We start from the raw sequence: 56,722 nt of genomic DNA, 5'->3' as shown, positions 1-56,722 counted from the left end.
CGGCGCCGGCCTCCGCGCGGGCCAGGTGCCGCAGGAGACCGCGACCACCCCGGGCCTGGCGACCGCGGCCGAGCTGTACGAGAACGAACCGCCGATCGGTCAGGTGGAGTACGACGAGGCCACGGGCGACTTCTACCGCCGCGGCTTCAGCGGCGATCCGGAGCTGGTGAAGGTCCCCGACTCGAGGAAGGTCGAGACCCGGCACCTGCTGCGCCTGCGGACCCTCGCGGAGTCGACGATCACCAGCCAGCGCGCCGGCAACGTCAGCGTCGACGACCGCAACGCCCTACGCCGGGAACTCAACCGTGTCTACGACGCCTACGTCGCCAGCAACGGTCCGATCAACCGCGTCAAGGTCTCGGGCGGGAAGGAACGGACCGAGGAGCAGGCCGCGGCGAAGATGCTCGCCCTCGAGGGCAAGTGGCGGCACGCCAACCGCGATCGAGAGACCGACGAGCCGTACGCCGGCCCGATCCCGGACGACACGCTCGCCGAGCACGAGGAGCAGGCGTGGCTCGCCAGCCCGATCGTGCGGCGTCAGATCCACCTCGAGGCGCTCCGCGGCGACCCGGGCGTCGCGTTGCTCCTGGCCCTCGAACGCTGGGACGAGGAGACCGGCAAGGCGGAGAAGGCCGACATCTTCTCCCGCGATGTGGTCGCGCCGCCGCGGCGCGTGGCCACCGCGCAGACCCCGCAGGAGGCGATCGCCGTCAGCGTCGGTGAGTCCGCCTACGTCGACCTCGGGCGCGTGGCAGAGCTGCTCGGCGTCACGCCCGACGAGGCCCGCGAGCAGATCCGTGGGCTGGCCTACCCAGACCCGGACGACATGCGGCATCGCCTGCAGCCGGCCGAGGCCGTGGTCTCAGGGCAGGTGATCAAGAAGGCGGACCGCGTCGCTCGGCTCATTGAGGACGACCCGGGCAACAGCGACTGGCCCGCGCTGCACTCCGCGCTGCGCGCGGCCATCCCGACTCCGAAGGGGCCGTCCCAGATCGGTGACATCTCGCTCGGCGAGACCTGGGTCCACCCCAACGACTACGCGGCCTTCGCTGAGGAGACGTTCGGCATCGACTCCGTCATCGTCGAGCACTCGTCGGTGTCCTGGACGGTGAGCACCCGCGGCGGCGGCCGCTACAGTGCCATCGTCAAGACCGAGTACGGCGTGGAGCTCAACGGCAAGAGCATGGACGCCGTCGAGCTGTTCGAGACCCTGCTCAATCAGCGACCGATCGTGATCCGAAACAGTCTCCTCGAGCGCGAGCGCGGCGCCCCGGAGGTCAACGGTCCGGCCACGACGCTGGCCCAGGTCCAGGCCCGCAAGATCACCGCGGAGTTCCAGGGGTGGCTGTGGAACGACGATAGCCGCCGGGACCGCCTCCTTGGCGAGTGGAACCGCCGGTTCAACGGCTTCGTCGCACCGAAGTACGACGGCCGCTACCTCCAGCTTCCCGACGTCTCGGCGGCGTTCACCGCGCACAGCTACCAGAGAAATGCAGTTGCCAGGATCGCGGCCGAGCCGACCGTGCTGCTCGATCACGTGGTCGGCGCCGGCAAGACCGGCTCGATGTTCATGGGCGCGATGGAACTCAAACGCCGCGGCCTGGTCAACCAGCCCTGGATCGTCGTCCCCACGCACCTCATCGAGCAATTCGGACGCGAGGTCAAGCAGTGGCTGCCCGCGGCCAACGTTCTCGTCGGCCGCAAGGGGATGGACGTCGATGCCCGGCGCCTGCTGGTCGCGCAGAGCGCCACGAGCAACTGGGACATGGTGATCGTGCCGTCGAGCGTCTTCGAGTTGATCAGCGTCGCGCCTGAGCGGCAGCAGAAGTACATCGAAGACCAGATCGCATCCTTGGAGGAGGAGCAGCGGCGCATGAAGGCCGCGAAGGGCAGCGACCTGAACCCGGCAACGACCAAGGCGCTCGAACGGATGAAGGTCCGCCTCGAGTCCCGCCTGGAGAAGCTCGCCAACGCCGCCAAGAAGGACGGCGAGGGTCGCGTCACCTTCGAGCAGACCGGCTGCGACTACTTGTTCGTCGACGAGGCGCACGACTTCAAGAACAAGTCGCGGATCTCCTCTGTCGAATCGCTCTCGCACCCCGGCTCGCAGAAGGCCGAGGATCTCGCGTTGAAGTTGTCGGTCCTGCGCGAGGGCGCCCGCAACCGCGCGGCCGCTGAAGGCCGGTTCGTCGTCCGCGGCGCCGAGCGCGTCGCGTGCTTTAGCACCGGCACCCCGATCGCCAACAGCCTTGCCGAGGCGTGGGTGATGCAGAGCTACCTACGCCCCGACCTCCTCGCGGACGCGGGCGTCGACAGCATCAACGACTGGGGAGCGTCGTTCACTACCACGCGATCGGAGACGGTCACCAATACGACCGGCACCAAGTTGAAAGTCGTCACGAGAGTCGCGGCGTTCAAGAACCCCCGCGAGATGTTCGCCATCACCTCCCAATTCACCGACGTGGTGATCCGCGCGCAGGTCGACGAGGAGACCGGTGGCAAGCTCCCGAAGGCCGGCGGCCGCGAAATCATCACCACACCGTCGAGTCAGGAGTTCCGCGACTTCAGCGCGGACCTCGAGTACCGACTCGACAACGCGGACCCGGCACGCCCGGATCTCGACAACACGCTCAAGGTGCTCGGCGATGGCCGCAAAGCCGCGCTCGATCCCCGGCTCGCTCGGATGGATCCGCCGGCACCCGGCTTCTCCCGCGCGTACGCCGTCGCGGAACGGGTCGCCAGCATCCACCACGAGTACGCCGAGCGGACCTACCTCGGACCCAACGGTGAGGTCTCTCCGATCCCGGGCGCGCTGCAGCTGGTGTTCTGCGATCTCGGGACGCCGAAGCCGAACGGCGGGTGGTCGCTCTACGACGCCATGCGCGACGAGATGGTCGCCCGCGGTATCCCCGCCGAGGCGATCGCCTACATCCACCAGGCCAAGACCGCTGCGCAGCGCAGTCGTCTGCAGGCCGCGTGCGTGTCAGGCCGGATCTCGGTCCTCATCGGATCGACCGCGAAGATGGGCACCGGCATGAACGTGCAGGCGCGGCTCGTCGCACTCCACCACGTCGACGTCCCGTGGCGGCCGGCCGATCTGGAGCAGCGCGAGGGCCGCATCATTCGGCAGGGCAACCAGCACAGCCAGGTGCACATCTGCTCGTACGTCTCCGAGGCGTCCACCGACACCGTCATGTGGGCCAAGGTCGAGAGCAAGGCGATGTTCATCGAGCAGGCCAAGAACGGGCAGCTCGACGACAACGTCACCTCGATCGAGGACGTCGAGGAACAGAGCTTGGTCGAGGCGGCAGCGGCTACCAAGGCTGCGGCGACCGGCGACCCTCGGTTCATGGAACTGGTCGAGAGCGAGGAGAAGCTCAAGGAGCTGCGCGCGTTGGAGGGCGCGCACCGCGAGGCCCGGTTCGCCGCATCGCACCGCGTCCGCCATGCCGACCACGAGATTCCCCTCCTCGAGGACCGCATCGAGGTCTACCGCCGCGTCGTCGACGAGAACCTCACCGGGTGGGACGCGAAGGGTAAGCCATTCACCGTCGCCGGCCGCGCCTTCGTCGAGCGCACCGACCGCAGCGCCGCGCTGCTGGACCGGGCACGCTCGGTGTACGTCGCGCTCAAGGGCCAGGGTGCGATGCGCAGCGAGGTCATCGCGACGATGCCCGGCGACATCGACGTCCGCATGAACCGCCCGCTGGAGAGCGAGATGATCAGGGTCTGGCTCGACATGCCCGGCGAGCCCGCGCTGTCGATCACCAAGAAGAATCTCTTCGGTGAACAGACACTGCTCGACGACGGTGGCGAGAGCAGCAGCGCCATGCGATCGGGCTTCGCCACGCGGATCGAGAACCTGTACGCGAGCCTGCCGGACCGCATCCCGACGACGCAGACGATGATCGACGACTACCGCGACGACATCGTCGTGAACTCGCCGAAGATCGACGCACCGTTCGAGGAGGCGGACGAGCTCCGCGACCTCGAGGTGACCGTGCACCGTCTGCGCACTGAGATCGCCGCCGAGCAGAACACCCCGGAAGCGATCGCCCGCCGCACCGCCGCGGACGCTCGCATGAAGGCCGCCGGCCGACGCCACGGATGGAGTCTGCAGCTCAACCCGACCAAGAAGATGGTCGAGGAGTCGGACTACGCCAACGCCGAGGACTACGCCGCGGCCGCCCGCAGGATGCATCAGTACGAAGCCGCTCGGTACGCCCGGGACCACGGCGGCGTCACGCGCCCTGCGGCACCCACGCCGCCGCCGCCGACGACCGGTGACCGCTACGCACCACCGCGCAGTCACGACAGCGCAAGCCGCGACGACGACGGGCTCACCCGCTAGCCGCACGCACCCTCCACACACAACGGTGCCCTTCCCTCAGCTGAGGGAAGGGCACCGTTGTTGGTGGAGCGATCCGAGAGACCGTAGGCCCTACGACGCGCGCTGCTCCTCGTGCGCCGGAGCGTCCTGCGAAGGAGCGGGCGCGGCGGTGGCCGGCGCTGCCGCGATCGCCTTCGGCTGCGCCGTCCCCCGCTTGCTGCGGGACTTGCTGCTCGGCTTGCTCGACGTCCTACTCGGCGATCCGATGGGTTCGATGTTGGCCCGCTTGAGCAACGCGTCGGTGATCCCGAACGGCTCGCCGTCCTTGCGCGCCGTCTGGTGCGCGGTCACCGCGTCCTCGAGCGCGCGCTGCGCCGCGTGGACTTCGCTGTAGGTCGTCACGATGTTCTGCAGCGCGGTGTCGCGCGCCGCCGCCTCCTCGCGCAATGCCTCCAGCGTGGCGGCCGGATCGAAGGTGTCAGTCATTTGCCGTTTCCTCTCATGGTGGTGTGGCGGTCAGCGGTGGAGCTGCCCGCCTCGATCGAGCCGGAAGCGAGGGGCACGGAGATGCCCGCCCCGACCCTTGTTGAACCGGCGGCGCGCTGTTCGCGCGAGCCGGACGTGCGGGCGATGAAGATGACCGCGGCCGCGGCGCCGAGCACGACGACCAACGACAGCAGCAGATCCGAGCGCAGATCGGTGCTGCTGTCGGCGAGCGGCAGCGCCCAGGCCACGGCACCGACGCTCACCCCGGCGATCCACATGCAGCAGACCGCGCACCGTCGCAGAGCATCACCGGGCCACTGTCCGTCGATCGCCGCGGCCCTCCGAACGCGCTGCAGCGTCGGATCGACGTGCCCGCCGAGCGTGTCCGCGCGCGTGCGTAGTGCGACCGTCTCGGGCAGTCCGTAGCGCTGCAGCTTGACCAACAGAGCATCCAGCCGGCGTTCCCGCAGAGCGATCAACAAGACCGCTCCGACCGGGAGCGTGACCGCGCACAGGACCGCGATCATGGTCGCCGTCATCCACACCAACGTCGCTGCGGCGAGCCAGGGCGAGGGCGTGGGCGCAGCGTCGCCGTCGATCGCGATCCTGCCGGCGTCGACGGTGCACGCGGCCCAGGCGCACGCGGCCTGCGCGCCGACCCGGACCGACGACAGCAGCATCGCCGTCATCACCGCGGCCACTCCAATCGCCTCCAGAATCATCCGCAGGTCGCCCGCGGCCAACGGCGACCCAGGCCGACGATCACGCAGCAGGGCGTACATGAAGGCGGCAACGCCCGCGACGACCGCGATCGCGGCGAACCACGACAGGGCGGTAGCGATCGACGGCGCGTGCACGAGCACAACGCGCGTCAGACGCGCGAGATGTTCGGTCCAATTGATCCCGTAGGAGGGCGGGGCCGCGAGCGTCAGCGTGTTCATCGTCCGCCTCCGCACGAGGTCGGCGACCACAGCCCGCGGCCGGCCGACCGCGCATCACGCTCCGCAGTGCGCAGCGCGTCCACGTGCGCGCCCGGCAGGGACCGGTCGTAGGTGTACTCCCGCGCGTAGCCGTCCCGGACGAGTTCGAGATTGATCAGCCGGTGGTCTTCGGTCCAGACGTACCCGAGAGTGCGCCCGTACTTGTCCCGCGCTTCCGGTCCCGGCTCGATGGACACCCGGCTACCGGACAACATGCGCGTGGTCTGCGCGGAGGCCTCGCGGCCGAAGCACTCCACCGTCTTGCGCTTGTCCTTGGTCTCGGGCGTGTCGATTCCGAGGAGACGCACCGTCTCGTCGCGGCCGTCGCGGTTGATCCGGATCGTGTCGCCGTCGACGACAGCGGTGACCGAGTACGGACCCTGCAGCTGTGTCGCGGGCTGCGGTGCGTTCGGCGCGGCCGAGGCGAGATGCTGCCACCCGGTCCACCCACCGCCCGCCGCGAGCGCACCGACGACGACGGCCGCGCCGGCCAGGCCGATCTTGCGGGCGATCATGCTGCGCTCGCATCGGAACCGGCGACGGTGCCGCGGGCGGACACGGTGGTCATGGTCACCGACCGCACCATGGAGGTCCATGCTGCCTCGTCCTCGTCGGTGAGCGGACCGGGGATATGGCCGGCGACGAACAACGGCGCGGCCACGGCGGTCAGCACGACGGTCCAGGCGAGCACGGGGCTCGCAGACGCCAGCGAGACGGCCGCACCGATGATGACCCACGCCGCGACAGCGAACAGGTACAGCCGGCGCCGCGAGCGCTCCGCGCGCCAGAGCGGGGAGCCGTGCGTGTTGTCGGCGAGCACGCGCAGTAGAGCCGGAGCCTTCGCGAAGGTTCGCCACATCGTGGGCGTCGCGAGGTCGTAGCGCTCGCGCTCGATGAACCGTTGAGCTTCCCGATGCAGCGCGCCGGGGCGGTTGAGGTGGTACCTGAGTGCGCAGTGGAGCTGGTCCAGTTGCCACTCGGGGAGGTCGGCGATCCCGACCGGGACAGGGTGCGGTTTGCGCATGGCGCTCTCCTTTGGGCGCGCCCGCAGAAGCGTGACGCGATTTGCCGTTTCTTCTCTTGGTCGCGGGTCTAGCCACCCACTTCCAGGACCAGTGTCGCATATCCGCAGCAGGGTCTCACCCTTTCAGATCCGCCGAAGGCGCAAGGCACCCCCGTGGCAGCGGAAAACGCGCACTCCAGCCCGGAAGGGCGGGAGCAAGATATGATTTAGGGGACCTAAATCGACGCTGAGTGCCTAGCTGGGGGCTAGGCTGTTACTCAGCTGGGGTGCCTGCGCTAGGGGCGCAGGCACGCCTTCGGCGCGATAGAACGGGGAATGAGGCAGTGACCGACGAGACCGCGGGAGCCGGCGGGAAGGGCGCTCAGACGGCGCGCGCGGCGGGAGCGAGTCTGCGGCGCCGGCGCCAGCACAACGTCGACGGCGGTCGGACGAAGAAGACCAAGGTGATGCTCTCGACAGAGGAGCACGCGCTGCTGACGATGCGCGCCGAGCAGGAGCACATGACGATTCCGCGGTTGCTGGTCGCGTGTGCACTCGACCCGGAGATGCGCGCCGCGTCCGCGCCGGCCGACGGTGCACCGGTCGCCGCGACTCGACGGCAGGAGGCGATCGAGGCGGTCCAGCGCGGGACCGAGCTGCGCAACCTGCTCGCCGCGATTGGGTCCAACCTGAACCAGATCGCGCGGCACGCGAACGCGACAGGTGAGCTGGGCGAGGACGCGGCCGCGGCGGTGGACGCGGCGATGCGCGCATGCGACCGGGTGACGGAGGCGGTGCGCGGGGTGTCGGTGCCGCGCGGGGGCGGGACGGCCGGCCGATGAGAGCGAAGATCACGCGCGGCTCCTACATGGCGGGGTTGATCTACTACTTGCAGGGCCCGGGCAAGTTCAACGAACACAGCAACCCACACGTCGTCGCGGGCTCAGGGTCACTGGAGCGTTTCGCGCTGCCGATGGAGGACGGGAAGCCGCGTGTGCTCACACGCGAGGACGCGACGGTGATCGCCGCGCAGCTCGATGAGCCGCACGATGCGCATGGGGTGAAGGTCGGGTGGACCGACCCGAAGAAGAAGCGCGCTGAGGAGCAAGCGAAGAACATGCTCCCTGGAACCACCGCTGCTGAGAAGAAGGCGTGGGTGCGCTCCCAGTCGTTCTTCCCCGATGCGTACGTGTGGCAGTGCAGCTTGTCGCTGCACCCCGACGAGGCGGCACTCGGGCCGGAGAAGTGGGGCGCGATCGCGCGCGAGTTCATGCGCGATATGGGCTTCGACACCGAGACCGACGCGCCGGTGAACTGGATCGCCATTCACCACGGCACGTCGAAGAACGGGAACGATCACATCCACATCGGCGCGGACCTCGTCCGCGCGGACGGATCGAGGGTCGACCTGTTCTGGGAACGCGACCCGAACAACCCGAAGAACAAGATCGGTGATGGACCGAGGTCCTCGCGGATCGTTCAGGAGATCGAGAAGCGGCACGGGTTGCGGATCGACCGCGACCCAGGCGCAGTGTCCCCGTCCTATCACCACGCGGAGGTCAAGGTGGCTGAGGAACTCTATGGGCGCAGCGAGCCCGTCAAGCTTGAACTGATGCGGCGCGTTCGGGCGTACAGCACCGCTGCACGCGACGAGGCGGACTTCGTCGACCGCCTCGCCGCGGACGACAGCATGCTCCTTCGTCCGTACATCAAGGAGGGGCGTGTGGCCGGGTACTCCGTTGCGCTCATGCCAGCCGGCGCGGGGAAGGTCGAGCGCCTGGCCGTCGCGGACATCGCGTGGTACTCAGGGACGAACCTCTCGCGGGATCTCGGTCTCGGCCAACTGCGCCGTGGATGGGGCGAGGACGTCGCGGGGGAGAGCCGCGCGCGGCGCCGCTGGAACGCGGTCACCGACAACCCGGACCGTGCGACCCGCGAGGCTCGGGCCGCGATCGAGGAGCGCGCTTCCGTGGGCACCGGCCAGGGAACAGCCGATGCGCAACCATCCGCGTCCGCCGCGCCGCCGCCGGCGCCGCGGGCGCGGCGAGCGCTGCCGTATCAGGTAGGTGCGGCCGAGGCCGCGCCGAAGCACGCCGCGGAGCCGGACCCGCTGCCCGAGCCCGATCCGACCGCGGCGCACTCTCAGCTCGACCGCGCGCGCAGCGAGCTGGCCGGCTTCACCGACTACATCCGCGCGCTGCCCGCCGACGACCCTGAACTCATCGGCCGCGCGTCGGCGATGACCGCGGGCGTGTTCGCCGCATGGAGCATCACCGTCGAACGCGAGCAGCCCGGGCCGCTCGCCCGCTCGTGCAACACCATCGCCCGATCGGCTGGACGCAAGTACGAGCACGCTCGGCCGTCACTTGGGCGCCGCTCGTCGCCCGCGACCGCGGCCGCCATGCTGATGATGGTCTCGAGCCACCAGGACTCCGCGCTCGCGTGGGCCGTGGTGATGCAGCAGCTCCTCGCGGCGGTGTCGGCGCTTGCCGACGCACACCAGGCGGCCGGCAACGCGGCCGCCGCGGCGCGACTGACCGAGCTGCAGCGCGAACGCGTCGAGGATCTGCGTGCCCGTACCGTCGGACTGCAGCTCGTGCCCGCGGCCGCGCCCCGGCGCTGGATCTCCGACGACGCGCTCGCTGCCGCCACCGTGCCGCCACAGCCGACACCGACGACCACGCCCGGACCCCAGAGGCCGCACGAGCACTCGCCGCGCCGCCCGATGCCGTATCAGCGTCCGTCGGACGATCGCCGCGGCGGTGGGCATGAGCGCTGACCCGCGCGCGATGCGGATCGCGCTGCCGCCTGAGTTCGGCGGCGGCGATCCGTCCGCGCTGCTGGCCGAGTGGGGGCTGCGGGCGGTCGCCGCGGCTTCAGCCGACGAGCCGGGGATGTGGACGGTCGCTGCGACGGCTGACGCCATGCTCACCGCGTCCCAGCTTCACGGGCCGCCGCTTCGGCGCAGCCGGATCGACACTTGTACCGTGCCCACTCCTCCCACGCCTGGTGGCGCACCACCGGAGCTGAGGGCGAAGATCGTGTCCATCGCTCGAACGCAAGCTGAAACGCAGCCTTCCCTGCCGGCGGCGCTGAGGAGTCTCGTCTACGACGTGATGTCCGTCCCTGACGCGGAACTGCCCGCCGCAATCCAGCGGATCAGCGATGTCATGGCTGCCATCGAGTTCACCGATGAGGCGCACCTTGGGGATCTGGTGCTCCCGGATCACGCGATCCACGACGTCCGTGTGAACCCCACCTTGTACCAGTGGTCGAAGCTGCCGCAGATCCTTCTCCGGTTCGGCCGGCAGAGTTTCGCTGAGGTGCTCGATTCGTACCATGCGGAGCCGGATCGTCTGACCTTCCAGTCCGGGGCCGCATTGCTCGACGCCGCGGTGATGGGCGCGCCGTTCTACGCACCGCTCCTGGGCAACGCGTCGCCGAGCATGTGGGGATTCGGAGTGCCGCGGATCAACCAGACCACCATCGTCACGTTCGGGCGTCTTTCGGCCGGGCTGGGTGCGGGGCCCAGCCGCGATCTACTGGATCTACTCTCACACCTCGAGACCCGTACCGAACCGTCGACGATGCCGGGGCCGCAGGTCATGCGCGAGCGCTACGACGGTATCCATCGCGCGGCGTATGCCGCCGCGATCGACTGGTGGACCCAGCAGATGAACGAGACGATCCACGTCATCTACGCGCCGACGACCTACGTCGACGCCGACGGTGTCTACCTTCCCGCCGAGCACCATCGGTGGATGCTGAACTTCGAGCAGCTGCTCTCGCGAGTCGCCGCGGTGGCACGGCAGGGGCGCGATCCGAGCGCGCAGCTCCTGCTGATGTTCAGCGCGATGGATCTGCTGGGTGACGCGTTCATCGGAGGCGGCGTCGATGGGTTGTTCGCGCCGAACGCCCTCGAACGCGCGATTGCGACTGTCGTCGATCACGTTCCGGAGCGTGCCCGGCCCGTGCTGATGCTGCCGACCGAGCGAGCACTGACCGCATCGCGCGCGATCGCGGACGAGTTCTTTCTGCCGCCGCGCGATCCGACGATCGCGCCGGCGAGGCGGATCACCAAACTCATGACCGCCCGCCGCAATGCCACCCATGGCTTCTGGACCGACGATGACGAGCTCGTCGAGCACTCCGGGCATCTCCCGGTCGATCTCGCTCTCGTCCCGTATACGTACTTGCTGAAGTTCGTCACGCAGACAGGCCGCGAGGGTCTGTTCAACAAGATCCGACGCGAGTGCCGCCGCCCGCGCCAGCCTGCCCGGGGGCGGCGCGGTTGATCGAGACCCGCACACGACGAGAGCGCCCCGACCGGTACGTCCGGTCGGGGCGCTGTCTGTCGCAGGAGGCTCAGCTCGGGCGGGCCTGCGCGAGCTGACGCTGCACAGTGGTGAGCGTCTGCTGCAGCTCGGTGGCGGGCTTGTCGACGACGGTGAAGGCGTCTCCGACGTCGGAGCGGGCCGCCGTGGTGACCTTCTGGTCGTGGTAGAGCTTGGCGAGCCGAAGGTACGTGTCGTTCTTCGCATCGTCCTTGCGCACCACGAACACGTTGACGTATGGAGCGGCGGTCGCGGTGCCCGGATCTTCCTTCGCGAGGACCTGCTCGGCGCCGAGCTTGGCAGCCGCAGCGGTCGCAGGGTCGACGATGGCGCCGCTGACATTGTCGATTCCGACCACCGTCTCATTCGGTCGCACGGCGCGCACGTTGACCTTCGACGCGGCCTTGTCGACGTCTGCGATGCTCACGATGGGGCTGGGGTCGGTGCGGAACTTGACGAGCCCGGCGGACGAGAGCAAGGCGAGGGAGCGTGCTTGGTTCGTCTGGTCGTTGGGGATCACGACGGTGCCGCCCTGCGGGATCTCCGCGAGAGTGCGGTGCTTCTTGGAGTAGAGCGCCGTCGGGTAGAGGCCGGTGGATCCGATCGGCGTCAGCTCGGTCTTGTTCTGCTTGTTGTAGGCCGCGAGGAAGAGCAGGTGCTGGTACTCGTTGATCTGCACGTCACCGTCGTTGAGGGCGGCGTTCGGGGCCTGGTAGTCGTCGAAGTTCCGGATTTCGACGTTGATGCCCTGCTCCTTGGCGAGGTCCTTGTAGACCGTCCAGAACGGGCGGGCACCGTCGGTCACGCCGATCTTGATCGGCGCGGCGGTGGTGTCGGTGCCACAGGCCGCGACGCCGGAGGCGAGAGCGACTGGCACCGCCAGGGCGAGCGCGAGGCGCGTGATCTTCATGGGGTGTGCCTTTCCGTTGGTGGAGGCGGCGGGGTGCGACGTGATCGCCGCGCCCCGCCGCGGTGCAGGGCTTGATCGAAGGGGCTACCGTTCCACGCCGGCCGGGGCCCGCTCCTGGGTATCCACGGCGGCCGTCGGCGCCGCCGTGGCCACGGACGGAGCTACAGCACCGCGCGTGGGCGTCGTGGCGGTGGTGGTGGCCTCGAGCACGGCCCGCGGACCCGCGGGCCCCTGCGCGGCCTTGACCGCGGAGACTGCGTCGCGCACCTTTTCCGGCCGGAACCCGGACCAGTGCTGGTCGCCGGCCACGACGACCGGCGCCTGCAGGTAGCCCAGGCCCATGACGTAGTCGCGGGCCTCGTCGTCCTGGCTGATGTCGACGACGTTGTACGGCACGCCCGCCTTGTCGAGCGCCTTGTACGTTGCGTTGCACTGGACGCACGCTGGCTTGCTGTAGACGGTGATGTCGACCCGCGATGGCGCGGGCGCTCCGCTCGCGTGTGCTTCTGCTGTGGTCATGGCCTTCCTCCTAGTACGTGAGGGTGTTGGGGTCCTGCGCGCGGATGAGCGCGGCACGGCCCAGGGACTCCGTCAACGCCGCGATGGTGATCACCACGGCTGCGTGCGCGACACCGTTGAGGAAGCCGGCCATGGGGGAGATGTCGGTGGCCCATGGCAGGCCGAGCGCGATGAGGGTGATGAGCGCGGCGAGCACGCCGTAGAGCAGATGCGGCCGATCGGTCAGCCAGACGAGGAGCAGGAACGTCGCACCGCTGGCCACCGCCAGAAAGACGGCGCCCCAGAGATTGGTGCTCGTCGACTGCGCCGACGAGGACCACGGGATGCCGTGGTTGACAGCCAGCCAGTTGTTGGCCCAGGTCAGCGTGAACGCCAGCAGGGCGGCGATGCCGGTCGTGACGATCATCCCGACGGTGTAGCGACTGACGTTGAAGGGGAACACGCTCTCGTCGGCGCGGGCCACGGCCGCCGGGTGTTGCCCGGCGGGGTTCTCCAGCTCGCGCGTGAGGTCCGAGAGCGCGCCCGCAGGCGTGTGATCGGAGTAGTTGGGGTAGCTCATGATGTTTGCCGTTTCTTCTCGGGTACTGCTGCAGGTTGGGTCAGGCGGGCGGCCCGGTCAGGCCGGCGCGGGCGAGTAGGTGATGAGGTCGCGGAGGCGGATCTCCTGCCAGTCGCGGTAGCCCGGCTTCTCCAGGCAGGTCACTGACGCCGGGTTGTTCTCGGCGTCGACGTGGGTGAGCGTCACCGCGACGCTGTTGCGGACCGAGGCGGCATCGACGCGGTCCGCGTCGATGTCCGGGTAGCTGTGGTGGATCGTCGCGGCGATCACCTCGAGGTCGGCATCTTCGCGGACCTTGCCCGCGAGCCAGATCGCGCTGCACACGGCCTCGGTGGCCGCGGCCGGGTCGGTCTCGATTCCGCGACTGCGGTGGATGTTGCCGTACCACTGGTCGGCGCCCTCGCTGTCGGTGATCGCGAACGCGCCCATAAACGAGCTGTCCTGACGTTCGATCATCTCGCCGAAGGTGTACAGCTCGACGCGGGTGACGTCGTCGCCGACGTTCTTGAGTTCCTCGGCACGCTGGGCGGTGCGCTCGGCGGCCTGCGCTTTGAGCTCCGCGTAGTCGATGTTGTACTGCTTTTCCAGCTCGCGGCGCACCTTGGGCCACAGCGTCTTACCGGTGTGGCGCTTGCTGTCGCAGAACTTGTAGATCGCTGCGTGGCTGTCCATCTCGGCCAGCTCGGGGTGCTCCGCGACGAACTTGCGGGCCTTCTCCCACTCGTCGGCCTTGGACATCGTGCGGCTTGCCATGGTGTTCTCCTCTACCTAGCGGTGGATGGGTGTGTGGTGATCAACGGTTGGGCGCGGGCGACACCACGGTGGGCGCCGTCGCGCTGGCGATTGCTTCCTGTGCGGCGCGGGCGCCCTCGGTGTATCCGGTCAGTACGGGCTGGCATGCGGGGTGGATCGCCGTGGGGGCGATCACCGCGGCCGCGGCGCCGCCTCCGGCGCCGGCTGCGGCCGAGGCCTGCGCGATCGCCGCAGCGCACTTGGCCAGGAGATCGCCGCGCACCTTCTGCTGAACGAGGTCGTCGACGTTCGAGCACGGCAGGTGGTTCGGCAGGCCTGCCGTCATCTCGCCGCCCGGGGCGGCGCCCGGCGAGCTGCACGGCGCGGCCGACGGTGTCGCCGAACTTGCGGCCTGCGGCTGTTCGGCGCCGACGGGAAGCGTGGCGATCAATGCCGCGGCGCCGGCCGCCGCGAGCACCGCCACCGCCCCTGCGATCCGTCGGCGTCTCCCGCGCTCTGCACGTGACGACGGTGCCGTCCCGGCGACGAACGGGTATCGGTCGGGATGCTGCGCCGTGGTGCCCACGAACTCGGGTGATCCGGTGTCCTCGGGCATGTTGTTGTCGGTCATGGTGATCTTCCTTCCTCGGTGGTGGGCCTACCGGCCCGGCTCCTGCCGCTCGCGGGCACTGACCTTCTGGCTCAGGTCTCGGACCTGACCGGACTTGTTCGCGGTGGGCTGGCGGACCTTCGCGCCGAGGGCGGTCTGCACCGGCTGTGCCGACGAGATGTCCGCACTCATCCGGGCCTGGATCGCATCCGCGCTTGCGGTGGTGTTCTCCTCGAGGTGCTGTGCGGTCGCGGCTCGCCGATCGGCACTGTCGTAGGGCGCCACAGACGCCCGCTCGTCCGCGCGAACCTTGGCCGCGTTGAGGATCGCGCTTGCCCGGTCCGGGCGGGTGGCGGCCGGCGCGGACTTCTTGGTGGCGGCCGTGGGAGAGCTTGGGTTGCCGCGCTTGGCGGCGAGGTTGTTGAGCACCGCCTGGATCTCCTCGCGCTTGGCTTGCGCGATCTCGCTGAGTTCCTGCGGTTCGAGCTTCGTGCTCGCCGACCGCTCCGCGGCCGCGGCGCGGTCGTCTGCATCGGCGCCTGCGACGAGTGCCTCAGCGATGCGCTGCTTCCCGTCGGGATCGTCGTCGCGTTCTTGGTCGCGGTTGGGGTTCATCGCCTTCGCGAGGATCGCGGCGAGGTCCGCCTTCTCTTCGTCGGGTGAGTCGGTGAGGTCGACGCCCTTGCTCTTGGCGAACTCCTCGATCTTCGAGCGCATCGTTTGCGCGATGCCGGACTCGTCGTTGAACTCGACCGCCTGGCGGTACCGGAGGGCGATCTCCTCGGGTGTCGCGGTCTCGAAGAAGTCCTGATCCCGATCGGCGCGCTGCAGGTGGTGCTCGGCGATCCGGCGCTGCGCCTCGTGCTGGCGCCGAGTCTCGGTGCGCTCGTTGATCGTGTGGTCGCGGATCCGCTGGTCGCGTTCTCGAAGGGCGCGATCCTTGATCTGCTTGACCTCCTTGCGGGCGGCCAGATCGGCGGCTTTCTCAGCCTCGATCTGCCTCTCCTCCTCGCGGAGCGCAGCCTGCTCCTCGCGTTCCTGCCGCTCCTGTTCCTGCGCGCGCCGCTGCGCAACACCGGCCCGGATCTGCGCGAACTGGCCGGCCATCATCATGACGGTGCGGAGCACCTGGCCGGCCGAGCCCATCGCCTCGGACTCGGCGGCGCCATGGTCTTCGTTACTCATCGGAAGCTCCTGTCAGTAGGGGGGTGTTGGGAAGTTCGGGAGGAGCAGTCGGCATGCCGGCCATCTCCGCCGGGGTCGGCTTGAACAGGTCCTCGGGGATGGGGTTGCACGGCAACGGCTTGAGCATCTTGTCGGGCAGATGGCCTTCGAGCACCGAGCAGCCTTTGAGCGGGCCGTCGGGGTGGGTGTAGGCGTTCATGATCGGCAGCAGACCGTCCCGGTGGAAGACCAGCGGGCCGATCCCCGGATCGCGCCTGTAGGTCTCGAACGCGGACCACAGGCACTGCATGGCCACTACGAGCGGTTCGTGCTCGAACCAGCTCGGGCACCAGATGTGCGCCGTGCCGAACTCGACCTCGCGGCGGTACACGCGAACGACGTAGCCCTCCACGAAGGCGCCTAGATCAGGAAATGCCAGCTCCGGTGGCTCAGGCGGATACAGCAGGTCCGTGATCGCGTCGACCACGGCGTCGTCGACGCGGTCCTGCGTCAGGACCTCCTTAAGGCCTCGCTGGACGTCGGCCTCGAAGATCGTCAAGGCCTCGGAGGACTCGACGAGGTCGTTGATCTCCTCGAGCAGCGGTCTGCCGAAGGTCTTGCTGACCTCCCGCGTCGTGTTGAGCTTGAGGAGAGCGTCGACGTGTGGGCGCATCGCATCCGCCAGCGAGGGCGGCGCGCCCATCCCGGGCAAGGGCGGGGTGGTCACGCTGCCTCCAAGGTCAGTGCCCGCAGCTCACCGTCGTCGATCGCCTTCTGCAGCGCCGCCCGCTTGGGATCCTCGTACCAGCCCGGCGTGCGGACCAGCGCCGCGCGCATGCCGGATGCGAAGACGAGCGCTCGGCCGAAGGGCAGTGATGCGAGGTCGGCGATGGTCAGGATCGTCTTGTCGCCGATCTGCGTCGATCGCGAACCGCCGCCGCCGCGGCTGTTCTCGCTGTGCGAGGTCTGTCGGTAGTTGTAGTCGCCCGCGAGCTTGACGAGGTCCTCGAGGAAGCGGGTGCTCGCTACACCGCCGCCGAAGACCCGCAGGTTCGCCGAGTCCCACAGCATGTCCATCTGCTCACGACCGAACGCGGCCGCACCCTGCTCGTACGACTGGAAGTACGACTGCAGCAGGATCCCCTGCGAGCCGTAGTACGAGTAGACCTCGGGCAACCTGTGCCAGCGGACCACGTTTGCGGCCTCGTCGAGCACGCCGACCAGCGGCACCGGCATTCGGCCACCGCTGCGGCTGGCGTAGGCCTCGGCGGCGTCGCAGACGGCCTGGACGAGTGCGGCGACGACCTGGCCGGCGCCGACGGCCCCGGCGTTGCGGGAGAGGCAGTAGAGCGTGTCGGTCGAGCGGACGAACTGATTGAGGTCCAGGTGCGGGGTGGTGCCGTCGCCCGGATCGGTGATCCACGGTCGGACGGTGTCCATGCCGACGCAGGCCATCCAGTTCGCCGCGGTCTCGTAGACGCCGCCGCGCTGCTTCTCGGGTGCCTTCATCTGCTGCATCACCTGGCGGGCGAGTTCCTGCAGCCCGTGGTTGTTGAGGTGCTTGACGGCCTCAATGCACTGCTCGTGGTTGGTGAGCCATTCGAGGACGATCGTGATCGGCTCCTTGCCAACCGCCGCGGCGCGCAGCAACGCCTTGAGCAGGCGGGCGGCGGCCTTGGTGAAGAAGGCGCTGCTGCCGCCAGAGCTGGCGACGACCTCGGACCCGGCGAACACGGCGCACAGGTTCTCGGCGGTGACGTCGTCGACCACGTAAGTCAGCGGGTTCCACCAGAAGGTGGGTCGCTCGCCGGCGATCTGCTGGATGTCGAAGACATAGACGCGGCCCTTGCGTGCCCGCCACTCGCGGGTGGACTGCAGCAGCGCGTCGAACTTGTTGGTGGTCGCGAGCACCGGGCCCCGGGGCGTCGACGATCGCGGGGATCGCCTGCGTGCTGGTTTTGCCGCGCCGCGGACCCCAGATGTGGCAGGCGCACGCCTCGTAGTTCTGGAACAGACGGTGATTGCCGGCGACGCTGTACCCGAGGGTCAGCCCGGGAGGAAGCTCGGGTGCGATGCCAACACGGTCGGCGAGCTGTCGGGCGGCCTTCTCACGCAGCGGGTTCAACTCGCGGCCGTGGGCGAGCAGCTCGGCGACGTTGTCGATCGGCAACCGGTCGCGGCGCCGCCGCGCGACGGCGACGGCGATCGTGAGCAGCACGGCAACGATGACGAGGATCTCGAGGACCAGCACGATGGTGCACGTGACGGTCCACTCGATCTTGCCGAACGCCACCCGGGCGATGGTCTCGACGGGATTACTGGTGGCACCGACGGTGCCGACCCTGATCGCGACGTACACGCACAGCGCGAGGGCGACCGTGACGGCCAGCGCGACGAAGGCCAGGGCGAGGGCGGGATCGCCGACCGTGCGCGGCTTACCCGGTGAGGATCGGCGGGGTGCGGTGAGGATTCCCATATTCGTTGTGCTCCTTCGCGTTAGACGTTGAGGTCGGGGTAGGTGGAGAGCTTCCAGGTAGGGCCTACGCGGAGCAGTTGCGCCGAGGCGGTGTACCGGGTGTACGGGGTCGTCGTGCCGTCGAGGTGCTGCACGATCTGGGTGAGGGTCGCCCGGGCCGAGGCCGTGCCGTCGGGGTGCTCGACGATCTGCGGCTCGCCCACCACCGCGGTCACGATGTCCTGGTTGGCGCGCCACGCGGACCAGTCCGCGCTGGTCCGCACCCGGGCGGGCGATTCCGCGTCGGCGAGGGCCTTGCCGGTCAGGTACTTCTTCGCCGCCACCAGTGCGTCGGTCGGCGAGGACTGGGTGACCGGCTCCCAGGTGAACAGCGAGGTGAGAGCTTCGCTGAACACCGTCGACGGCGTTCCGGCAGGCAGCCCGGAGTCGCCCGGCTCGTAATGCTCGCTCTGCGATGGATTCGCCGGTTTCGCACCCTCGTCGCTGCATCCCGCGATCGCGAGCAGGCCCGCGAGCACCACGACGAAGAGTGCCTTGGCGGCGGCTGTGGATCTGGTCATGTCGGTCTCCGATTGGGTGATGGTCTACAGGCCTCGGCCGTCGAAGCCCTGCCCGGCGAACTCGCGGGCGTAGGCCAGGACACGCTGGACGTAGGGGCGGGTCTGGGTGGTGTAGTCGCCACCGGAGGGCATACCGCCAGCTTTCTGAATGGCGCCCTCACCGGCGTTGTAGGCGGCGATGTAGAGCCCCACCGCTCCGGTGGCATCGGGTTTGACCGTTCCGGCGGCGATCCAGCCGTCGATCTGCTTGGCGATCGCGCAGAAGTAGCGGGCCTGGGCCATGGTCGCGTCGCCGATGTCGAACGGGGACACTCTGCCGTTGCCGTCGTCGTCTCTGCCGTAGGCGGTCCAGGTTCCGGGCATGAACTGTGCAGAGCCCTGCGCGCCGGAGCTGGAGACGGCGAGACGGTTGAAGCCGGACTCCTGCTTGGTGTCACCGGCGAGCAGTGCGCTGGAGATCTGCGGGCACGTCGTGCCGGCGCGGCGGAACCACGGCTCGAACTCAGGCGGAACCTTGCCCGCTGCGAGGTTGTCGACGCCGCCACCGACGGTGTTGTCGCCGCCGCCTCCAGGGGTGCAGGTACCGGACCCGGCCGAGGAGTCGGGCGGGGTGAGGGTGCCGCCGTTGCCGTTGAGAACGCGGGCGGGCGCCGTCCAGTGGACGTGATCGCGGTGGTCAGCGAGGGTGCTCGCGTCGTACTGGAAGGGCTTGCCGCCGTGGATGTTGCGACTGAACGGGGAGAGGATCAGTTCCTGCGAATCGGGGAAGGTGTCGGCGATCCAGTTGGCGATCGCGGGCAGCTTCGAGACGTCACCGCCGAGGTCGATCGCCAGGCCGCGGTTGTGGTTATCGGGACGGCCGAGGACCTGGACGGTCCGGGTCGCGCTGATGAGCGTGGCGTCGGGGAACTTCGTGCGCACCAGGTCCCAGGCGCGCTGCTGGCCCGCGGTCGTGACGCCCTGCCCGGAAATGTTTCCCAGGGTGACGAATCCGCCGTTGATGCCGCCGGTACGGTCGACCTGCCCGGGGCCGGTGTCCTTGGAGAAGGTGCCCGCGCCGGTCCCCGCTTGTGCACCGACCTGAGCCGGTGCGGCGGCGGGAGGTGCGTTCGGCTGCTGGGCGGGGGCCTGGTCGGGCTGTGCGAGCTGCGCGGTCGGACCTGCAGGCGCCGCAGCCGGCAGACCACCGGGCTCGCCCGCGGCCGCGAGCCACGGTGCGGGATCGACGGCGGTGGACGGGTCCTTGTAGCCGCCGGGATGCACCTCGAAGTGCAGGTGCGGGCCGCTGGACTGCCCGTCGCTGCCCTCCTTGGCGATGAGCTGTCCCGCCTTAACCGTCTCGCCCTGCTTCGCGATGAGCCCGTCGGCGTACATGTGGCCGTAGACCGTGCTGACCCGCTGACCCTTGATGTTGTGGTCGATCACGATCCAGTGGCCGAAGCCCTTGGCGGTGCCCGAGTATCGAACGACGCCGTCGGCGAAGGCGTAGATCGGCGTTCCGGCCGGTCCCGCGAGGTCCTGGCCCTTGTGCATCTCGCCGCCCTCGCGCAGGCCGAACGGTGAGGTGAGCTGGAAGGTCCCGGCCTTCATCGGCTTGACGGTGCCCTCGGCGCTCGGGATCGCCGCGCTGCCGCCACCCTGCGCTACCGCGGCGCTGGCCCCGCCCGCCGGCAGGCACTCGTCGTCATCGCTGGCGCCGAAGAGCACCGCGATCATCATCACCAACGCGACGACGAGCCCCAGTGCTGCACCGACGATCGCGGTGGCAGCGCCCTTTCCTTGATCCATGCCGTTTCCTCTCGCCAAACCGTGTTCCGGTTGGCCGGTGGGTGATTCGGTGTCCTGCGGCTGCGTGTGCTCGGGGCCCTAGCCGACCCAGTGAGCAAGTGCAGTGCGCGGAGACCGCGCGGACCGTTAGAGGTCCTCCTTCGATGCCGCCAGGGCGCGGCTCAGCTCGGCCATGACCTCGAGCTTGGTCTCGTACTCGCGGCGCAGCGGTGTCAGCGCGGTCTCTCGGCCGACCTGTGCGATCTCGCACCACCGTCGAACGCTGTTACCGGACTTGCCGATGTGCTTGGCGACCAGCTCGGTGGCGGCGTGCGGGCTCATGGTGGTGCGCTCGAGGAGCTGGCGGACAGCGCTCACGGCCGCGGCCTTCGCCTCGGGAGTCGCGGCGCGGCGACTCGGGTTGGTCGCCTCGAAGAGTGTGGGGTCGATCAGATCCTCGATGCTCACGCTGCATTTCCTTCCATGTTCCTGCCGGACGCCTGCTCGAACCGACGGTTGGTGTTGTGGAAGCCGTAGCGCCGGTCGATCGGCGGTACGACGGTCTGTAGGGGAATGCCCGGCTGGTCGCCTTCGCCGACCTTGATGATGGCCTTGCCCATGCCGGGCGGGATCCGAAGCCCGCCGGCCTTCCGTGGCATCCCGGCGGCCCATGCGCTCTCCAGGCTGCCGTCCTGGATCTCGTCCCACTCCTCGAGGCTGTACGGCTTGACGACGGGGTCGTCGGCCCGGCGCGGGGCGGAGGCCCACTCCGCGAGGTTGCGGCGCTCGGTCTCGTTGATCGAGACCATGCCGTCGAGCAGCTCGACCTCGCTCTCGGGGATGGGGAAGAAGACCTTGGCGCGGGCGCGGTCGAAGAATCCGAGCGCCCGCTGGCGGTGCTCGAGGCTGTCGAAGGCGCTGAGGTCCTTGATCGTGTGGGTGGTGAAGTTCGCGCCCGTGCCGATCTCGCGCTGCACGCGCACGATCTCGTCCATGCGGTAGACCATGTTCGCGCCGAGGCCGAGCACCAGGGAGAACTCGTCGACGTACATGTTGAAGAGCTGTGGCGGCTCGAGACCGTGATCGGAGAGGATGTGCGCCGCCTCCACGGCCGAGAAGCCATCGGACCAGGTGGTCATCATGACCGCGCCGCGCAGCTTCGTGTCGCCGTGCGGGACCTTGCTGATGTCGACGGCCACCCCGAGGGCGTCGGTGTCGATGCGGTTCGTGGTCTCCGCGTTGAACATCGACCCGAAGGAGCCGCGGACGATCAGGTCCAGGGCCTGCCGCAGGCGCTCGGTGAGTGCTGCGTACCGGTCCCAGGTCAGCTCGTCGGTGCGGCCCATCGCGCCGGAGGCCTCGACGATATCGAGCAGCCGCGCGTCCTCGCTCCCCTTATTCAGAAGGGTCTGCGGCGCCTGCTTGAGGATCCGCAGCACGTCTCCGGGGAGCGGGGGCTTCTTGAGGGTGAACTCGTTGCTGGTCTCGTACAGCACGTCTAGTGCGGTGCCGACGAGCGTCTCCTCGTGCGCCTCGAACGGGCTGCCACGAAGGATCTCCAGCAGCGACATGAGGGCGGTGACCTGACGGCGGCGCAGCTCGACCTCTGCGCGGGCTCGCGCCTGGGTGGGCAGCCGGTCGATGAGCCGGCCGAATCCGCCGGCCTCCAGCGGGTTGAGCTTGCCGCCGCCGATACCGACCTCGGAGATCTGCAGCGGACCGTCGGGGAACCGATCGGGGTCGAAGCGCTGGGGGAGCTTGCGGCGCATCTCGTCCCGTGACAGCTCGTTGACGCGATGGAACATCGGCGCGAAGTCCGGTCGGATATCGCCCATGATCATCGGTCGCACGCCCGACGCCATGTCCCAGAGCACGCAGCGGCGCTCGAAGGTCGATTTGCCCATGCCGTTGAGGCCCAGGGTGATCTTCGACGGCGCGGTCATCTGCTTGTCGAGGAACCAGCTGATGGTGCCGTAGCCGACCGGCTGGCCGGTCTCGAGGTGGGTGCCGATCGGTGCACCTGAGAAGGGCGCGGACGCGCCCACCGAGAAGGGATACATGCCGGGGATCTGCGCTGTCGTGCCGCGGAACTCAGTGGGCCGCCGTACGAAGCCCATCCGCCCGCCGCCGCGACCGGCGAAGCCCTGGTTTGTGCGGGCCAGCGTGGGCACGTCGAACTGCTGCGGCAGTTCCGCTCGGAAGGTGCGTTCCTCACGTCGCTTGGCGTCGTTGTCGAGGCGGATGCGCGCCCGCACGGCCTTGAGCCCGCCGCTGCGCGCCACCCGGTTGAGCTCGTCGCGCTTCGCCTCGCTGAACAGCTCGCGCCGGTCTTCCTCCGAGACCTTCGGCTTGCGCTTCTTCTTCTCCGCCGGGTTGGCCGGAGCCACGCCCGCGTCGATCGCCAGGCCCGCCGCGGCGGTGATCCGGGACCGGCGCTCGCGCCGGATTTCGAGAGATGTGGTCATCAGGGTGTCCTCTCTAGACCGCGATGTCGTGGATGAGCGTGTGATCGGGGAGCAGAACCCCGATGCCGAGGCCGCCGGCGAACATCGCCGCCTGCATGTCGTAGGCCAAGCGCAGCGCCAGACGCGTCCGCAGCGGCATGCCCTCGCGGAGACCGTCGAGTGAGGGAAGTATCTGCACCGGCTCGCTGACGGTGACGATCGCACCCATACGGTTCATGACGTGCTGCCGCTCGTCGCCGGCAGCAGCCGGCGCCTCTGCCTCAGCGACGTCGACGTCACTGGTGTCAGCGGAGTCGCCGTCCGCGGCGGAGGTCATCGCGAGCAGCTCGACGTCGATCTCGTCCTGCTTGATGGGCCGGTAGGTGACGGCGATCCGTCGCCGCGCCGCCGTCCACGACGGCGCGCACAGGTACGCGAGCGTGGCTTCCGGGATCGCCCGCGGAGCGATCGTGCCTGAGACGCTGCTGAATCCGTCGTGGTCGAGTCGATCCCGCTTCTCGACGAACTTGCCGTCCCGGAACGCATCGAGCGGGACGTCCCGCTCGATCATTCCCTCGCAGACCGCGTCGTTGACGAGAGCCTCCACCTCGTCGACGCGCAGCGGCCGCACAGCCAGGCCGATCTGCGAGAGCGAGGCGATCAGCGCGGGCAGCCGCCGGCCGATCTGCAGCGCCTGTTCCTCAGCCAGGTCGCGCTGCTTGGGCTTGCCGAAGACGCTGAACGTGACCGCGATCCGGGTTGATAGGCCCAGGTGCTCGGCAGTTTCGGGAGGGTAGCCGTAGCCGTCGGCCCACTGCCCGAACGCATCTCCGAGAGGTGTCGTCTCGGCGACCGCGGTCACCGCGGCAATGTCGAAGGCCTTACCGAAGTTGAGGGTGTCGTTGCCTCCGAACACCTCTGCCCACGTCTGCAGATCGGTGTCCGCATCGAGGACCACGGTCGCGTGCATGCTCGACTTGCACAGCAGCATCGCGAACTCGTGGCCACCCGACGCGGTGTACTGCGCGATCGTCATCGCCGCGGTGGTGCCCATCGGCTGCGCGGGGACACGGCCTGCCCGCCGGCGCCGCGAAGACTTCAGCTTCATGATCGTCATCCCCCTCTACGCGGCGAGCCGGTCGGTGGTCGAGGACTCCTGCGGCAGCAGCACGCCGATGCCCAGACCGGCGAGGAACGCCGGCCCCTGCTGTCCCTTGGCGGAACGCATCTTCAGAGCGGCTGCCGACGTCAGGTTGGTCACCATCGCCTCGGTCCGCGCGATGTCACCGCCCACCGGCACCGTGGCCGTGACGATCATCGACAACCGGGTCATGCCGGCGCCGCGGGCCTGCTCGTACTTCGCGGCCGAGGCCTGTTCGTTGCGGACGATCGCCCGCTCGGAGATCTGCGCGCCGATGGTCTGGCGCATCGCCTGTCGCGCATCGCGGTCATCGCGGTTGACGATCGTGGTGGCCTCCGACGGCGTGTAGGGCTCCCAGATCAGCGCTACCCGCTTGCGGGGCAGGTCCGCGCGGGGGAGGAGCAGCTCCGAGAGGATCTGCGAGTCGAAGGTGGCCTCGGGCGGCTTCTCCAGCGTCCACGACACGGACTGGCAGCCATCGTGGATGTACACGCCGTGCTGATCGGACGCCGAGACCGGCCCGGCATCCTCCCAGGGGATTTCCATCGGCTCACCGGTAGCGAGGCCGCGCTCGATCTGCAGCTCCTGCCCGGGTGAGAAACTGCGCCGAACCGTCGCGGCCAGCTCGAACTCGAGCATCGGCCGCACCGGCACGCCCGCGGTCTCGAAGTAGTCCATGATCCGGCGCAGGCGGCGCGTGATGTCGGTACCCATCGCCTCCGGATCGCGCTTGCGGAAGCTGGTGTCTGCGGCAAACGTGATCGCGATCCGGGCCTCGCCGCGGACCTCCGCGGTCGGAACCTCCTCGACAGCCTCCACCATCGACTGCTTGACGACGTCCGGCGCATCGGGGGAGAGGCGGGCGCGCACCGTCGCGGACGCCATCTGCCCCGACTCGGGCACCGTCTCGATCACCGACTCAATCGCCACCACGTCCGCGGTCTGAGCCAGGAACGCGATCGTGTCGCCGAGCCGCGAGACCCGCATGTCCTTGCGTGCCTCGTCATCCCACTCACGGCCCTGCGGCCAAGCCCTCAACACCACGGTGTAGAGCCGGCGCGAGCGCAACTGGATCATCGCGAACGGCTCGGAACCGTCCGTGGGGTGCACGTCGATCACCTGGCTCGTGACACCCAGCCCCGGAATCGGCGTCCCGTGCGGGATCGAGGTGAACGGGCCCGACCGGTACATCGCCTCGCCCTCGGAGACCTGCCGTGCGCGGCCGATCCCGCCGAGGATCAGCTCCCAGACCGTCCGGCCCTGGAAGGAGACGACAAAGCCGATACCGAAGATAACGATGGGGATCATGATGCCGAGCTTCATGATCACCGGGAAAGGAACCATCGCCACGATGAAACCAATGATCACAATTCCGATGACGACCAGAGTGCCGGTGACGGTCATACCGGCTGCACCCTCGGACCGATACTTCAATGGCGGGCGGAATAGCCTGCGCCGAGTGACTTTTTCAGACATTTGCCGTTTCCTCTCAAATTCCCTCTAGCCAGGGAAGCAAGACGATATGTAGTTACTGCGAGTTCGGATCAACTAACTCGATGCGGCGTTATCTCCCCAGCCCGACCGCATCGGCGGCGGCGGCTGGAACTGGACATCCGAACCCGCATCGGTTTCGCTGCCCACACCGCCCGCCGCGCCGCCCGCGACGGCACCAGCAGCAGCCATGCTCATGGCCGGGGAGATCGACTTGTCCTTGTCGCCCCCGCCACCGCTCGCGGACTGGGCCCCCGGAGACTGCGCGGGCGCACCGTCGGCTTCTGAGGAAGGAGACATACTTGCCTGACCGCCTTGGCCCTCTCCGGCACCGCCGGCCCCTCCACTGCCGAGTCCCGGCACGCCGCCACCCCCGCTCGCCGCGCCTGCCGCACCAGCCCGCGATGACATCGTCGACGCTCCCGCAGCCGCGCTCCCGCCGCCCGTCGCGGCCAGGCCAGCGATCGCCACACCAGCGCCTACCGCGGCGCCGACAGCGGCAGCGCCGCTCGCACCGGAACCCATCGAGCCGGTCACGCCGCCACCGAGAAGGCGCATCAGGGACGGCAGCACGAACGCGCACATCCCCATCATCACCATGGCGAGAAGAACCTGCTGCTCGCTCGGATCCTTCGCGCCCGCCGCGCGGAACGCAATGAAGTAGCACAGCGCACCAACAGGTTTGAACATCAAGAAAGCGACGGACCAGCCAATCAACTTGCTATATGCCTGCGAACCAGGTCCTGTACCGCTGAAGCTCGCCGCGATCGGCAGAGTCGCGACGACCATGAGCAACATCGCCTGCCGCACGATCAGGAAGATCAGCTGCAGGAACGCGCCGAGGACCCCGACGATCCCCACCAGCATCAACACGCCAGTGCCGAGCTGGCCGCCCGTGAGCTTATTCAGATGCAGGAAGTTCTTGATGATCGACCCGTCTCCGGGATCGCGACCGATCGACTCCGTGACCAGCCAGCTCGAGAAGGCGTCAGAAGCACGGCCGCCGGCCGTGAGCGCGATCGGGATGAACGAGGTCGCAAGGGTGGCTCGGATGATGACCTTGAATCCATCCTCGGCCTCGTCGACGAGCCCCTGCTGGCGGCTCCACACCATGCGTGAAGCGAAGAACATCAAGCTCGCGCACACACCGACGATCTGAATCCAGACGGTGTACTCCTGAATGTCGGCCATCAAGCTCGAATTCGACGAATCCAACGTCGGCGTCGGGAGCTTCACCCAGAACCCAAGAGCCCACACCAAGATCGTCTCGTAGCCCTGGTAGAGACTGTTGACGAACTTGTCGAGCGTCCCCCCCACGGCGGCCTCAGCGGCTTTGCCAACGATTCCCGATCCACAAATTCCCGGAATCGACCCTATGAATGCGTTGCCACATATACCGGGGTCGGCCATTGCTGCCGCGGGTTTGCTGATAACTAAGAATCCGAAAACGAGCGTGAGGCTTGGTGCTAATGCAAGAAGTACACGCTGACGCGCCGCACGCGTCCTTCTGAGGAGACCTTCGCAGGTCTTCTCTGCGATTTGGGTAACCATCGCCATTACCACCTCACCCAATTGGAGTCGAGGGCGCCGTAGACATAGCGCGCCTCGGCAGGGACGTTTTCGGTGGACACAACCATTTTCCAGTGCCCGTCTTTCCACACCATGTCGGTCCAGGTGCGGATTGCGACGATGTTCCGTGCTTGGAGCTGCCCCGACACCGGGCTCGCTACCTCGAAGTGGACGTAGTCTTTGCGCGCCTCAGTGACTTTGAATGCCAACGGAATCGGGCTCGCCGCAAAGATCTCATCCTGGGTAAGTGTGAACGTCGGTACGAGTGATTCCAGGCTCTCCTGCGGCATTCCAGCAGGGACGGTCATCATTTCGGACCGCAGCGCGGGGACCTGGTTACGCGGAGCGCCCACGAGGCGGCGCATCACCTGCATCCCGGCGAGGATCGCTCCGCGGGGAGTTTGAGAGAAGCCGGAAGGCACCCCGTCGGCGCCGACCTTCGTCGGCCCGTCCGACGTGGAGAAGGGCACCGCTGCACCGTAGACCTTCTGCCACATCAGGCCTTCGGGTGCCGCGGAAGGGTTCGTCGGGTTCTTGCCGGCGCGCTGCGGCAGAACGGCGCCCAATGGGTTCAGTGGGACCTCCAGGGCGCGCCCGAACACGTCAGCGGACGGTGCTCCGAACTGATCCCTCACATCGGGATCCTGCCCGTTGGTTTCGGCGGGAGCCGTCGCCGGCGGCACGCTCGAGGCGGCGGGTGAATCAGCTTTCTCGTCAGTCCGGTTGGTGAACAACACCCATACCGCGCCCGCGATGATCGTTGTGATCACGAGGATGGAAAGTCCGAGGGTGCCGTACCGGTAGGGCCGCGAGCTGCGCACGGCCTGCACGCGGTTCCCGACGGTCTGCTGGACGGCCTTGTAGCCCTCGTCGTAGTCGTTGTTGTAGCTCATGGTGCACCTTTCGTGTCGGGCCGCGGGAGGAGGACAGCGTCAGCGGGGGTGGTGGTGATCGCGACCTTGCGGTTGTCGTGATCTGCTGCGCTTGCCACAACCAGCCCCCAGTCCTGGTTGTGTGTCCATGCGACCTGGGTAAAGGTAACGAGTTTCGAGGTGTCGGGTGCCTCGGTGAAGATGTCGACGTTCGCCCCGGCTTCGTTGAAGGCCCGGACGCGGTAGCCGATGACTCGTTCTGCATCGCCGGGCGCGACCGGGCGGTCCATGCTGACCTGCACTCGGTTGACGGCGAACCGTTCGCGTCCGGGGCCGGGCGCGAGGTTCAGTCGGCTCACGTCGGGCCACTGGTCGCGGTCTGCGACCGACATGCGCACCGTCGCGTTGATCGCGGCCAGCGCGGCGCCGGCCGGACTCCGGTCGTAGCCGGTCGGTGCGACCGCGCTCGCATTGTGCGGGCCCTCGTTCGCCTCCGGGATCTGCATGCCCTGGAAGGTCACCCAGCGGACGTTGGTCGGGGGCGCGGCGAGGTCGAGTGCTGCGGGTCCTGTGCTGGCCTGGTTGAGGTGGACCGCCGTCCCGATCGCGGCCACGCACAGCACGCCAGCGGCCGCAGCGAGGGCGGGGCGGCGCTTCACAGTCCGCCCGTTCCGGTCGTACCCATGACGACGACGCCCGCGATCGGCGCGGCGACGCCCGCCACCATGCAGCCGATGATGTTCTTGCTCATCCACTGCATGGCCTTGAGGCCCGGCACCATGTCGTATCGCTGGGCGACCATGATCCCGCACGAGAAGATGAAGCAGATCAGGCCGAGTGCGACGATCAGCCACAGGAACATCCCGAACAGGGTGACGATCGGGTCGATCACCGTCTGGGGTGGAGTCTTCATGGCCACGACGTTGACCGTCGCCGTGATCGCAGTTCGCATCGTTGGAACCTCCGGGTCTAGCTGATGGCGCCGAAGATGGAGCCGGCGGAGTAGACGGCGATGGCAGCGACAACGGCCACGCACATGCCGCCGATGCCCTTCTTGCCGCCGTGGCCCTCGAAATAGCGGTCCCAGACCCAGAACCCGGCGCCAACGATAAAGCCGATGAGGCAGCCGAGGAGGACCAGGCCCATGATCCAGCCGCCGACGGTGTTGGTCAGGCGGTCAGTGAGGCCAGGGATCGGGATCGGGCTGATCGCGAGCTGGTCCGTGACTGCTGCGTTGAGGTGGCTCGCGGCGGAGCCGGCGGTGCGCGTGATGGACATGGGGTGCCTTTCAGTGAGTGTTGAGGTGGGCGGAGAGGACGGCCGTTGCGGCGGCGCGGCCGAGGCGGTCGATGTCCGGCGGGACGTTGACGTCCGGTGACCACTTGCGGGGTGTCTCGGCGTCGAGGTGCGTCATGACCGGCAGGTGGTGCCGGTCGGTCGCCAGCAGGTACTCGTGCCAGCCGATCTCCCAGATCGGCACCTCAGCGATCTGCTCGACGAGCTGCCGGTACCGGCGGATGCTCGGCGCCGGCTTCTTGGCGGGGCTGGCCGCGACGAGCGCGATCGCGATCACCTGCACCTCGGGGGTGTTCCCGGTGAGGTACTGGCGCAGCGCGTTGTGGATGCTGGTCAGGCCCTCCAAGCTCTCGCGGGCGACGAGCACCACGTAGGGGCTCTCGTCCTCGCGCCCGGGCCATGCTTGGCCGCTGTCGGCGGAATCGCCGAGGTACGCCGACAGGGTCGACGAGCCCGCACCGCCATGGCATGCCACCAGCCAGAACAACGCAGACGAGCTGATCGCATCGACGCGGGTCGGCAGGGTCTCGCCGGCGCCCGGTGCGATGACCGCGGCGCCCCAGGCCGGTTCCACCGGTTCCGGGACCGGTGTCAGAAGGGTTTCGGGTCGGCTCATGATCGTCACCGCTGCGGGAACTGGACTCGACGGGTGCGCTCCCGCTGGAAGTCGTCGGCGATCGCGGCGGCGATGCGCTGGAAGGAGCGCTTGTACTCGGGGTTGAGCAGGTCGTCGCGGATCGGGTCGCCACTGCGAACGTGCCCGTCGAACGGGACGCGGATGATCCGACGGCGAGGGTCGGCCAGTGCCGGTGCCCCGGGCACGTTCTGCAGGAGTTCGGTGAACTCGGCCACGGCCTGGTCGGGGGTGAGGACTGCGGCTTTGTCCGGGTCGACGAACTCGTTGATCACGATCACCACACGCTGTGCCAGCCCGATGTAGGGCCGCTGGCTCGGGATGGGCTCCAAGGGCTTGCCCTTGCGGTCGGAGGGGAAGTCCCGGAGGAAGGTCAGGGCCTCTCGCGCGCCGCCGAGGCCCTCGGCGTCGAGGGAGACGACGATGATCACCAGGTCGGTCAGGTCCATCACGGCCCGCGTGAGCGGGTCCTTGAGGTTGGTGCCGCAGTCCGAGACCCGCACCCGGTAGTGCCGCTGAGCGACCTCCATGAGCGCCGTGTACTCCTGCGGCCGCAGGGCCTGCTCGCACGCGATCGCTCGCGGGCCCGCGAGCAGCTCCAGGCCCGGCCGGTCGATCGACGTCGCGCCCTTGCCCGTGTACTGGCCGAACTGGGCCTCGCTTGTGGTCGGCTGGGGAACGAGGATTCCGTCGGCGTCGCGGTAGAACAGGTGCGGGTCGTCGATCAGGTCGAGCACATCGTTCGCGCTGGGCTGGCCGATACGGGTCGGGAACGAGTCCCAGTTGTTGTTGGCGACGACCGCGAGGACGGCGCCGAGCCGGGAGGCCAGGGTCTCGGAGACCTCCAGAGCAGTCAGCGTCTTGCCGACGCCGCCCTTACCGTTGACGACGGTGACGTTCTCACCCTCGGGCCGCGGCTGCACGCGCATCCGGTGCACGAGGTGCTCCTCCTCGAGCTCCCAGTCACTCCAGCCCGGATCCCACCCGCCGAACGTCGCGCGGCGCACCGCTCGACGCCATCCGGACTTCGCGGGTCGCTTCGGTCCGTCGGCAGCGCGCCGCTGGCGCCGATTCGGCTTCACGGGCGCCTTCGCGGTCCCGATCGCCCCCGTGCTCACCTCCTCGAAGGGGAGCGGGATCGAGCCGGTCGACGGAGTCGGCCGCGTGGGCGCCGCCGTGGTGGCGGGCGGCATGGCCACGGAGGGCTGCCAGCCGCCGCGGGCCGCGGCCGGGGCCTCGGGAGCGGCGTGCTGGCCGGTCGCGGGCGATTCGACCGCCCGCAGGTGCATGTCGCTGGTCGCAGTCGCCTGCTGCGGATCCATCGTGGGATTTGCGGCGGTTTCGAATCCTTCGAAAGCGCTGGCGGGCGGCTTCCACTGCGATGTCGTCATGGTGTTTCCTCTCGGGTTACTTCGTTGGTTGGGCAGGAAGAAGGTCTGTGATGGCGGTGACGATCGGGCCGCTTCGGGCGGGACGCTCCAGTCGGAGCGTCACGAGCTGAGTTCCCGACGGACGGCGGGGGATGGCCAGAGTGAACGACGCCGCGGTGGCGTCGGCCCACAGCTCGGGGCAGTACTGCGTCGGTGCCGGGGCTCCCGAGCGCAGTTCGCGCGCCCGGCCAGTCGCGGCCGGACTCGCCGGCAGTGCCACGCGGTCGTCGCCGAAACCCGATGCCACGAACGCCACGGCGTTCGCCGCCCGCAGCTCGGCCGACGGTGCGCTCGGAAGGCAGTCACCGGGAACCTGCGCCGCCGCCCGCTCGAGGTGCAGTCCGTCGCCCGCGGGACGCACCGACGACACGACTCCTGGGACGACTCCGATCGCCAGCTCGAGCCCGGCGACGGTCCCCATCGCGAGGACCGCCACGGCGGCCGCGGCGCAGCCTGCGACCACGAAGCTCTCAGGACCATGGATCCGCCGGCGCGGGGGCAGCGCGGGCGGCAGGACCGCATTCAGCGCCGTAGGTATCGCACGCTGTTCCGGGTGGGTGCTTGTCCACCACGTTTGACCTGCCGAGACGGCATTGGGGCGGCGGCGCGCGGTGGCACGGGCGGTCCGGGGGGAGACCGGCACCGCACCACCGCGCGTAGGAAGCCACTCGTTCATGGCTGCCCAACCATGAACGGCGGCAAGTCACCAATGCCGGGCACGTTCACCGGCTTGATCGAGGAGCTGGGCAGCGCGCTTCCAGACTCGCCACCGACACCCGGCACGATCCCCGTCAACGCCCCGAACTGTCCTTGGGTGGCTTCACCGGTGACCTTCGGCACCGTCATCAAGGTGCTCACTGCCCCCGGGATGTCCAGGGCAGGCAACGCAGGAAGGCCCAGCGGCCCCTGCTTGGACGGCACCTGGCTCGTAACTCCGCGGGCAATGTCCTTACCCGCAGCGATGATCCAGTCCGCGACGAAACGCGTCGGCGGCTTCCCGTTCGGGGTCGCCGCCACCGAGCCGTACGAGGTGTGCGCCTTGCCTGCATCCCAGTACTTGAACGCGGTCGCCAGATTGAACAGCTCGGCGTTCGAGGTGAACAGGTCACCGATCGAACCGAAAGTGCTCAGGACCGACCGGTCCGAGGTCAACGGCGGGACCAACTCCACCAGGCCCCCGTTACCGCTGGAGCCCTGAGCACCCATCACGCTCTGCAGCGCCTTCGGGCTCCCCGCGCCAGCGTTGGCCAGCGCAGCGAGCGGATTCTGCGTCGTCACCGCACTCGGCTGCGAGACCGCGCCGTTCCCGCCGATCAACCCGAGCTGGAACAGCGACTGCAACGGGGCCGGCACAGCAGCCGGCATCGGCGTGCGCGGATCGCTCGCGGCCGACAGACGCTCCGAGAGCGACACCGCCTGACCCGGTTGCACGTTCGACGAGGCCTGCTGCGGAGCCATTCCCGGGCTGAGCGTCTTGACCACCGTCATCGCGAGTGCCTGCGCGATAGTCTGCGCCGACTTGAGCGGGTCGTTCTGGTCGAGGACCGACTGACCGGCGATGTTGGTGATCAAGTGCGTCAGCGGCGCCGACGTCGGCGCATCGCACGCCAGATCACCCGGGGTGCAGAACGAGGCGTATCGGCCCGCGACCTCGCCGACCTGCCTCATCACGTCCTTCTCCGGACCGATCCCGCCACCGCTCGGTGCACTGGTCACGGACGCGATCACCTTCGAGACCTCGGTGCCGGCCGTCCCGGGCACCGGTGAAGGGCTGACCTGGCCCGGGCGCTCCGGAAACAGCGAAGCCCCGGGCGGGCGGCCCGGGTCACCGAAGTTCGCGACGAGCGCGAGATCCTCCGGCTTGATAGCGGTCTTCCCGTCCAGCACATCGTTCAGGACGCCGCGAACCGCATGCGCCCCCTGGCTGTAGCCGACGAGGCCGAACTTCGTTGAAGGGCACGACTTGTGCTTGGCGCCGATCATCTCGATCGCCTTGTTGCCCGCGTTCTGCACGCTCTCGCTGTACGGCGCGGTCTGGCCCGGCGTGCTCGGCCCGGCACCGCCAAAGCTCGCCTCGTACGGCACATACGCCCGGTCGACGGTGCCCTTCGCCGCGGCCAGCGCGGGCTTGAATACGTCCGACAGGAACCCCGTATCGGCGGTCGTCGACGCGCCCGGACTCGACTGCCCCGTGCCCTGGATTCCGTAGACCATCAGCGACGGGCACGACGGTGCCCCTGCCGCCGATCCGGCCAGCGCTGTCACCTGAAGCGCCACCGCCGCAACAGCAGTCAGTGCGGCGATGATGCCGCGGAGTCGTGTCGGAGAGTCCATCACGCCTACCTCCGCGCACCCCTTCCGAGGTGCGCATAGTCTGGCGGCTCTACCCCCGACGTCTGCTGAGCAGTACACTCGCAGACGTATGGGGCCTAGCCTCCCTGTACGTCGCTGCTGCCTCTGGCCGGTGTCGGGTTTGAAATTTGCCGTTTCTTCTTCCACCGACCAGAGGCAGTTCTGCCTTCAAGCCACACCCCGCAGACCGCTGACCACCAGGTAGACTGCGATCTGCAGGGACCACTACATGCCCTGTCAGGGTGTCCTGCCGCCGTGTATCCGTGTGCTTCATGCGCTTGTCGCACGAGATCCGACGGCGGGGCACCCACCCTCTTGTTCTCCCACTGCGTTGATGGATCAACGCTGCGGTGCCCATCACACTATCGAGCTAAATGGCCCGGACACCCCCGTAGCGTCCCCAAATAAAATTTACCGGATTGCGGTTCGTAAAGTTACGCGCTGGTACAGTTTCCCATTCACCCTAGTGCATGGGTATTCTTCCATCACGGCTGGACGCCAGCGTTCTACATGCCGCGGAAACGGGGGAGCGATGCTGCGATATGACGTCGTCAGAGCAGCAGTGGCTCGTGCTCTCGACGCACATCGCAGGCACGCGGCCACATCCGAGCTGACCATTGATGCCGTCGTAGACGCCGTGGCTCAAGCGCAGGGGGCTCGGATCAGCGTGCGAGACGCGGTCCTGCCGTTTGGAGCGTTCGGGCGATGGGTCCGCTACCCCGACGGCCAGGAGGTCTTCGAGGTCGCGGTGGGATTGGCGGCCAGAGACTGGACGGTCGCCCACGAACTCGGCCACCTCATGCTGCGCCATGACCATCAGGGGCGCGGTGGCTGTGCCTCTGCACACCGCCGTGCGGAGCGAGACGCGGAACGCTTCGCCTCACTGATCACTAGTCGCATCGAGGCCGCGCGGCGTGCCCCGCGCGAGTCGATCTTCTTGTGATAGCCCTCGCTGGTGCGCTATGGATCGCCGCGGCTGTTCGATACATCCGCTGGTCCCGCCACCCGCGAGTCGAACCTGCTCTCGGAACGATCATCGTCCTGGCCGCCCTCGCGGCCCTAACCACCTCGAACACCCGAGTGTTATCGACACTCGGACTCAACACCGCGGTGATCAGTTGTGCGCAACAACTGCTGCTTGTCACGGCATGCGTCGGCGCTGAGGTCGTAGTTGCCGGCCTCGCCCAGCCGGCACGACTCGGGAGAGTCTTCCGGCGCCTGGCGCTCGGCGCCGCCGTGCTCGGCCTATCAGTCATCGTGCTGTTCGCGCTAGGACCTGCGATTCCTGCCGGACTTAGCGTCTACGAATTTGCCGCCCGATACGCTGGTAATAGGTACTACGGTGGCGCATTCCTCATTGTTCAAATATACGCGGGGTTGGCTTGCGGCAGAGTCGCTTACTTCGCAATTCCTCTAACTCGCAATGTCGCCATGCGGGTACCGATGATCCTTCTTGTTTCAGGCTCGGTGATACTTGCGTTATATGCGATCTTCCGATCGTCGGCCTTGATCGCGGCACTCACGATCGACATTGAGCCTCACCTGACGGCCCTGTTCAAGGTCATGTCGGTTCTCGGTGCGCTCGGCGCAGCACTCCTGATCGCGTCCTTCTGCTGGGTCCCAGTTCGACGCACCGGGCATTCCATCCGACTGCTCTTGCGCCAGGGGCCGATCTATTGCCAAGTGACACACGTCGATCCGCAGCTCGCAGCGAACTGGAGAGTTGGTGGTCTTTCTCTGAGCAGGCGAGCAGACGTTCGAGCGACCGCTGTGCTGGACTTTCTGACTTTGCTCCTGCCGCAACCAGTCTCCGAAGCGCGGGTCGACCCGGATGCGGTAGCGGTTGCCCAATGGCTCAGCATTCCGACGTCGGCGCCAGCGCGGCCAGAGCTCCAGCCGGGGATGCTCGCGGTCCCCGTTGGCCAGCGCCCCGCTGAGTGGCTCGACGAGGTGTTGCGCGCGCTCCCGGAATGCCGTTCGCGCCTTCTGCAGGATCTCGACCAGGATGGAGGCGTGAAAGCTGCTACGACGCGCACCTCCTCTGCCCGCCTGATCACCGAGCTGTCCGCTCCGTGGCTTGTAAACACACTCGCTGCACTGTATGTGGGAGCAGCAGCGGACGCACTAGCCTGGGGGGCACTTGCGGCCTTCGTAGCAGGGGTTGGACCGATCCTCGCGATTCTCGCTCTGATGAAGCTCGGGAGGGCAGACGACCATCACGTCCGCGACCGCCGTCACCGAGGTCTCGTAGTTTCGATCATCGTCGGGTTCATGGCCCTCGGAATCTGGGCTGAGGTCTTCTGGGGTGCTCCCCGTTCCGTCATCGCACTCTCGTGTGCAGGCTTCATCACGATCGTCGCCGTCGGCGCGGTGACAACGGTGGGCAAGTACAAGATCAGTGTGCACATGGCCGTATGGGCGGGGACAACTGTTTTGCTCGCGGCGCTCGTCGACCCGCCATGGCTCCTCGCCTCGGCCGCGCTCCCCCTCATTGGATGGGCGAGGGTTCAGCTTCGAGACCACACCGTTGGACAGGTCCTGTCGGGCGCCGTACTCGGGATCAGCACGGTGATCCTCACTCTGTTGGTTCTCCCGCACTAGCGTCTGGGGCCCCGCCGAGCTGCTCAGCTCGGCGGAGCAGCTCGGTGAGCGCAAGCACTCGGGCACGGGAACTCTCCGAGAGGTCGGCAGACCGATATGCGATCTCGACGGCACCGTCGTCGGGGAGGCCTAGGTTCGAGTCCTTGCCGCGTACTCTCTCGCTGTACTCGGCGTCTTCAACGAAATAGTCGACAGAAACGTCGAACCACTTCGCGAGACCGACGACCACGTCGATGGAGACCTTGCCTGGCCGGCCTCCTCTCAACTGGGAAAGGTAGGGGGCAGATAGCGGTTTACCAGCTTTCGAAACTCCCTGCGCTACTGCGGCAGTCGTGTACGCGAGCCCAGTAGCAGGATCAGGCTTCGTCTCAAACAGCGAGTTGAGCCGGTCCGCGAAGGTCATCACACCCATCCCCGTTATTCGACACCTGTACCGTTGCTGTATCAACGCACTGTAACACTCCGTTCCAGTGCGCTCGGTAGGCTCTGACCTTGCATCGCCCAGCGTGCGAGACCAAGCTCTGAGCCGCAAACAGAAGCTCGGAAGGACCTCACTCAATGGACACGATCCCGCACCCTCCCTACCGCCTGCCAGTCCTCGGTGATGTTTTTGGTGCAAGCCGCACCACGCCTACCCAGCATGAAGCGGCCATGGCCAGGAAGCTCGGTGGAGTATACGAGCGAAAGATCATCAACGACGTCATGATCGTCGTCGGTTCGGCCGACGCTGCCGCTGACGCGTGCGACGAGGAGGCATGGTCGCGTGCACTACCCGGCCCTGGGCAGTTCCTGCGCCGCCTGGTCCCGAACGGACTTTTCACGGTTCGGAACTCCGACCCGACGTGGGGCTCGGTTCGATCGGCCCTCGAACCGATGTTCACCCAGCCGGCCATGCGGCGCTATCACACCGCTATGGCGAGTGTCATCGACGAGATGTGCGACCACCTGCGATCCCGCAATGGCAAGCCTGTCAACGCCAACGACCTCATGACAAGGCTGACCGTCGAGATCATCGCGCAAGCGGGATTCGGCTACCGCTCTGCAGGGTTCGACGTCCCCCTCCAGGACGACGACTTCCTCCAGGCCGTCCGCGCCATCCTCGAATGGTCCAGCACCGAATCGAACTCACTGCCGATCGTTTCCCTCATCGGCGCCGGTGACCGCTTGGCGAAGGCGCAGCGGTCTGCCGAGGTGGTGCGCGCACCCATTCGGGAGCTCGTCGAGCGGCGTCTGGCCGACTACGACCCCGCCGCCGCCGACGATGCAACTGACATCCTCGCTGCGCTCCTTCCCACCGGTCTCCCCGTGGAGACGATCGTCGACCAGGCGGTGACCTTCCTCATCGCCGGCCATGAGACCACCGCGGCGCTCCTCGAGACCGCCCTCTATTACGCCGCAGAGGACAATCGGCAAGAAGTGCTACGACGCCCAGAAAACACACCTGCCAGCGCCGTCTCCTACGAGGACATTCCGCGCCAGCGAGACGTCCAGAGGTTCCTGCGAGAGTGCCTTCGTCTGCATCCCCCGGCTCCCGGGTTCTTCCGAATTGCGAAGAAGGACACGAAGCTCGGAGCCTACCGCGTCCCCAAGGGGCGCGTGGCGTTCGTGCTCGCACTGGCCGCGCAACGCGACCCCAAGAGCTGGGGACCGGATGCGGACCAGTTCCGCCCTGAGCGGTTCGACCGCGGGGAGCAGCTCGGATTCTTCAAGCCGTTCAGCACCGGACCTCGAGACTGCATCGGTCGCGTCTTCGCCATGAACGAGGCGACCTTCGCGATCTCCCAGCTCGCCACCGCGTTCGACATCATCCCCGCAACGCCACGCAGGCCCCTGGCCTTCGTCGAGCGGGCCACGCTCCGCCCTGAGCCCCGTATGTACACCTTCACCGCACGATCCTGAAAGAGCGAGACATTATGTGGTACTTCATCGAAACCATGCACGGCATCGAAGCCGCCACTGTCGTCGCGGCCGACGGAATCGAGCGTCAGTGGACCTCCCCGAAGCGCTTGCCGAAGGGGCACAAACTGCTTCCGCTCCTCGCGGAGTGCTACCACAAGAAGGCGACGGTGGTTGACGCGCAATTCGATGATGACCAGCTCGTCGTCGTCCACCCCGTTCTCGGCCCAGAACGGCAGGACCCCAACCGTCGCCCAGAGCGCCCGGAAGGCGACTGTTACGCCCTCCATCTCTGGGTTGGTCCGCGTGACCAGGAACCGACCTCGGTCCCGCCAGCGGCCGGCGATCGGTGGATACTCGATCAGCAGTGCATTCACCAGACGCGTGACAGCTACATGATGAGCGGCGGAGGCGAGCGGGAATACCTGTCCGTTCAGCAGTTCACGGGACGTCAGCTCCGATCCGACGGTGCGGCAGAGGTCGTCGCCGCCGGCCTCGCACCCACGCCCGACAAGAAGGTTCTGATCGACGCCTCAATCTTCAACGTCACGACCGCCAAAGTCATGCCCTGGCTCATGATCTGCAGGGGTATCGACGGCAACATCATGAAGATCCTCTTCTACGACGTCGAGCAGTTCGGCATTGAGCCGAAGATCCCCACGCCTGAGGCACTCGGACTCAGTGCTCTGTCCGCGGCTGTCGGCCGGTACGCTGCGCTCGCGGCCACCCTTACGACTCCCAGCGAACGCCGGGACATCTTCCTCGTCATGTGGCTCGGAGAGACGCCGCCGTGGTTCCAGGAGACCTCGCCTCGAAGCACCGACTTCATCCATCCCGACGATCGGGCAGCCTTCGCGGCCGCCAACATCGGCCGTACTGACGTAGCCTTCGCTGCTAAGCCGACGCCCATCCGGATCATGGGCGGGGACGGCGAGTGGCACTCCATGCAGGCGGCGATCCGGCCCTACGCGCTCCCCGGCGGCGGCAACTCCGTCGAGGACCTCTACATCGTCGAGATGTGGGAACACTGACGAACGAGTCCGTTAATTCGGACACGGTGCGACACATTTCGCCTAGATGTTTCAGTGGGATCGGTTGTGCCGCTACCGACTTGCGTTCGTCGTGATCTGTTTGTAATCTCTGGCCCAAGCTCCATTCGTTGATGGAGCAACGGCAGCGCTCCCCCGTCTAGGCAGGGGAGGATGTTCCCGACGTAGCTGGCTGCGCTCGGTCGCTGAACACACCTACTTTGGGAGAAGTCTGTGTTCTGCGACCTTGTCGGCGTACCGCCGTTCGAGATCCCCAGCTACGGGCGGGTCTTCGTACGCAGCCATGCCCTGCGCACCTCGTCGGGGCTCACTCTCAAGACTGCAGCAAGGCGGTCTGCGACCTCGTCGGTTAACGTCGCGGCACCCCTCTCAAGAAGTGAGAGGAGCGAGGTAGACACCTCTGCCCGCTGCGCGAGATCTGGCTGCACAAATCCGCGCAGAGCGCGCCAGTCGGCAAGCTCGCGGCGTTCCGCCGGCACGACGATGACCCTCTCCATCAGCCGGTCCGTGACCTCGATAGCAGTTTGCTCGGCATACTCGCCGCGCCCGGATGCGATGGCCACGGCTGCGATCGCGGCGACGGCAGTCCAGAGGACGTCAACCTGCGGAGTGGTCTGCGACTTTCGCCCCTCGCGTTGCCACTTACTGATCGACGACACGGATACCCCGGATCGCCGCGCCAGCTCGGCAGTTGAGAGCTCGAACTCATCGAGGAGTGCGCGGAACTGGCGTGCGGAGAACTCCCGCTGCACGACCCGTGCCACTACACCTCCTGAACGACGACGACGCAAAGATCCTCCTGATCGTGCCGCTCAGCGGGCCCAGCTTCTAACAGGACTGCAATACCTGACTGTAATAGCTGACGAAAATACAGTACCGTACGCAGTGAGGGATGAATGCCCACTCACGACATCGCTCGAGGAGACTTCGATACAGAAGGGGAGCACCGAATGCTGAAGCGCGAAGTAGTCACCCGCCGCGCCGACGACGATCAGGCGCGTGGCTGCGACGGGAACCCGGACGCCTGGCTCGACCTCAGCAGCCAGGAGACGGACGCTATCCGCGACATGTACAACGCCTGCATGAGCTGCCCGATTCTCAACACGACCTGCCGGCAGATGCTCGAGGTGCACTTGGGCGATCCAGATGCGGATCCACTGCGGGAAGCGCTCTGGGCGGGAGTGTTCTTCGGGTCACGGGGAAAGCCTGTCAGTAGCAAGCGATACCTCCGCACGCGTTCCACGAAGCTGCCGACCCCTGAGGTCCGGCGGGCCGCCTAGTACGTTGCGCGCCCCGAGCCTGGCGAGTTGATATCCGACTCCCTCGGCGCGCCTCCTCAGAATTCCGGCGTTCGGATATCAGGATGGTGACCATGACGGCAAGCAAGGGTGAGCGCAAGGCGAAGCTGTGGCGTGCGAGTCCGGATCTGCTGGACTACGCCACTCAACGGGCCAAAGACGAGGGCACCAACTTGAACGAGTGGCTATGCCTGCTCGTCGAGGCGGTACGTGACGGCACCGTCGTCATGCCCCAGAACCAGGCGATGCTGTTCGCCGGTGACCGGGCCAAGCATCGGGAGGTGCTGCGGACCGCATCGTGATGTGAGGCCTGCGCGGCGGCATGAGCTGCGCGATCCAACCCTCAATTCCATAGCGGAGGCGCAGAACAGGCCAGGTCCACCAAGCCGGGTCAGAGGTTCACCGGAACGAAAGAAGCCCCCTTAGCTCCAACTAAGAGGGCATCTCCGGAAGTTTCTCGGGCTCAGAGTTACCAGCTCTGGATCCCGGAATGCGTCTCCGCATTCACCCGAAGGGATCAATTGTCCGCCGAGGACTGGTCTCAGGGTAGCGCGCACTCTGAGCACGATGCAAGCAGCTCCGCGAGTGTGGGCGCGCCGCCGCACCTGTCTGGAGCGGATGCCCACTCGCATACCTCGTCTACCAGCGACGATCGACTATCGAGTGTTACCCCTGCGTCTGATGTGACGCATGTTGTCGGCGTGTCGGGGGACACGGCGTGGGACTTCACACGTCGGTTGTCACCGCGCTCGGCAGTGCGTCTGCACGGCGTCGTCGATGCTGCGACGCAGCGCACGGGCTACAAGCAGCAGTACCGATGCAGCGCCGCCGCGCCGACGGTGCCGTGGGCGGTCCACCTGACGACGGACCGCGGCGCCGGGCATCTGTTCGCGCTGCTGGCGTTCGACTTCGACGCCCATGCCCCGGCGCCGGCTCTGCAGCGCCAATATGCGGCGCGCGCCGATGCTGCGGCTCGCCGCATGGCGCAGCTACTCACCGACTGCGGCATCGAGTTCAGCGTGTGCGCTTCGGGGCCGGGTGGAGGCCGGCATGTGTGGGTGGCTCTGCGCGATCACCTGCCGTTGGAGAGGGTGCGGCGGCTCGCGCGGCTGGCTCGTGCTGCGTTCGGCGGCGCGAAGGGACCCCTGGATATCGCGCCGCTGTCGAACGCGACGCACGGTCTCGTTCGGCCTCCGGGCGCTCCGCACCCGCGTGGAGGGCGGTCGGAGTGGATCGGTGGCCACCCGATCGAGGTGCTCACCGTCCCGTCCACTACCGCGGCCGCGATCGACCGGCTCATGACCCGCCTTGACGAGTTGGTGGCCACCACTGCGGGGCTGTCGGCAGACGAGGCTCCCGAGGCATCGGCGGAACGACGCACTGCCGGCGATCTCGATCCGGCGCCGCTGCGCCGCGGTGGGCCGTTGCCGATCGCCGTCGACGACGACGGTGCGCCGTGGATCGAAGGGCGCCGGCGGCCGCTGCCCAAGCGCCAGCTCGACCGCGCCCGCGAGCCCCTCGGTGCCGACGACGGCTCTGCTGTCGTGTTCCGGTTGCTCTGCTCGGCCGCTCTCGCGAGCTGGAAGCTCCGCGACGTCGTTGACGAACTCGCCGAGCTGCCGGGCATGGAGCACGTCCGGACGGTGCGCGTCGACGGGGGCCGCGTCCCTCGCTCCGTCGGAGGGTCTCAGTCGGCGACCGCGGTCTTGGCGGCCGACTGGAAGCGTGCCGTCACGCGCATCGCGACTCGCGATCTGCCTTCCACGGCGCGCGCCGCGGCCGCGCGTGAGGTTGACGAGAACGATCCAGGCTTCGACGCCGAGGCCGGCGCTGTGGCCGACGCGATCGCCCACCTCGAGCACCGTGCCGCGTTGAGCTGCGGGCGCTGGAAGACCCGCCTCGGCGGCATCGACCGCAAGGTCCTCCACACGCTCTGCACGATCGCCGCCCGGGCGAACAAGCTTACCATCGCCGCCGCCACCCGCACCGTCGCGGAGGAGACCGGATGCGGCCGCGAGTCCGCCCGCCTATCGCTCCTGCGCCTCGAGCGCGACGGCTGGATCGCCATGGTCGCCGAGGCCGAGAGCACCAACGCCGCGGTGTGGGAGCTGTGCCCGTACGGCGTCGACTACGAGCCGCCCGCGGCCGAGCACGAATCGGCGGCGACCAGCGAAAAAAATACACCGCCCACCGATATCCACAGGGAAATCATTTCCGACCGGTCACACCAACCCACTGGGGGGGCGCGGGGGGATCTCCAAGGGGGAGAGGCGTCCGCACCGCCCCTCGCCTCCGGGACAGCTCGCCGCGCCGCGGCACTAGAACGCTTAGCCCTCGTGCAGGACCTCTCGCGCCACGACTGCTTCGTCCCGGACCACCGCGGCGGCCTCGGCTCACGGGCGGCTTGGGTGTACGCGAACCTGCCCGCGGATCCCACCCCAATAGACGCGATCTGGATCCCCGGACTCCCAGCACGGCTCGTCGAGCACCTGCTCGAGCACCAGCTGCACCCAGCCGGCCTGGTTGACGTGACAGCGGAGGGAATCGCCCGAGCAGATCCGGCCGCCCGCGATGCCTACGCCCGGGCCATGGGCACCGCCGGCATCGGAGCGACGCGCGCGGAGCAGTACGCGGTTGAGCGGGAGGTCTGGGCCTGGTGGTGCTCCGCGGAGGAGCAGGCGTCGGCTCGGGCGATCGCGCCGAAGCGGGGGAGTACCGACCGCGGCCGCGTCTTCATCGCCGACGGGCAGCTCACCCTGCAGGTGGGGGCTCCGGTCCCGGAGACGGCTCATCTGCCGCCGTACCCACGCGGCCGCCTCGGTAGGCCGAACCACCGCGCCGCGTACGCCTACATCGCTGCCAGACGGCAACAACGCCACGCGGAGCAGCATGCCGCAGCCTGACCGGGAGGACCTGGTCGCCAGGCACCAACGACAAGCGACCCCGGGCGTGATACCCGGGGCCGCTTGTGGGGGACTGCGCGCGCGGATCGCCTATCAGGCGAGGGGCGCCACGAGTTCCCACTGGTTGTGCGAGCCGCTCGGCGGCCAGCACCACGCCTCCCGCCCGTCGATGAGGCCGTTGCGGGCGTTGAGCGCCTGCGTGCACTCAGCCTCGGTGTTGTACTTGCCGCACACGTACACCAGGCCGGAGGCGGGACAGGGCTGCTGCGGCGACGTCGCGCTCGCGGGGGAGAGCGCCGCGGCAGCTACGCCGCCGAACGCGATCGCCGCCGCAGCTAGGCCGGCGGTGAGGGACCTGCGGGGTGAGATGAGAGTATTCATGCACTTGTCCTCAATCATGTTGTTCGGCAATGCCACTACGCACCGCCGGTTCTCCGTCGCGCACCCCGACGGTGCACGATCGGAAGCTGGAAAGGGCGCCGCGAGCGTCAGCGCTCGACGGTGTCGGCCGAGCGATGGACCGCAGTCGAGCTGACGGCCAACGCGGTGACCGCGTACGGGTTCTCAACGACCGAGCGTCGGTCGGCGGGCGCGACCTGCGTGGCCGCCATGAGAGACCGCAGCGGGTGCGATGCGTGGCCATCAGCACCGTCCGCGTCGACCTCCGCGTCGGCGTCGGCGGTCCACGCGGAGCGAATCTTATCTCCAGCTGACAGGCTTGGTAAGGGGTTGACCAGCAGGGATGCTGTGGTGGACATGTCCGTCACGAGGTCGTAGTTTGGCGGTGGGACGGTGCCCAGCAGCGGGTGCACAACCACACACGGGGGCTTAGCTCAGTTGGTAGAGCATCGCCTTTGCAAGGCGAGGGTCAGGGGTTCGAATCCCCTAGCCTCCACAGATATGATGAGTTTCTGACTGCTGTCAGCTAGGAGCCCCCCCCGGATCGCCGGCCCCGGGGGTTCTGAGCGTTGGGAGGTCCAGCAGATGACGAAATGCTTGACTGGCCATGAGGCTGGTCCGGCGAGTCCGTGATGGTGGCGGGTGCGCGGGGTGACTATTGTGGCGTCATGGCTCCGACGCAGCGTACGTATCGATGTGTGGAGGCCGACGTTCGCCGACGAAGCCGACGTGAGGCGTTCCTGGACGCCGCGCTCTGTGTCTTCACCGCGTTTTGTCGACGGTGCTCCGCGAACACCTCCAAGTCCTCCCCGCCGCTTCACAGGCCCTGATCTGCCAGAGCGCATAAAACCTAGTCAGAGCACTCGATATCGCACCGCTACTCAGTGGAGGAATCAGCCTCAAAACCGATCCTCCCATGCGCGCCATCCACGACGATGCCCGTGATACTCAGACGGCGAACACCGCCTCTACCGATCCCCTCGCAGCCGACACCACCACAACCAAGTTAGGGCGCCCTCGGGCCTGACTGTGTCGGATCGGTGACAATCGACAACGCCTTGCGGTGCCGGTGAACCACATACGACACCGACCACCGCGACGTCAGATCCTCGAGCTGCTGCTCCTCAAGCAACTTCACCCGCACCCACAGATGACTGCTAAGCCCCGGTATCCCGAGCGATCACATGCTCGGCATACGCGCACACCGAAGCCCGATCCCACCCTGACGGGACAACGACCGTCCGCCGAGAAGGCATCTGCAGATCATCCTCCCCATCCACATCCACGAACCTACGACCAAACGCGGCCACCCGCCTACAGTCGGGGCCAAATCACACCGCCCTGGTTGGAGCCAGACCAACTTGACATAGCCACCCGCTGGCGGGGTGTACTGCTGCGAGCGAGCAGTGATTCGAGATCTCCCGGTGTCCCGATCCACCCCGGGGACCACAACCGTTGCGCTGACCCGCAACGGTTGCTTGATCCAGTCGGGGGGAGCGCTCACCGGGCCGGTAAGAGCGCGAGGACAGGCGCTTGGCAACCACGCCCCTCGAGGCCGTGTTCGAGCATCACCTGGCCATCGGCCTCGTCGGCCGCGGTCCACGATGGGGGACTTGTACGACCGGATCCGCCAGTCGTCCGTCGCATCGCCCCGACGCACCGTCTATGGCGTCGACGGCGATGGCTCGCAGCGTGTCGACAGATCGCCACGACGGATCAGGACCCAGGTGAGCGGGAACCGGCGTCCTGCTCACGGTGGTGCTCCTGCGTGCGTTGTGTGAACGCGGCGGCCCTGCTTAGCGCCCTACTCGCGGACTTCCCGCGACTGGCCCGGTTAGCCTGACAAGGATGCTGCGGCCTTTCGCAGTGACGCCTCCAGAGTCGCTTCCGCCTCGGGTAGAGCTGCCGCGAGGGTTGTGACGGATCGGAGCCGCTCGGATGAGGCGTGATCCTTCTGTACTGCTGCGCGTGCGACTGCAGTCCAGGATGTCGCCGCATGGTGGGCGTTGGCTGCAAGGATGGCGGTTGCGTGATCGCCGGTGAGGCGTGCGATTTCATCGCAGCCCTGTGCCAGCAGTCGGCGGAAGAGGCCACCGCCGGTCCCCGCTTTCTCGATGAAGGCGCCGAGGCTGAATAAGTGCATCTCGAGGTCGTCGGTGGACAGGGCTCCCCAGCTGCAGACGTCGGATGCGAGAGCGCTGGCCGCGTCGAGGCCGTGTGACCCATGTTCTGCGGGCCCGGCGATCGTCGATGCGCCTGGGGTGCTCAGGCTCGCTGCGGATTGCGCGAATGCCTGTGCGGCCACCTCGATAATTGAAGGCGGCGTCTGTGGCCAATTGATACGAAACTGCGTGTGTCGGGTTGGCTCCGGGAAGGAGGTCGAGCGGCGCGCGCGTGCGAGTGCGTCCAGTGGGACGCGTTGAAGATCTTCGCGATCGTTGTCGGCGATGTACGCGATGCCTTGCGTCTCGTCGTAGCCGACTACCACGATGTCGTGGCGGCTCATGCGCAACTGGACCCGCAGATAGGGGAGTTCTGCGATCTCCGCCCAGACCAGTGCAGGGCGGCCCTGATCGATCTCGCCACGAAGGTTCTCCCAACCCTCGGCCGGGTCGTCGGTGGCAAGCACCTCGACGGTGCCGCCCAGACGGCGGGGGAGGTCCACCTCAAAATCAGGTCCTCGTCCGACCAAGTACACGGGTGGCATCAGCGCGCTTGATCGAATGTAGGTGAGGGAGAGGGCTCCGCCGAGGGCAAAGACGAGGCCCTCATCGGGTGGGCCGTCGAAACCGAGCCCGGTCCACTCCATGAGGTCTCGCATCGCACCGGACCCACAGTGGCCGCCCATTCGGTGCGGGTAGGGGTCGATCATCGAGGGGCCGGACACTGACACGAGTCTCCTGTGTTGAGGCGGTGCGGATCTTGTTCGTAGAGTCGATTGCCGGCCGACGACTGAGGCAGGTCGGGTTAGGCGTGGAATGCATCTAGTGGCGTCGCACGCTGCGTGAATATCAGAGGGCCATAGGCCTGTTTGAGAGCCGCCAGGATGTTGTCGAGAGGCAGGTCGTTGTACGTACCTCTTTCGCGGACGTACTCCATGTGTGTTGAGCCGTCCGCGGAGTGAGCGTGGAGCAACGCGTCGCTGTCGCCGGTGAAGTCGATCGGGGCAACTCCGAACCGTGCGCACAGTTCCGAGTTGAACGCGGGTGTTGCCTTGAGCCACCGTCCGTCGATGTAGACGTGGCTGTACCCGTGATAGACGAAGACGTCGGTTCCCATCAGCTCACGTAGGGTGCCCGTTTGGAGGTGGTTACGGACGTCGGCGAAGCCGAACCGCGCTGGGATCCCGGCGGCGCGAAATGCGGCGGTGAGCACGACGGCCTTGGGGACGCAGTATCCACGTCCGGATTCGATTACGTGGCTGGCCCGGTAATGCTCTGGGTCGTTGGAGACGGTGTACGGGTCGTAGCGGATGGCGTCGCGTACCGCGGTGAACAGGCGGCGAGCTTTGTCTTTGTCGGTGGTCGCGTTGCCGACGGCTTCGCGTGTGAAGGTCGCGACGGTGGCGTGCTCGATGTCGAGGAAGCGTGAACCCGTCAGCGCCGCCGGGCTGACCGCGTTTGTCGGTGATGTGGTCATGGGGTCGCTCCGATCAATGCGGACCTGACGATCGGCGCTCGTTGTGCAATGGCGCGCTTGGCGTTCACGAAGTCAGCGGGTCTGTTGACGCAGTCAGCTGCAATCAGTTCTCCGGCGGAGAAATAGTAGCAGGTGAAGTCGCGGCCATGGGCGGGGTCGCCGCTGACCAGCACCTCGTCGTATCCGGTGTTGAGCCCGGCGATCTGGAGTTTGAGGTCGTATTGGTCGGACCAGAACCACGGCAGTGCGGCACGACCGGTTGTGTTGTCGCAGATTGTGGCCGCCGCGATTTTGGCGTGCTCGGTTGTTGCGGACACGCACTCGAGACGAACACGTCTCCCGTACCGCTCGATTCGGTGGTTGGCGCAGTCGCCGGCTGCGACGATGTCAGGATCGCTGCTACGAGCGCGGTCGTCGACGAGGATGCCGTTTTCGACGTCGATGCCCGCAGCTGCTGCGAGCTCCGTGTTCGGAATGACGCCGACGCCGACGATGACCAGGTCAGCGGCCAGCGTTTCTCCACCGGCGAGGACAACGCTGGCGACTCGTTTGTCGCCGCGGAACCCCTCGACGATTGCGTCGATCCGTACGTCGACACCCTTCTCGCGGTGAATTCGATCGAAGAATTCCGACACGACGGGCGCCGTGACACGTTCGAGTACGCGTCCTGCCGCCTCCAGGACGGTCACTTCGACACCCAGGGTTCGAAGCGAGGCCGCTGTCTCCAGGCCGATGTACCCGCCGCCGACAATGACGACCCGCGAACCCGGGACCGCGGCGGCGCGGATGGCCTCGACGTCGGTGGCGGTGCGCAGATAGTGCACGCCCGGCAGATCGGCCCCAGGGACGGGCAGTGCGCGAGCTCGAGCGCCGGTGCACAGGGCCAACTTCGAGTAGGACACCGCGTCGTTGTTGCCGAGAGTGACGGTTCGTTCGGCACGGTCGATCGAGGTTACGGTTCCGTCGACGAGCTGGATCCGTTGCTTGTCGTAGAACTGGTGGCTTCGGATCGCGACATCGTCGAGATGGCAATCGCCGGCCAGGTATGCCTTGGACAGCGGCGGCCGCTGATACGGCAGGCGGCCCTCGTCGCCGATCAGCAGGATGTCTCCAGCCCACTTCTCCTTGCGCAAATTGGCCGCCAGCTGTGCGCCGGCGTGGCTTGCGCCGACGATCACGACCCGATCAGTGCTCACGTCTCCTGCTTGGGAGTCAGACGGACCATCATCTTGCTGATCCCACGAACGAAGTTGGACTGCACGTACTCCGGATCACCGACCACCGCGATGTCGTCGAAGCGCTCGAGGAGTTCTTCCCAGAGAATGCGCAACTGCAATTCGGCCAGGCGGTTTCCCATGCAACGGTGCACGCCGAAACCGAACGCGATGTGGTTGCGAGCGTTGGACCGATCGATGATGAGCTCGTCCGGGCGGTCGAACACTCGCTCGTCGCGGTTGCCGGAGGCGTACCACATGACGACTTTGTCGCCTTTGCGGATGAACTGACCGTTGAGCATCACGTCCTTCTTGGCGACCCGGCGCATGTACGCCAGGGGGGTTTGCCACCGGATGATCTCCGACACCGCGTTGGGGATCAGGTCCGGATTGGCTTTGAGTTTCTCGAACTGGTCGGGATACTCGTTGAGAGCCAGCACTCCGCCGCTCATCGAGTTGCGGGTGGTGTCGTTGCCGCCGACGATCAGCAGCACGAGGTTCCCGAGGAACTCCATGGGGCTGTCGTCGAGAAGGTCTTTGGTGTCCTCGTTGCTCTGCAGCATGGTGATGAGGTCGAAACCAGGCTCCTCGCCTGCCGCGGTCCGCGCGGCCTTGTCTCGCCATAGCGCACTCAAGCCCTGTGCCATCGCGACCATCTCGCGGAAAACTTTGTCGTTGTCTGATGGTCCGCCGTTGGCCTGCTCCATCGACGTGGCCAGATCCGACCACTGGACGAGTTTGTGGCGCTGCTCGTAGGGGTAGTCGAGCAATGTCGCGAGCATCCGCGCGGTCAGTTCGACCGACACGGTCTGGACCCAGTCGAACGGTTCGTCGAGCGGTAGCTCGTCGAGGACTTCCCGGACGCGCGACCGGATGAGGCCCTCCATCTCGCGCAGGTTCTTCGGTGCGACGACTCCCTGGACGGCGGCGCGCTGCTTGTCGTGCCGCGGCGGGTCCATGGCGATGAACATCGCGATGTCCATGAAGCGGGGCGGCCGACCGATGATGATGAACGGTTCGGCGGAGAACGCGTCGTGGTTCTTGTCGACAGCGATGATGTCGGCATGTCGAGTGACCGACCAGAACGGCCCGAAGGGACTGCGGGGCTGGAAGTGAACGGGCGCCTCATTGCGCACACGCTCGAAGTAGGACCGCCACCTGCCCTGTCGGTAGAGGAATGGGTTGCTCAGATCGATGTCGGTGAGTTCGACTTCCTCGACAGGCGGGATGGGGGTCTCGGTGAAGATCTTTTTGCCGTCGGTTCGGGTGACGATCCGGCGGGCCTTGTCATAGACGTGGGCGCCACGGATTTGTAGATCGATCGGGATCATGGACTGCGCTTTGTCGGCGAGGGCAGTTGAGATGCTCATAGATGTTGCTCTTTCGCTTTAGACGTTCACAACTGGAACTCGGGAAGGCGAACGGTCAGACCGTCCCACTCGTTGTTGGCGGTCATCTGGCAGGCCAGTCGCGAGTTGGCCTCACGTTCGGGGTGCATACTCAACATGCCTTCTTCGACGTCTGTGCTGTGTCCGACGGTGTCGATCCACGCGCTGTCGACGACGACGTGGCACGTTCCGCATGCCGCCTCACCGCCACAGTCGCCATCGATCCCCGGTATCGCCTCGTCGACTGCAATCTGCATCAGTGACCTGCCGGGCGTCACCGGCGCGGGGTAGTCCTCGCCGTCGTGGGTCACGTAAGTGATCGTGGCCATGGCCACCTCCTTGTTCGTGGGTCGTAGAGGTGAGTGTGCACGCGGCAGATGTGCTTGATCCAGGCTCGGACGTCGCGATGTCTTGTTAAATTGGCTCATGTGAGCCTTGTCGAGTTGGGGATACCGCCGCTAGCGTTCGCGCAGCTCCTCGACAGCGGTGCCCTGGGCGCGGCGGAGACGCGAGCGTTCGGACGCATCATGGCCCGCGAGGGCGTCGATCTCGCGGTCGTCATTGCGCGACAGGGCCAAGTGCCTGTCCGGTGGTTTCACGAGGTGTATCCGGCGATGGACGCCCAGCAGGGATTCCGGTTGGGCGTGGCGTTCGCCGAGCACGCCCAGCTGACCTCTTTCGGCCCCCTCAGTTTGCCGCTGGTCAGTGCGGGTTCCGTCCTCGAAGTTGTTCAACTGCTTCGGTTCTTGCCCCTGATATCGACCGCGCTGAGCACCGAGTTCCAGCACGGAGACTCTGGACTGACGATCGCTCTGGCCGGGCGCACAGATAGCCCCGGCACCGATTGTCTCGCCGTCACCTACGGTGGTCTGGCTGTCCTGCGGTTGGTGGACATGCTCGCCGGTGCCGTCCCCTCCGTGGAGCTTCATCTGACATGCCAGGCGCCGGCAGACCTGATCGTCGTGGGTGAGATCGGCCATCGGATCCTTTTCGACGCGCGCGCGGCGTTCGTGCATATACCGGCTGCCGTGCTCTACGACGTGTGCCGCTTCTCCGACCCCGTGGCCTACCGGATCGGTATCGCCGAGCTTCGACGCGTCTACGAACAGCGCAGGCCCAATTCCTACACGCAGCTGGTCCGCGCACAGTTCGATGCTGACCCTGCGCGCGCTGACGGCGCTCGTATCGCGGCGGAGCTGGCGACATCGGTGAGCACACTCAAGCGACGCCTGCACGCCGAGGGCACCACCCTGCGTCGCCTGCGGCAGCAGTTCGCCCAAGAACGAGCCACCGCGCGACTGCTGGATCCCGGCATCAGTGTCGGCGAGATAGCCGCAGAACTGGGGTACTCCGAGGTCGCCAGTTTCTCCCATGCATTTACACGGTGGGTCGGGTGCTCCCCGACTCAGTTCCGCCGCGCACCGTCGAATCAGCGGGCAGCGCCGGGCATCTGAGCAGGTCAGTCCGCGCGGAGGAAATTGACGAAAAAGCTGTCTACCGTGGAGGTGTCGGCGTAGCGCGCGAAGTGCGTGAGATCGACTTTCACGAACTCGCTAGTGGCGGAAAAGTAGGTCTCGCCCTCCACGGTCCCGCTCGCCCCGATGTGCAGGGTGTGATCGGCGTCCTCGTCGATCCACGCCGTGAGGCGTACTGGTACGTGGAGGGGTACCGGTCGGCGGTACTTGACCGTCAACGTGCGCGTGACGGCCGGGGTGCCGGCGATCCACAGCGTAAATCCCATGATGTCGTCGCACGCGGCCGAGATGGCCCCTCCATGCGCCAGACCTGGTCCACCGGAATGCTTTTCGGTGAAGGAGTGATCTGCAAAGACTCGGTCCTCGTCGCGGTAGACCTCGAGCTGCAGGCCGCTGGCATTTTCCGGCCCGCAGCCCATGCACGATGGGGAGTGCGCGGGCAGTCTGCTGGGTGCTGACATCACAGTCCTCGAATCGATGCTCGTGCCGGTAGCGGACCGCTACTGACGGTATCGTTGGCAGGATGCCACATACGTGGACCAACAGCGAGAAGAATGCGGGTAGCGGTGAGCATCGATGGCCTCGACGACGTCGATCCGCGGCGGGTTCGTTCCAGGAACCGTCTACTCGACGCCACGGCGGTGTTGCTGCGCAGAGGGGGAGTGGAGGCTGTCACCGTCGAGGCGGTCACCAGCTTGTCCAGGGTTGCCCGCACAACCCTCTACCGGCACTTTGGCAGTACCACCGACCTGGTCGCCGCTGCCTTCGAGCGTTTGCTGCCCCAGGCCGATCGCCACGAACTCTCGGGGTCGGTGCGCGAGGACTTGATCCGGTTGATGGATCGTCAGGCGGACGTCATCGAACAGGCGCCGCTGCAGGTCACCACGGTCGCGTGGTTGGCGATGGTGCCCGAACGGGCCGGCGAGCAGAGCAACGCCCTGGCCCCACTGCGTGCGCGGGTGGTCGATCACTACCGCGAACCGTTCGACCGATTGCTCACCAGTGCCAGTGCCGTCGACGAGCTCGACGATTTCGACCTGACCCTGGCCATCACCCAGCTCGTCGGACCGCTGATCTTCGCCAAAATCACCGGCATCCGGGCCGTCGACGCCGATGACCGCCGCCGCATCGTCGACGACTTCCTGACGGCGCATCGCCGCATGCCCTGACCGCTCGCACGGTCCACGCCGAGTCCGAAGACGAGCGACCGCGCCACCGCTTTTCGCTACATCATGTAGCGTACCGATCCAGGTAGTTCCGTTTCGGCAGGAGTGGTGTTGATGGTGGTGCACCGGCGATCGGCTGGCGCGCGGTCAGAACGCGCGGAATACAGCGCCACGCTTGCGCGGGTGGCTCGGTACGCGCTAGCGCACAAGGTTGTCGTCGTCGGCGCGTGGCTCGCGGTGGGTGTGGTGCTGGCGCTGGCGTTCCCGCAGCTCGAGACAGTCGTGCGCCAACAATCGGTCGATCCGATCCCTGCGGGAGTGCCGTCATTTCAGGCTTTCGACCGGATGGGTACGGCGTTCGGGGAGAAAGGCGCCAAGACAACGGTTTTCATCGCCATGGAGAACCGTGGCGGCCTCACCCCGACGGTGCGCGTACGCTACGACGAGCTTGTTCAGAAACTTCGTGGCGCCACCGCCGATGTCGCTTCCGTCCGTGACCTGGTGGGGGATCCGACGACGGCGTCGCAGGCGGTGAGCCGCGACGGGACGGCCTGGTACCTGCCGGTGGGGCTGACCGGAACGCTGGGCGGCCCCGCCGCGACTCGCGCCTTGGATTCCGTGCGCGACCTCGCCTATCATTCGTTCTCCGGCACCGGTACAACCGTACACGTCACCGGGCCCACCGCCACCTTCAGCGATCAGATCGTCACGGCCGAAAAGGACCTTGTGGTGATCACCATGGCCACGGTTCTGCTGATCGCGTTCATCCTGCTGGTGGTCTACCGGTCGCTGTTCACCGCGCTCGTACCCCTGCTGGTGATCGGGATCAGCCTCGGGGTGGGTCGCGGTGTGGTGTCAGCGTTGGGCGAGTTCGGAATGCCCGTTTCACAGTTCACCGTCGCGTTCATGACGGTGATCCTGCTCGGTGCCGGCGTCGACTACACGGTCTTCTTCATCAGCCGCTACCACGAGCGATTACGGTCGGGCGCCGAGCACGCACCTGCGCTCATCGACGCCACCGCTACGATCGGGCGCGTCATCCTCGCCTCCGCCGCAACCGTCGCCCTGGCGTTCCTGGCGATGGTGTTCGGAAAACTGAGCGTCTTCTCCACTCTCGGGCCGGCATGTGCGATCGCGATCGTCATCGGGTTCCTCGCCACGGTCACCCTGCTACCGCCGGTCCTGCACGCCGCCTCCCACCTCGGGTGGGGTGCACCCCGCGCGGACCTGACGCGGCGCTACTGGAACCGCATCGCGGTACTCGTCGTACGGCGCCCCGCCTCGCTACTGGCTATGACACTCGTCGCTCTGCTCGCCCTCGGCGCAGTGGCGTTGGGCATCACCATCACCTACGACGACCGCAGCGGACAACCCGCCACCACTGACAGTAACGAGGGTTACGCACTGCTCGACCGGCACTTCCCGACCAACACTACCGTCCCGGAATTCCTCGTGATCCAATCCCCGAACGACATGCGTACCGCGAAAGGGCTGGCTGACCTCGACGACCTGGCATCACGCGTCGCGCAAGTCCCGGGAGTGACCCGGGTTGTCGGCGTGACCCGACCCACCGGCAGCCGCCTCGAACAAGCCCAGCTGTCGTGGCAGAACGGACAGATCGGTGACCGACTCGCCGCGGCAGTCAGTGACGGCCGATCACGCACTGGCGACCTGTTCCAACTTCGAGATGGCGCCGACCAACTCGCGACCGGCCTTGCCACGCTCGACAGCCAGATCCGCGCCAACCTGACACCGCTGTTGCGAATTCTCGACCAGGCCACGACCGCGGGACAACAGATCCAGCAATACCGACCACTGCTCGGTCAACTCCGCACAACCGCACCCGCACTCGACCAACTCATTGGGCAGGCACCGCAATTGGCCACCGCGGCAAGGCAGGCATCCGACGCCTTGAGTCTCGTGACCGCCGTGCGGCCCTTGCTCGACAACGCTCCCTGGTGCGCCCCGATCCCTCAGTGCGCCGCCGTCCAACAGCAACTCCGGACCCTGGGCACACTGCGGGATTCCAACTTCCTCCTCCAAATCGGCGCTCTCTCCGGGCAACTGGGCAACCTCGGCACACCCATCACCACCATCACCGCGCAACTCACCGCCGCAGTGGACACATTGGACACAACGCTGGGTGCTGTCACCGCGCGCGACCTCCCCGCACAACTCGCCCAGCTTCAGAACGGGGTGAGTCAACTCGCTGCTGGCTCCCGCGCGATTGCCGGGGGAGTCGCCGCACTCGTCGACAGCAACCTGCAACAGTTCGCCGGGATGGCCACCCTTGCCGCGCAACTACAGACCACCGCCCGCGAAACCCGCGGCTCGGACGCCGCCACGGGTTTCTACCTACCGCCTGACGCGTTCGTCAACCAAAAGTTTTCCGACGTTGCTGCACAATTCGTCTCTCCAGACGGGCGGACAGTGCGCTATGCCATCCAAACCGACGCCGATCCCTACAGCAGCCAGGCGATTGAACTCACCAACGCCATCACCACCGCAGCCCAGACAGCGAGACCCAACACCGCCCTGCAGAACGCATCGGTGTCGCTAGCGGGATTCCCCGCCATCAACGCCGACCTGCAACGCCTGCTCAGCCACGATTTCCGGCTACTCGCCCTGGCCACCCTCATCATCGTCGGCATCATCCTGATCGCACTACTCCGAGCGCTCATTGCACCGCTTTACCTGCTGGGAACCGTTATCCTGAACTACGCTGCAGCCCTCGGCGTGGGGGTGGTGATCTTCCAATGCATCCTTCGCACCGAGATTGCCTGGCCTGTACCGCTTCTCGCGTTCATCGTGCTCGTCGCCGTCGGCGCCGACTACAACATGCTGTTGATCTCCAGGCTGCGTGAGGAATCCCACCGCAGCATTCGCATCGGAGTCCTACGAACCGTCACCAACACCGGCTCCGTCATCACCTCCGCCGGCCTCATCTTCGCGGCAAGCATGTTCGGACTGATGGTCGGCTCGATCGCCATCATGACCCAGGTCGGCCTCATCATCGGTGTCGGACTACTCCTCGACACCTTCGTCGTCCGAACGATCGTCGTACCCGCAATCGCCACCCTGGCCGGACCAGCGAGCTGGTGGCCAGGCAAACACGGGTGACCCGAATCCACTGCGCCCGCATGACGACGAAACATAACGGTCGGCACGCGGCCCGTCGCCCCACACCCAGCTCGCTATCTGATAACGCACACCGTAAGATCGACAGATTAAATAACTGGATGACGGTCGCAGGACTTGGTCGTAAGACCGCGGGCGTGTGCTTCGCGCCAGGCGGCGGCGAGGTTGTCGGCGCGGCTGTGCCAGGTCATCTCGCCGAGGTACTCGGCGTGCTTCCTCGTCGCATCGGTCCACCGCAGCTCCGCGTACAGGCGCCGGTACTGGCACCGGAGGACCACCCGCCCCAGCGCGTTCGGTGCGGTGCGGATGGCACGGTTGTGGCGGCCGCCTGCGGCGTCGTCCTGCTCTTTGGCCTGCACTGCCTTGTTCGACCCGTGCGGGACGCGCCAGTGGTGGTCTTTGACCGCGTCCTTGCTGTTCCAGCCCCACCGTGACATCCCTGGCGTCCCCCGCGCTGTTAGACGACGGTCAGGTGACGGCTGCCGGCGGTGGCACCCTCGGGTGCGCCGAACAGGCTGGTGCGGTCTCCGGCGGTGAGCAGTGTCAGGGCGTCGAGCTCGGTGGTGCTGTATCCGTCGGTGGCGAGCTGGGCGAGAACATCGCGGGCGAGCTCGGGTGTCTCGGTCGGGACACCGGGCCGGGTGCCGTACATCCGGCCGGTTTCGTTGAGTAGTCGGAACATCGCCCGGTACTGCCGGTCGGAGAGCACGCCGCGCTCGCGTGCTCGGACAACGAGCGAGGACTCGCTCACGCCCCAGTCCAGGCGCAGCTCGTCGAGCTCGTGCACGGTCCGGGTCGAGACCCGGTCCAGCGCCGGGCCGATGTCGTCGACCGGGGCGAGGAACTCGGCGGCGAAGACATTTGCCCGTCGCTCGTTTCGGTGGGGCTGACCAGGGT

General features: G+C 67.3%; 52 protein-coding genes, 1 tRNA gene and 1 pseudogene (1 of these 54 cut by a window edge). 15 read left to right on the top strand and 39 right to left on the bottom strand.

Annotated features, from left to right (window positions below; all coding sequences use genetic code 11):
• Positions 1-4,351: the 3' portion of a helicase-related protein gene (locus BLQ62_RS00545; protein ID WP_139184114.1), read on the top strand. Its footprint begins 1,334 nt before the window's first position; only the last 4,351 of its 5,685 coding nucleotides appear in the window; its start codon lies off the left edge, out of view; it ends in the stop codon at positions 4,349-4,351.
• 90 nt (positions 4,352-4,441) lie between these two features.
• Here the strand turns inward: BLQ62_RS00545 and BLQ62_RS00540 are convergent, their stop codons facing one another.
• Genes BLQ62_RS00540 through BLQ62_RS23630 form a run of 4 tightly spaced genes read right to left on the bottom strand, consistent with a single transcriptional unit; the run spans position 4,442 to position 6,820 of the window.
• Positions 4,442-4,816, bottom strand: coding sequence for a hypothetical protein (locus BLQ62_RS00540; RefSeq protein ID WP_068563676.1), 375 nt, complete (start codon positions 4,814-4,816; stop codon positions 4,442-4,444).
• The gene (locus BLQ62_RS00535; protein ID WP_139184113.1) at positions 4,813-5,757 is read right to left on the bottom strand and encodes a hypothetical protein; all 945 of its coding nucleotides are present in this window, start codon (positions 5,755-5,757) and stop codon (positions 4,813-4,815) included. The genes BLQ62_RS00540 and BLQ62_RS00535 overlap by 4 nt, the downstream gene beginning before the upstream one ends.
• Positions 5,754-6,311, bottom strand: coding sequence for a thermonuclease family protein (locus tag BLQ62_RS23635; RefSeq protein ID WP_068563672.1), 558 nt, complete (start codon positions 6,309-6,311; stop codon positions 5,754-5,756). The genes BLQ62_RS00535 and BLQ62_RS23635 overlap by 4 nt, the downstream gene beginning before the upstream one ends.
• Positions 6,308-6,820: a hypothetical protein gene (locus BLQ62_RS23630; protein ID WP_068563671.1), complete on the bottom strand. Its 513-nt coding sequence runs from the start codon at positions 6,818-6,820 to the stop codon at positions 6,308-6,310. Before BLQ62_RS23630 ends, BLQ62_RS23635 begins: the two co-directional genes overlap by 4 nt.
• Positions 6,821-7,143: 323 nt before the next feature.
• Here BLQ62_RS23630 and mobC point away from each other — a divergent pair, with 323 nt between their 5' ends.
• Genes mobC through BLQ62_RS00515 form a run of 3 tightly spaced genes read left to right on the top strand, consistent with a single transcriptional unit; the run spans position 7,144 to position 11,094 of the window.
• On the top strand, positions 7,144-7,641 hold the full coding sequence (gene mobC / locus BLQ62_RS00525; RefSeq protein WP_068563669.1) for a plasmid mobilization relaxosome protein MobC: 498 nt from the start codon (positions 7,144-7,146) through the stop codon (positions 7,639-7,641).
• Positions 7,638-9,578 (top strand): relaxase/mobilization nuclease domain-containing protein, encoded by a 1,941-nt coding sequence (locus tag BLQ62_RS00520; RefSeq protein ID WP_139184112.1) that lies wholly within the window; start codon positions 7,638-7,640, stop codon positions 9,576-9,578. The genes mobC and BLQ62_RS00520 overlap by 4 nt, the downstream gene beginning before the upstream one ends.
• Positions 9,568-11,094: a hypothetical protein gene (locus BLQ62_RS00515; protein WP_139184111.1), complete on the top strand. Its 1,527-nt coding sequence runs from the start codon at positions 9,568-9,570 to the stop codon at positions 11,092-11,094. Before BLQ62_RS00520 ends, BLQ62_RS00515 begins: the two co-directional genes overlap by 11 nt.
• Before the next feature lie 70 nt (positions 11,095-11,164).
• Here the strand turns inward: BLQ62_RS00515 and BLQ62_RS00510 are convergent, their stop codons facing one another.
• From BLQ62_RS00510 to BLQ62_RS00475, 8 genes and pseudogenes are all read right to left on the bottom strand, one after another.
• Positions 11,165-12,043, bottom strand: a complete 879-nt coding sequence (locus BLQ62_RS00510; RefSeq protein ID WP_068563663.1) for a MetQ/NlpA family ABC transporter substrate-binding protein — start codon at positions 12,041-12,043, stop codon at positions 11,165-11,167.
• Between the two features lie 246 nt (positions 12,044-12,289).
• Positions 12,290-12,562, bottom strand: a pseudogene (gene nrdH / locus BLQ62_RS24050) (glutaredoxin-like protein NrdH); the annotation flags it as partial.
• Between the two features lie 10 nt (positions 12,563-12,572).
• A complete protein-coding gene (locus tag BLQ62_RS00500; RefSeq protein ID WP_068563661.1) occupies positions 12,573-13,121 on the bottom strand; it encodes a hypothetical protein in 549 nt (182 codons plus the stop codon).
• 57 nt (positions 13,122-13,178) lie between these two features.
• Entirely contained in the window at positions 13,179-13,874 is a 696-nt protein-coding gene (locus tag BLQ62_RS00495) for a hypothetical protein (protein ID WP_139184110.1), read from the bottom strand.
• Positions 13,875-13,914: 40 nt separating this feature from the next.
• Positions 13,915-14,484: a hypothetical protein gene (locus tag BLQ62_RS00490; RefSeq protein ID WP_068563657.1), complete on the bottom strand. Its 570-nt coding sequence runs from the start codon at positions 14,482-14,484 to the stop codon at positions 13,915-13,917.
• Positions 14,485-14,511: 27 nt separating this feature from the next.
• Positions 14,512-15,648 carry a hypothetical protein gene (locus tag BLQ62_RS00485; protein WP_139184109.1) on the bottom strand — a complete coding sequence of 379 codons (1,137 nt, stop codon included), beginning with the start codon at positions 15,646-15,648 and terminating at the stop codon, positions 14,512-14,514.
• Positions 15,641-16,354, bottom strand: coding sequence for a DUF4913 domain-containing protein (locus tag BLQ62_RS00480; RefSeq protein WP_068563653.1), 714 nt, complete (start codon positions 16,352-16,354; stop codon positions 15,641-15,643). The genes BLQ62_RS00485 and BLQ62_RS00480 overlap by 8 nt, the downstream gene beginning before the upstream one ends.
• A complete protein-coding gene (locus tag BLQ62_RS00475; protein WP_068563651.1) occupies positions 16,351-17,538 on the bottom strand; it encodes a type IV secretory system conjugative DNA transfer family protein in 1,188 nt (395 codons plus the stop codon). Before BLQ62_RS00475 ends, BLQ62_RS00480 begins: the two co-directional genes overlap by 4 nt.
• On the opposite strand from BLQ62_RS00475, the gene BLQ62_RS23625 reads away from it, so the two are divergent.
• A complete protein-coding gene (locus tag BLQ62_RS23625) occupies positions 17,525-18,073 on the top strand; it encodes a hypothetical protein (protein WP_160126350.1) in 549 nt (182 codons plus the stop codon). The genes BLQ62_RS00475 and BLQ62_RS23625 overlap by 14 nt on opposite strands.
• A 50-nt stretch (positions 18,074-18,123) precedes the next feature.
• Here BLQ62_RS23625 and BLQ62_RS00465 read toward each other — a convergent pair whose 3' ends face one another.
• The 15 genes from BLQ62_RS00465 to BLQ62_RS00395 all read right to left on the bottom strand — a co-directional run bounded on the left by BLQ62_RS00465 (position 18,124) and on the right by BLQ62_RS00395 (position 33,641).
• Positions 18,124-18,663 carry a hypothetical protein gene (locus BLQ62_RS00465; RefSeq protein ID WP_068563647.1) on the bottom strand — a complete coding sequence of 180 codons (540 nt, stop codon included), beginning with the start codon at positions 18,661-18,663 and terminating at the stop codon, positions 18,124-18,126.
• A gap of 24 nt (positions 18,664-18,687) precedes the next feature.
• A complete protein-coding gene (locus BLQ62_RS00460) occupies positions 18,688-20,451 on the bottom strand; it encodes a M23 family metallopeptidase (protein WP_068563644.1) in 1,764 nt (587 codons plus the stop codon).
• 126 nt (positions 20,452-20,577) lie between these two features.
• Positions 20,578-20,898 carry a hypothetical protein gene (locus tag BLQ62_RS00455; protein WP_068563643.1) on the bottom strand — a complete coding sequence of 107 codons (321 nt, stop codon included), beginning with the start codon at positions 20,896-20,898 and terminating at the stop codon, positions 20,578-20,580.
• Positions 20,895-22,895 carry a hypothetical protein gene (locus BLQ62_RS00450; protein WP_068563641.1) on the bottom strand — a complete coding sequence of 667 codons (2,001 nt, stop codon included), beginning with the start codon at positions 22,893-22,895 and terminating at the stop codon, positions 20,895-20,897. Before BLQ62_RS00450 ends, BLQ62_RS00455 begins: the two co-directional genes overlap by 4 nt.
• Before the next feature lie 13 nt (positions 22,896-22,908).
• The gene (locus tag BLQ62_RS00445; RefSeq protein ID WP_139184107.1) at positions 22,909-23,982 is read right to left on the bottom strand and encodes a hypothetical protein; all 1,074 of its coding nucleotides are present in this window, start codon (positions 23,980-23,982) and stop codon (positions 22,909-22,911) included.
• A gap of 15 nt (positions 23,983-23,997) precedes the next feature.
• Complete coding sequence (locus BLQ62_RS00440; RefSeq protein WP_331711099.1) at positions 23,998-25,491, bottom strand: SCO6880 family protein; 1,494 nt, start codon at positions 25,489-25,491, stop codon at positions 23,998-24,000.
• 72 nt (positions 25,492-25,563) lie between these two features.
• On the bottom strand, positions 25,564-26,916 hold the full coding sequence (locus BLQ62_RS00435) for a TrbL/VirB6 family protein (protein ID WP_483162416.1): 1,353 nt from the start codon (positions 26,914-26,916) through the stop codon (positions 25,564-25,566).
• A gap of 146 nt (positions 26,917-27,062) precedes the next feature.
• A complete protein-coding gene (locus BLQ62_RS00430; protein ID WP_068563633.1) occupies positions 27,063-27,968 on the bottom strand; it encodes a DUF8175 domain-containg protein in 906 nt (301 codons plus the stop codon).
• Complete coding sequence (locus tag BLQ62_RS00425; RefSeq protein WP_068563631.1) at positions 27,965-28,606, bottom strand: DUF8175 domain-containg protein; 642 nt, start codon at positions 28,604-28,606, stop codon at positions 27,965-27,967. Before BLQ62_RS00425 ends, BLQ62_RS00430 begins: the two co-directional genes overlap by 4 nt.
• Positions 28,603-28,899, bottom strand: a complete 297-nt coding sequence (locus BLQ62_RS00420; protein ID WP_068563629.1) for a hypothetical protein — start codon at positions 28,897-28,899, stop codon at positions 28,603-28,605. The genes BLQ62_RS00425 and BLQ62_RS00420 overlap by 4 nt, the downstream gene beginning before the upstream one ends.
• 17 nt (positions 28,900-28,916) lie before the next feature.
• Complete coding sequence (locus tag BLQ62_RS00415; RefSeq protein ID WP_068563627.1) at positions 28,917-29,225, bottom strand: hypothetical protein; 309 nt, start codon at positions 29,223-29,225, stop codon at positions 28,917-28,919.
• A gap of 10 nt (positions 29,226-29,235) precedes the next feature.
• The gene (locus BLQ62_RS00410) at positions 29,236-29,859 is read right to left on the bottom strand and encodes a hypothetical protein (protein ID WP_139184105.1); all 624 of its coding nucleotides are present in this window, start codon (positions 29,857-29,859) and stop codon (positions 29,236-29,238) included.
• Between the two features lie 5 nt (positions 29,860-29,864).
• Complete coding sequence (locus BLQ62_RS00405) at positions 29,865-31,199, bottom strand: CpaE/TadZ family protein (protein WP_068563622.1); 1,335 nt, start codon at positions 31,197-31,199, stop codon at positions 29,865-29,867.
• 85 nt (positions 31,200-31,284) lie between these two features.
• Entirely contained in the window at positions 31,285-31,770 is a 486-nt protein-coding gene (locus BLQ62_RS00400; RefSeq protein WP_068563620.1) for a hypothetical protein, read from the bottom strand.
• Positions 31,771-31,979: 209 nt separating this feature from the next.
• Positions 31,980-33,641, bottom strand: a complete 1,662-nt coding sequence (locus BLQ62_RS00395; protein ID WP_082756141.1) for a cutinase family protein — start codon at positions 33,639-33,641, stop codon at positions 31,980-31,982.
• Positions 33,642-34,598: 957 nt separating this feature from the next.
• On the opposite strand from BLQ62_RS00395, the gene BLQ62_RS00385 reads away from it, so the two are divergent.
• The gene (locus BLQ62_RS00385; RefSeq protein WP_139184104.1) at positions 34,599-36,260 is read left to right on the top strand and encodes a hypothetical protein; all 1,662 of its coding nucleotides are present in this window, start codon (positions 34,599-34,601) and stop codon (positions 36,258-36,260) included.
• Here the strand turns inward: BLQ62_RS00385 and BLQ62_RS23120 are convergent.
• Positions 36,235-36,663, bottom strand: a complete 429-nt coding sequence (locus BLQ62_RS23120) for a helix-turn-helix transcriptional regulator (RefSeq protein WP_139184103.1) — start codon at positions 36,661-36,663, stop codon at positions 36,235-36,237. The two genes, BLQ62_RS00385 and BLQ62_RS23120, sit on opposite strands and share 26 nt — an antisense overlap.
• A 155-nt stretch (positions 36,664-36,818) precedes the next feature.
• Here BLQ62_RS23120 and BLQ62_RS00380 point away from each other — a divergent pair, with 155 nt between their 5' ends.
• Positions 36,819-38,159 (top strand): cytochrome P450, encoded by a 1,341-nt coding sequence (locus BLQ62_RS00380; RefSeq protein WP_082756139.1) that lies wholly within the window; start codon positions 36,819-36,821, stop codon positions 38,157-38,159.
• Positions 38,160-38,173: 14 nt separating this feature from the next.
• Positions 38,174-39,187 carry a GAF domain-containing protein gene (locus BLQ62_RS00375; RefSeq protein ID WP_068563609.1) on the top strand — a complete coding sequence of 338 codons (1,014 nt, stop codon included), beginning with the start codon at positions 38,174-38,176 and terminating at the stop codon, positions 39,185-39,187.
• 275 nt (positions 39,188-39,462) lie between these two features.
• Here BLQ62_RS00375 and BLQ62_RS00370 read toward each other — a convergent pair whose 3' ends face one another.
• The gene (locus BLQ62_RS00370) at positions 39,463-39,969 is read right to left on the bottom strand and encodes a helix-turn-helix domain-containing protein (protein WP_139184102.1); all 507 of its coding nucleotides are present in this window, start codon (positions 39,967-39,969) and stop codon (positions 39,463-39,465) included.
• Between the two features lie 186 nt (positions 39,970-40,155).
• Here BLQ62_RS00370 and BLQ62_RS00365 point away from each other — a divergent pair, with 186 nt between their 5' ends.
• The 3 genes from BLQ62_RS00365 (at position 40,156) to BLQ62_RS00355 (ending at position 43,406) form a co-directional block, all read left to right on the top strand.
• Positions 40,156-40,485: a hypothetical protein gene (locus BLQ62_RS00365; RefSeq protein WP_068563605.1), complete on the top strand. Its 330-nt coding sequence runs from the start codon at positions 40,156-40,158 to the stop codon at positions 40,483-40,485.
• Between the two features lie 92 nt (positions 40,486-40,577).
• Positions 40,578-40,805 (top strand): hypothetical protein, encoded by a 228-nt coding sequence (locus tag BLQ62_RS00360; RefSeq protein ID WP_139184101.1) that lies wholly within the window; start codon positions 40,578-40,580, stop codon positions 40,803-40,805.
• Between the two features lie 399 nt (positions 40,806-41,204).
• Positions 41,205-43,406 (top strand): hypothetical protein, encoded by a 2,202-nt coding sequence (locus BLQ62_RS00355; RefSeq protein ID WP_139184100.1) that lies wholly within the window; start codon positions 41,205-41,207, stop codon positions 43,404-43,406.
• A gap of 93 nt (positions 43,407-43,499) precedes the next feature.
• On the opposite strand, the gene BLQ62_RS00350 is transcribed toward BLQ62_RS00355, so the two are convergent.
• Entirely contained in the window at positions 43,500-43,787 is a 288-nt protein-coding gene (locus BLQ62_RS00350; protein WP_139184099.1) for a hypothetical protein, read from the bottom strand.
• 107 nt (positions 43,788-43,894) lie between these two features.
• Entirely contained in the window at positions 43,895-44,173 is a 279-nt protein-coding gene (locus BLQ62_RS23115; RefSeq protein ID WP_139184098.1) for a hypothetical protein, read from the bottom strand.
• A gap of 55 nt (positions 44,174-44,228) precedes the next feature.
• Between BLQ62_RS23115 and BLQ62_RS00345 the strand changes: the two genes are divergently transcribed.
• Positions 44,229-44,301, top strand: a tRNA-Ala gene (locus tag BLQ62_RS00345).
• 1,338 nt (positions 44,302-45,639) lie between these two features.
• On the opposite strand, the gene BLQ62_RS00340 is transcribed toward BLQ62_RS00345, so the two are convergent.
• From BLQ62_RS00340 to BLQ62_RS00320, 5 genes are all read right to left on the bottom strand, one after another.
• The gene (locus BLQ62_RS00340; RefSeq protein WP_074850301.1) at positions 45,640-46,677 is read right to left on the bottom strand and encodes a BtrH N-terminal domain-containing protein; all 1,038 of its coding nucleotides are present in this window, start codon (positions 46,675-46,677) and stop codon (positions 45,640-45,642) included.
• A 95-nt stretch (positions 46,678-46,772) separates the two neighbouring features.
• Positions 46,773-47,444: a transglutaminase-like domain-containing protein gene (locus BLQ62_RS00335; protein WP_068526269.1), complete on the bottom strand. Its 672-nt coding sequence runs from the start codon at positions 47,442-47,444 to the stop codon at positions 46,773-46,775.
• Positions 47,441-48,640: an NAD(P)/FAD-dependent oxidoreductase gene (locus tag BLQ62_RS00330; protein ID WP_068526270.1), complete on the bottom strand. Its 1,200-nt coding sequence runs from the start codon at positions 48,638-48,640 to the stop codon at positions 47,441-47,443. The genes BLQ62_RS00335 and BLQ62_RS00330 overlap by 4 nt, the downstream gene beginning before the upstream one ends.
• On the bottom strand, positions 48,637-50,028 hold the full coding sequence (locus tag BLQ62_RS00325; RefSeq protein WP_068526271.1) for a cytochrome P450: 1,392 nt from the start codon (positions 50,026-50,028) through the stop codon (positions 48,637-48,639). The genes BLQ62_RS00330 and BLQ62_RS00325 overlap by 4 nt, the downstream gene beginning before the upstream one ends.
• A gap of 26 nt (positions 50,029-50,054) precedes the next feature.
• Positions 50,055-50,375: a 2Fe-2S iron-sulfur cluster-binding protein gene (locus BLQ62_RS00320; RefSeq protein ID WP_068526316.1), complete on the bottom strand. Its 321-nt coding sequence runs from the start codon at positions 50,373-50,375 to the stop codon at positions 50,055-50,057.
• A gap of 99 nt (positions 50,376-50,474) precedes the next feature.
• On the opposite strand from BLQ62_RS00320, the gene BLQ62_RS00315 reads away from it, so the two are divergent.
• Positions 50,475-51,500 carry an AraC family transcriptional regulator gene (locus tag BLQ62_RS00315; RefSeq protein ID WP_068526272.1) on the top strand — a complete coding sequence of 342 codons (1,026 nt, stop codon included), beginning with the start codon at positions 50,475-50,477 and terminating at the stop codon, positions 51,498-51,500.
• Positions 51,501-51,505: 5 nt separating this feature from the next.
• Here the strand turns inward: BLQ62_RS00315 and BLQ62_RS00310 are convergent, their stop codons facing one another.
• Entirely contained in the window at positions 51,506-51,982 is a 477-nt protein-coding gene (locus tag BLQ62_RS00310; protein ID WP_068526273.1) for a PaaI family thioesterase, read from the bottom strand.
• Positions 51,983-52,075: 93 nt separating this feature from the next.
• Here BLQ62_RS00310 and BLQ62_RS00305 point away from each other — a divergent pair, with 93 nt between their 5' ends.
• A complete protein-coding gene (locus BLQ62_RS00305; RefSeq protein WP_068526274.1) occupies positions 52,076-52,690 on the top strand; it encodes a TetR/AcrR family transcriptional regulator in 615 nt (204 codons plus the stop codon).
• Between the two features lie 111 nt (positions 52,691-52,801).
• On the top strand, positions 52,802-55,807 hold the full coding sequence (locus tag BLQ62_RS00300; RefSeq protein ID WP_068526317.1) for an MMPL/RND family transporter: 3,006 nt from the start codon (positions 52,802-52,804) through the stop codon (positions 55,805-55,807).
• Between the two features lie 107 nt (positions 55,808-55,914).
• On the opposite strand, the gene BLQ62_RS00295 is transcribed toward BLQ62_RS00300, so the two are convergent.
• The gene (locus tag BLQ62_RS00295) at positions 55,915-56,262 is read right to left on the bottom strand and encodes a hypothetical protein (RefSeq protein WP_068526275.1); all 348 of its coding nucleotides are present in this window, start codon (positions 56,260-56,262) and stop codon (positions 55,915-55,917) included.
• Positions 56,263-56,282: 20 nt separating this feature from the next.
• Positions 56,283-56,722: ImmA/IrrE family metallo-endopeptidase (locus tag BLQ62_RS00290; protein WP_425288337.1), on the bottom strand; the 440-nt coding region annotated here is incomplete at its 5' end.

It is taken from the genome of Tsukamurella pulmonis, from assembly GCF_900103175.1.
GTDB classification, from domain to species: Bacteria; Actinomycetota; Actinomycetes; order Mycobacteriales; family Mycobacteriaceae; genus Tsukamurella; species Tsukamurella pulmonis.
The sequence above is the reverse complement of the archived record's forward strand: the minus strand, read 5'-3'. Positions and strand labels throughout refer to the sequence as shown.

Bases quoted from the DNA above. Each gene is read 5' to 3' on its own strand.
- BLQ62_RS00540 (WP_068563676.1), bottom strand. From the start codon at position 4,816: ATGACTGACACCTTCGATCCGGCCGCCACGCTGGAGGCATTGCGCGAG.
- BLQ62_RS00535 (WP_139184113.1), bottom strand. From the start codon at position 5,757: ATGAACACGCTGACGCTCGCGGCCCCGCCCTCCTACGGGATCAATTGG.
- BLQ62_RS23635 (WP_068563672.1), bottom strand. From the start codon at position 6,311: ATGATCGCCCGCAAGATCGGCCTGGCCGGCGCGGCCGTCGTCGTCGGT.
- BLQ62_RS23630 (WP_068563671.1), bottom strand. From the start codon at position 6,820: ATGCGCAAACCGCACCCTGTCCCGGTCGGGATCGCCGACCTCCCCGAG.
- BLQ62_RS00520 (WP_139184112.1), top strand. From the start codon at position 7,638: ATGAGAGCGAAGATCACGCGCGGCTCCTACATGGCGGGGTTGATCTAC.
- BLQ62_RS00515 (WP_139184111.1), top strand. From the start codon at position 9,568: ATGAGCGCTGACCCGCGCGCGATGCGGATCGCGCTGCCGCCTGAGTTC.
- BLQ62_RS00510 (WP_068563663.1), bottom strand. From the start codon at position 12,043: ATGAAGATCACGCGCCTCGCGCTCGCCCTGGCGGTGCCAGTCGCTCTC.
- BLQ62_RS00500 (WP_068563661.1), bottom strand. From the start codon at position 13,121: ATGAGCTACCCCAACTACTCCGATCACACGCCTGCGGGCGCGCTCTCG.
- BLQ62_RS00495 (WP_139184110.1), bottom strand. From the start codon at position 13,874: ATGGCAAGCCGCACGATGTCCAAGGCCGACGAGTGGGAGAAGGCCCGC.
- BLQ62_RS00490 (WP_068563657.1), bottom strand. From the start codon at position 14,484: ATGACCGACAACAACATGCCCGAGGACACCGGATCACCCGAGTTCGTG.
- BLQ62_RS00485 (WP_139184109.1), bottom strand. From the start codon at position 15,648: ATGAGTAACGAAGACCATGGCGCCGCCGAGTCCGAGGCGATGGGCTCG.
- BLQ62_RS00465 (WP_068563647.1), bottom strand. From the start codon at position 18,663: ATGACCAGATCCACAGCCGCCGCCAAGGCACTCTTCGTCGTGGTGCTC.
- BLQ62_RS00460 (WP_068563644.1), bottom strand. From the start codon at position 20,451: ATGGATCAAGGAAAGGGCGCTGCCACCGCGATCGTCGGTGCAGCACTG.
- BLQ62_RS00450 (WP_068563641.1), bottom strand. From the start codon at position 22,895: ATGACCACATCTCTCGAAATCCGGCGCGAGCGCCGGTCCCGGATCACC.
- BLQ62_RS00445 (WP_139184107.1), bottom strand. From the start codon at position 23,982: ATGAAGCTGAAGTCTTCGCGGCGCCGGCGGGCAGGCCGTGTCCCCGCG.
- BLQ62_RS00440 (WP_331711099.1), bottom strand. From the start codon at position 25,491: ATGTCTGAAAAAGTCACTCGGCGCAGGCTATTCCGCCCGCCATTGAAG.
- BLQ62_RS00435 (WP_483162416.1), bottom strand. From the start codon at position 26,916: ATGGCCGACCCCGGTATATGTGGCAACGCATTCATAGGGTCGATTCCG.
- BLQ62_RS00430 (WP_068563633.1), bottom strand. From the start codon at position 27,968: ATGAGCTACAACAACGACTACGACGAGGGCTACAAGGCCGTCCAGCAG.
- BLQ62_RS00420 (WP_068563629.1), bottom strand. From the start codon at position 28,899: ATGCGAACTGCGATCACGGCGACGGTCAACGTCGTGGCCATGAAGACT.
- BLQ62_RS00415 (WP_068563627.1), bottom strand. From the start codon at position 29,225: ATGTCCATCACGCGCACCGCCGGCTCCGCCGCGAGCCACCTCAACGCA.
- BLQ62_RS00410 (WP_139184105.1), bottom strand. From the start codon at position 29,859: ATGAGCCGACCCGAAACCCTTCTGACACCGGTCCCGGAACCGGTGGAA.
- BLQ62_RS00405 (WP_068563622.1), bottom strand. From the start codon at position 31,199: ATGGATCCGCAGCAGGCGACTGCGACCAGCGACATGCACCTGCGGGCG.
- BLQ62_RS00395 (WP_082756141.1), bottom strand. From the start codon at position 33,641: ATGGACTCTCCGACACGACTCCGCGGCATCATCGCCGCACTGACTGCT.
- BLQ62_RS23120 (WP_139184103.1), bottom strand. From the start codon at position 36,663: ATGACCTTCGCGGACCGGCTCAACTCGCTGTTTGAGACGAAGCCTGAT.
- BLQ62_RS00380 (WP_082756139.1), top strand. From the start codon at position 36,819: ATGGACACGATCCCGCACCCTCCCTACCGCCTGCCAGTCCTCGGTGAT.
- BLQ62_RS00375 (WP_068563609.1), top strand. From the start codon at position 38,174: ATGTGGTACTTCATCGAAACCATGCACGGCATCGAAGCCGCCACTGTC.
- BLQ62_RS00365 (WP_068563605.1), top strand. From the start codon at position 40,156: ATGCTGAAGCGCGAAGTAGTCACCCGCCGCGCCGACGACGATCAGGCG.
- BLQ62_RS00360 (WP_139184101.1), top strand. From the start codon at position 40,578: ATGACGGCAAGCAAGGGTGAGCGCAAGGCGAAGCTGTGGCGTGCGAGT.
- BLQ62_RS00350 (WP_139184099.1), bottom strand. From the start codon at position 43,787: ATGAATACTCTCATCTCACCCCGCAGGTCCCTCACCGCCGGCCTAGCT.
- BLQ62_RS00340 (WP_074850301.1), bottom strand. From the start codon at position 46,677: ATGATCGACCCCTACCCGCACCGAATGGGCGGCCACTGTGGGTCCGGT.
- BLQ62_RS00335 (WP_068526269.1), bottom strand. From the start codon at position 47,444: ATGACCACATCACCGACAAACGCGGTCAGCCCGGCGGCGCTGACGGGT.
- BLQ62_RS00325 (WP_068526271.1), bottom strand. From the start codon at position 50,028: ATGAGCATCTCAACTGCCCTCGCCGACAAAGCGCAGTCCATGATCCCG.
- BLQ62_RS00320 (WP_068526316.1), bottom strand. From the start codon at position 50,375: ATGGCCACGATCACTTACGTGACCCACGACGGCGAGGACTACCCCGCG.
- BLQ62_RS00310 (WP_068526273.1), bottom strand. From the start codon at position 51,982: ATGTCAGCACCCAGCAGACTGCCCGCGCACTCCCCATCGTGCATGGGC.
- BLQ62_RS00305 (WP_068526274.1), top strand. From the start codon at position 52,076: ATGCGGGTAGCGGTGAGCATCGATGGCCTCGACGACGTCGATCCGCGG.
- BLQ62_RS00300 (WP_068526317.1), top strand. From the start codon at position 52,802: ATGGTGGTGCACCGGCGATCGGCTGGCGCGCGGTCAGAACGCGCGGAA.
- BLQ62_RS00295 (WP_068526275.1), bottom strand. From the start codon at position 56,262: ATGTCACGGTGGGGCTGGAACAGCAAGGACGCGGTCAAAGACCACCAC.